Source organism: Weizmannia agrestimuris (assembly GCF_943193165.1).
GTDB classification, from domain to species: domain Bacteria; phylum Bacillota; class Bacilli; order Bacillales; family Bacillaceae_C; genus Weizmannia; species Weizmannia faecalis.
This window is the reverse complement of sequence record NZ_CALPDC010000002.1, coordinates 112,533-169,114: the sequence shown is the minus strand read 5'-3', so window position 1 is coordinate 169,114 and position 56,582 is coordinate 112,533. Positions and strand designations below refer to the sequence as shown.

Genomic DNA, 56,582 nt, shown 5'->3' with positions numbered 1-56,582 from the left:
TATCCCGGAATATCCTCTTCGCGTTCCACTCCTAGAATTTCACGCTCTACATTCGCTAATTTCACGGACCCGAGTTCATCTTTCCACAGCCTTTTTGCCGCGTGGTACAAGTCAAAATGGCCAAATTCAGGCAGACGCGGGACGTGGTCGCGGATAAGCGTATGGCGCGTCTTTACCTGGGGCCAGTCAAACGCCTTCCCGTTATATGTAACGAGCGCAGTGTAATCGATATTTTCCAGGAAACTGTAGTAAAGCGGCACTTCAAGCCCCGGTTCCAGAAGAATATGCTGTTTTAAAATGACATTTTCTTCGGTAAAGGAAGCATATCCGAGCAAAAAAATCGTGTTGCCCGCCCCTCCCCCGAGGCCGGTCGTTTCGGTATCGAAAAAAAACAAATCAAACGGGCTGTAGCCTTTGGCGGATAAAGGGTGCCGGACCGGTTTTTGCTGCCACAGTTTGACGGCATCAAAATAGTCGCGAAAAGCATATTTGCCGTGCTTTGTTTCAAGCGGGTAACGGACTTCACGGATGAGGCAGTACTCGCCATCCAAATCATACAGCGAAGCGCCCGCCTTTTCCCACATTTCAAAGAAAGGAACAGAATCGGTCCGGGATGCTTCCACCCGTTCGGCAGGCTCAGGCTGGTCTCTCACGATATGGTTTTTCATCCGGTTTAATTTATCTTTTAATCCCGGCATGTTGCGCCCCTCCTTTGATCGCCCCGAGCCAGAAATCAAACAGCCGGACGGCGGCCTGCTTTGCGCCCGCGGCAGCCGTTTCTGCGCCCGTACAGGAAGGGCACCCGTCTTCGCAAGGGCAGTTTACAACCATCGCTCTTGCAGATTCCAAAATTTCCCTTGCCCCGCCATAGATTTTTTCGCTCAGGCCGATGCCGCCCGGATACCGGTCATACAAAAAGATTGTTGGCTTTTCGTCATGGATCGCTTTCACTTGGGGCACGGCCTGGATATCATGGGCGTCACACATGGCAAAAAGCGGCGCAATCGACTGGAGTGCGTGCGCAGCGCCGGTAAGCGCGCCTTCCAGCAAATGTTTGGGTACCGCGTCTTCCCCCATGGAAAACCAAACGGCATTCGTGTGCAGTTCCATTTCCGGAAGGTGGATCGGCCCCGAGCCAATGTTTTCATGCGTGTTAAATTTAATTTTTTTGAAAATCGTCGGCATCGCCCGGACCATCACATCCCCATAGCCGATAATGGCATCCTGCAAAACAGTCTTTCGGTCTTGTTCCAGCACTTTCAGCTCCACCGCCAGATTGGCATCCGTGTAATAATCAACAGCGACTTCACGGACAAATGCCTTTTTCTCTTCCCAGTCCAGCTTTTCAACCTGATACTGCACCGCCTGATGCAAATAAATCGCCTCTTCATGGAGCAATGTCATCGCGCTGAACTGGTCCATTTCACCGATCACGCGTACATCCGGCGCATGGGTCATATCGATAATGACGACATTTTCCTGCGACGCGGAACGAAGGCTGATATTGTGGGCCGGAAAAGCATCATTCATCCAGTACCAGGCATCCCCGCGCCGGTGGAGGATCCGTTCATCCGCTAAAAACTCGAGCACGTCCTCGATTTCAACGTCTCCAAACGTTTCCCCTTTTTTAAACGGTAGTTCGTATGCCGCGCATTTGACATGGTCGACTAAAATGACAAGATTATCGGGGTTGATGCGCGCCGTCTCTGGGGACCGGTTGAAAAAGAAGCCCGGATTGCGGATGATGTACTGGTCAAGCGGGCTTGAGCCGGCAACAAGGATGACGAGCGATTCCCCCTGCCTTCTTCCTGCGCGCCCGGCCTGCTGCCAGGCGCTCGCAATTGTGCCCGGATAGCCGGTCATAATACAGACTTGGAGCTGGCCGATATCGACACCGAGCTCGAGGGCGTTCGTGCTGACAATCCCGTATATGTCCCCATTTCTTAATCCCTGCTCAATTTTCCGCCGCTCCGTTGGAAGGTATCCTCCCCTGTAGCCCATGATCGACTTTTCCCCGAGTTCATCTTTTACGAGTTCCTGCAAGTATTTTAAGATGATTTCGACGCGCACACGACTTCTTGCAAAAACAATCGTCTGGATTTTGTTTTTCAAAAGTTCCCCTGCAATTTTCCGGACTTCAAGCGTGGCGCTTCTCCGGATGTTCAACGGCTTATTCACAAGCGGCGGGTTGTAAAAAAGAAAATGCTTCGTTCCACTTGGCGCGCCGTTTTGGTCAATCAGTTCCATTTTTTTGCCGGTTAGCTTTTCCGCCAGCTCTTTCGGGTTTTGGATCGTCGCGGACGTGCAAATAAAAACCGGATCGCTCCCGTAATAACGGCAAATCCGCTTTAATCTGCGCAACACATTGGCGACATGGCTGCCGAACACGCCGCGGTATATATGCAGTTCGTCGATCACCACGAATCTTAGATTTTCAAAAAACGACACCCATTTTGTATGGTGGGGCAAAATGGCGGAATGCAGCATATCCGGATTGGTAATGACGATATGGCCGGCTTTGCGAACGCGCTGCCGGATATTTGAAGGCGTGTCCCCGTCATATGTATAACTGTTTACCGGCACGCCGGCTTCTTCAATGATTTCGTTTATTTCACTTTTCTGGTCCTGCGCGAGCGCTTTTGTCGGAAACATATAGAGCGCGCGTGCATCCGGGTTTTGAAGGATGGTCTCGAGCACAGGCAGATTATAACAAAGCGTTTTGCCTGATGCAGTCGGGGTAACGGCCGTAAAATCTTTTCCTGCCATAGCAAGCTGATATGCCTCTGCCTGGTGGGTATACAATGACGAAATTCCTCTTTTTTCGAGTGCCGAAAGCACAGCCGGTGTGATGCTGCCAGGAAAAGGCACCGTTACAGCCGGCTTTCCTTCAATCGTATGCCAATGGACGATCCGTTCCTGGAAAGAACGGTCCATCTGCAACTGCTCCAATATTTCCTGCAAATTCTTTTTTCTGAACATCTTTCTTCACCCCGCTATCTATTATATCGAATAGACGTTCGTTTTTAAAGCATTCTTTCACATTTCCCGTTTGGTTTTCATATTATACAGCGAAAGAGTGCTGTGCAACCATTTCATTTTTTTCATCATTAACAAGAAAGGAGCCTGCCGATGTCCAATTTATCCGGCCCGGATGAAAAGCATCCTTTTTACGGGCTGATGCAAGCGATGGACCAATTTTTTCAGGAAAAACCGGTCAAACATTTTTTTGAGAATCTCGATGAATTTTTTTCTTTTGATACGATCCCGGTCCGCCTTGAAGAAAAAGATGAAGCTTATGTACTGACAGCCAAACTGCCCGGGTATGAAAAAGGCCAGATTGAGATTGAAGTTTATGATCAATATCTCACCATTAGCGCCAGGCATGAGGAAGCCGTTTCAAGTTTGGATGAAACGAAAAAAGCTTACGAAAAGAAAAGCGCATTCCGCCGGATAAGCCGGACTGTGCCCCTGCCGCCCCTGGTGGACGGGGATCAGATTCAGGCAAAATTTGAAAACGGGCTGCTTGTGATTTTGATGCCGAAAGGAAAGAAAAAAAAGCTGAGGATTGAATAAGAGGCCGGGAGCGTCCCGGTTTTTTCCGTTTTTTGTCCCTTTTTTAAGCAAAACGGCCCGGAAGCCTATTTTGTAAACAGGCCCCCGAGCCCTTTGACCATCGATGATACTTGATTAATCGCATTGATCATCTGTCCGGCAGTATTGACCATTTTATTAAAATCAATGGAGCCATCCTGGGATTTGAAGGAATTCAAAAAAGATCCCCCCATTTGCGGCGGCTTTGGTGGAACAGGCTGATGCGGGTACGGATGGCCGAACCCTGCCGCACCGTGTTGGGTATTTGACTTTTCAGCTGCCTCGAGCGGGTTCCCAAACAAATGCATGGCCGCTTCTTCCCCGGCATGCTGGCCGTTTTGTCCGTGCATATGCCAGGCCTGACCGTACCCGCCCGGATGCTGGCCGTACGGATACGGCGCTGGGGGGTATCCATAAACATGCGGGGAATGCTGCCCGGGATATGGAAATTGCGGGTAATACGGACCGGCCCCCGGCATTACAGGATACCGACCTATGCTTCTTGTGCGCCGGCTGCTGTAAGGATCTTGAAAAACGCGCATTGCCATCGCCTCCTGCCTGCTTCACCAATAATGTATGTGGCATCTGGCAATTGGTGATATGTCCATATCGCTTACGATTTCTCCAATGCTTCCTGCAAGCTTTGGAGAATATATTTCACCGACTGAAAATAATCGAGCATCATTTTGCGGCTCGATGACGGGTAAAAAGCACGCACCGCAACCATTTGCAAATTTTCGGCCGTATGTTCAAGCTGGGATGGAAAAAGATGCGCCGGCCTCCGGGCTTCCACCCATGCTTTTGCGGCCGGGAGCCACCTGTCAATGGCATCCTGCAACGTATCGCAAAAAGGCTTGACTTCGCTGAAAAAATCCTTTTCCACCCCTGTTTCCTTTACTTCCTGGTACAGGTCGTAAAGCTCAAGCGTGTACGCAATCAGCTGCTCGTTTAACGCTTGTAATTGCCCTTCTTCCATTTCTGTTCACCCTTCTAACCGGATATTCTCCCTTCGCCGGGTTTTTTTACGGGAGACTTCTTTCATTTTAGGAAGTTTTTTTGTTTTCATCAATCCGCAAGCTTTCCGCCCTGTATGTTTTTCTGAATGCTTCCGCCCTTTTTTCCAAATGATCCAGCTTCATTTCTGCTTTTTTCAAATGGTACCACTGCTTTATCGACTGCTTTCTTGCTTCCTTCTCCGCCTTATGCCGGATCTCTGTCCCAATATTTTCGAGTGCCTCTTCCATTTTTTCCAGCCCGTTTAAAAATGCGGCTTTCGGTATCATTTGTTTTCCCCCTTGAATTTCATCATGCCTATTCATTCTCTGCCAGGCGGCCCGGTCCCTTCATGCCTGACAAAACTAGAAGCAATTCGGCAAAGAAAACGGGTTTCTTCATTTTGCGTTTTCTTTCGACAGCGTGCCTCCATTTTGGGCGCATTTTTCCCGGCTGCGCCAACTTTCGTGCCGGCATGTATGCAAAAGGCGGAACTGCAAACAATAAATATGCCGGAAAATCCGGTGACACCAATTTCAGGAGGTGGGTTTCCATGAAAACGAATGACAACAAAGCACAACAACAGAAAAAAGCACGGGAACAGAAAGGGTCTTTGGCAAAAGGAGATAAGAAGCTGAACGGCCCTGACCGCCCTTCCACCTAATGAAAGCAAAAAGCAAGGAAATGTTTCCTTGCTTTTTGTTTTGCCTGTTTTTAGCGAAAAAAACCGGGCAGGCCGGTTCCTTGTCCCCCGCCGGCGCAAAAGGGGCCGAAAGACTGTTTTTTTTATTACATATTCTTTGTCTGTTCTGCTATGATATAATTTAGCTTATGAGGTGAGGGAACATGGAATTGCGTTATCCAAACGGAAAAAAGTATAAAGGGAAAAAAAACAAAGCCGGACGGAAAAATGCGAACCAAATTTTATACGGCAACCGTGGGATGACACTGGAAGAGGATCTGAATGAAACCAATGCTTATTATTTGCAGGAAGGCATTGCCGTTATCCATAAAAAACCGACCCCGATCCAGATTGTCCAGGTCGATTATCAGTCACGGAGCACAGCCGTCATTAAAGAAGCCTATTTTAAACAGCCGTCCACAACCGATTACAACGGGGTGATGAACGGTAAATATATAGACTTTGAAGCAAAGGAAACGCAAAACCATACTTCTTTTCCGCTTCATAACTTCCATGAGCATCAAATCAGCCATATGAAACAGGTGGTGGCGCAAGGCGGAATTTGCTTTGTCATTCTCCGTTTTGCGAGGGAAGAAGAAATTTTTTTGCTGGAATCCCGCCATTTATTTTTTTATTGGGATAGAATGCTTGCCGGAGGGAGAAAATCGATAAAAAAAGAAGAAATTGAAGAAAACGGGCACCCTATACCGGTTGGATACCGGCCGAGAATTGATTACATCGCCGTTTTAAAACAATTGTATGCTTTATAGTTGTTGCCCGGCCGGATGATTGACGGATCCGGCAACAATATGTTTTGAATCTAAATCGGCTTTTTCAGATTTAGAAGAAAGGAATGCTGAGCATGGCAGAAAAATACCAATCCCGCGAAGAACGCCGGAAACAAATGCAGGCAAATCAACATAAAAAGAAAAGGAAAAAACCGAAAAACAAATTTTTAACATTTATAAAGCGGCTCATTCTTGTCTGCTTTCTTGTCGGGCTGGCCGGAGTCATTGCGGGAATCAGCACTTTTGCGTATTACGCAAGCAGCTCCCCGAAACTGACGAAGAAGCAGTTATCCGACCCGATTCCATCGGTGATTAAGGATAAAAGCAACAAAACAGTCGCAACGCTCGGGGCACAGAACCGGAAATATATTGATTATGAAGAGCTTCCAAAACAGATGGAAAACGCGATTCTTTCGACAGAAGATGCACGGTTCTATCAGCACCACGGGATCGACCCGATTCGGCTTGGGGGTGCGGTGGTCGCAAACTTTACCAAAGGGTTCGGATCCGAGGGGGCGAGCACCCTCACCCAGCAGGTCGTTTCCATGGCGTTAAATAATAAAAACGAAAAAACATTAAAGCGGAAGGCCCAGGAAGCGTGGCTGGCGATCCAGCTTGAGCGGAAATATACAAAGCATGAAATCCTTGAAATGTATGTCAATAAAGTCTATATGTCAGACGGTGTCTTCGGCTTTGAGACAGCCGCTGAACATTATTATGGCAAATCTTTAAGCAAATTATCACTGCCGGAAATTGCCGTACTGGCCGGCATGCCACAAAGCCCGAATAATTATAATCCGTTTGACCATCCGGATCTGACGAAGAAAAGAAGGGACATTGTCCTTTCGATGATGTACAAAAACAATAAAATTACAAAGGCAGAAATGGAAAAAGCGCAGGCCACCCCGGTTTCGGCCGGACTGGTCAAAGAAAAAGAGCGGAATACAAACGCGAACAAATATCCTGCCTTTGTCAATGAAGTCATTAAGGAAGTGCAGAAACTCGGGAACTATAATGTGTATGCCGATGGTTTAACCATTTATACAACCCTGGATTCTTCCGCACAGCAATATACGGAAAAAATCTTAAACACCAATTCGATCATCAATTATCCGGATAAAAAAATGCAGGCCGGCATTGCCCTGATCGATACGAAAACAGGCGAAATCCGTGCGCTCGGCGGCGGGCGCAATATGAAACTTGACCGTGGCTTCAACTATGCCGTTGATACGAAGCGTTCGCCGGGATCAACAATCAAACCGATTCTTGACTACGGGCCGGCGATTGAGTACTTGCACTGGTCAACCGGGCACCAATTGAACGATGTGGCAACCACTTATTCGGACGGAACGCCGATTAATGACTGGGATAACCGGTTCCTTGGCAAGATGAGCATGCGCAAGGCACTGTATTTATCACGGAATATTCCTGCCTATGAAACGTATAAAGAAGTTGGCAAGGAAAGGGCCATCCGTTTTGCAAAAAAACTCGGCCTTGATTTAAACAGCAAAGAAATCGTTGAATCTTCATCCATCGGCGGAGGGGTGCAAGTTTCACCGCTGCAGATGGCTTCCGCTTACGCCGCATTCGGCAATGAAGGCATATACAACAAGCCGCATGCCATCCGGAAAATTGTCCTGCGTGACGGGGTCACGGAAATCAAACCGCATGTCCAGTCCAAAATCGCCATGAGTGATTTTACGGCTTATATGATTACGGACGTGCTGAAAGATGTGCTGACAAAAGGCACTGGGACAACCGCCCATATTCCAGGATTGCCTGCCGCCGGTAAAACGGGCACAACGAATTTTGATAAAGATGAGCTGGCAAAATACGGGATTTTGAGTTCTTCTGTGCGGGATTCCTGGTTTGCGGGCTACACGACAAGATATTCGTTAGCTGTATGGACCGGATACGAAAGCGAGAAAGGCAAAAAATATGGCGTCACAAGGCCGTATCAAACGGTCGCGCAGCAAATTTACCGCCACTTGATGCGCTATGTATCGGAAGGCAAAGAAACGCCTGACTTTACGATGCCGAAAAGTGTCGTCAGAATGGGAAGCGAATTGTATATCCGCGGCCATATCGATACAGCGATTGATAAAAAATCCGTTACCCAGGATGCGCCGGCAAATGTTCACGCAGCGTATGATGCAAACAGCAAAAAAATTACGGTTACCTGGGATTATGAAGGATCAGGTGCAACCTTTAACGTCTCCGGCACAATAAACGGCAGCGCGGCGTCATTCGGTTCGACTTCAGGAAAATCGATCACCGTTGCCAATCCGAAAGCGGGCGCAACGTATGTCTTCAATGTCACCGCCACGGTAAATGGCGTGAAAAGCAAAGCGGCATCCGCCAGTGTAACGGTTCCGGGGGATAGCACGGACACGAAGGCGGATGATAACCAAAACAAGCAACCGGAAGACAATACCCAAAAACAACCGGATGCAAACAATTCAAATACGAATAGCAATACCGGCACTGACACCAATCAGTCCGGCGAAAACAAAGACAACACCGGCTCAGACAAGGGAACAAACAGCGGCAATTCAAACGGCACCGGCTCGGAAAACAGCGGAAACGGCAACAGCAACAAAGATAACAACAACGGTCCAGGAAACAGTTCAGGCACTGGCCCTTCAAGCGGAAATGACAGACCGGCAAACAATGGAGCAGGCACTCATGGCAAGGGAAACAGCGGTTCAAACGGAAACCAAGGGACCAATACGAACGGCGGGAACAGTTCCAATAAAGGCGAAAACAGTTCGGGCAACACGTCCGCAAATAACAATACCGGTTCTGAATAAAAAAGCACGTGATTGATGGCTTCCTGTGCTCCCGCCGGTTCGCACCAAAAAAGCATGGAGAATCAGTTCTCCATGCTTTTTGTATTGTTATTTCTTGTTCTCTTTCTGCTTCATCCGTTTCTTCCCTTCCCTGCACAGGTCAAGAAGCGGGCAGATTTCACATTGCGGGCGCTGGGCCTTACAATGGTAGCGGCCGAAGAAGATCATCCGGTGGTGCGTGATCGACCATTCTTCTTTCGGCACTTTTTTCATTAAGGTTTGTTCCACTTCCAATACACTGTCTTTGTAGCGGCAAAAACCGAGCCGTTTGCTTACTCTCTCCACATGGGTATCGACAGCAATGGCCGGAATGCCAAAAGCAACCGACAGGACAACGTTTGCCGTTTTTCTGCCGACGCCGGGCAGTTTCATTAGTTCTTCACGTGTTTGCGGCACTTCCCGCCCGTATTCCTCGATGAGCATCCGACAAAGTTTTTGGATGTTTTTTGCTTTGTTGCGGTATAGGCCGATCGACCGGATGTCCTGCTGCAGTTCTTCAAGCGGCACGGCAATATAATCATCCGGCGTTTTATACTTTTGAAACAGATTTTTTGTCACTTTATTGACGAGCGCATCGGTGCACTGGGCGGATAATGTTACCGCGATCAGCAGCTCAAAAGGATTTGAATGATTCAATTCACAGCGGGCATCCGGAAACATTTCCCCCATTGTCTCAAGGCAATGCCGGATTTGTTTTTTTGTCAGCATTTCTTAAACTCCTGTAACTAGTTTACATAAAATTATTATTGTCACCTTTATTGTTCGAGCCAGTTATAAAACGGCACCGGATTGGTCGTTTTCGGTTTTTCTGTTTGCGGTTTTGACGATTTACGGAAATTCCTTCCATATTCACGTGCTTCATCCACCGTCCGGATGCCGTTCTTTTTCCATTCAAACAAAATGCGGTCTATGTAGCGGAAATTCAGTTTGCCGGAGATGACGGCTTCGCGCAGGGCGGCTTTGATCAGATCAGGGGATTGCCCGTCCTGGTCAATCCACATCGCCAATGTTTCGCATTCGAGCGGCGACAGCGGCCTGCCAAACTCCTGTTCAAACGTGGTGTATAAATCGGTTTCTTCGTTTACGCTTTTTTCAAGCTCGTCCTGTTTTTTCTCATAGATAAATTCATCGGCGAGTTTCGCCCACAGCGGCATGATCGAATATTTTTCATACAGGATGCCACCTTCCCCTTCCCCTTCTTCAATGGACAAAAACTGATGCTGGATTAGACGCCGCAAAATCGAAACGCACATACTTTCCGAAATGGTAAGCCTGCCTGCCAGATCTTCAGGCGTCGGAAACGCATTTCCCTCTTTTAAAAAAGAATAAACTTGCAGCAAAAGCACAAGTTCCGTTTCATTCAGGCCAAGCTGTTTGTATTTTTTCAATAAGAGCTGGGGGACGGTCAATATCCCTTCTTCCCACCAGGCAAGCAAAAGATCTTTATCCATGTCGGACACCTCAATGTAAGTATAGCAGTTTAAAAACGGCAAGGGAATTGAAAAAAACATCTGAAAAGAAAAACGGCTGCACACCGTCAATGCAGCCGTTTTTTCAATTACGGATAGATCCGGTTTAAAAGCCTCGGGAACGGAATCGTTTCGCGCACATGCTCAACGCCCGAAATCCAGGCAACCGTCCGCTCAAGGCCCAGCCCGAAGCCGGAATGCGGAACAGAACCGTATTTTCGTAAATCAAGATACCATTTGTAAGCTTCTTCCGACAGATTGAAATCCTTGATCCGTTTCAGCAACAAATCATAGTCATTGATCCGCTCGCTGCCGCCGATGATTTCCCCGTACCCTTCCGGCGCAATCAAATCGGCGCACAGCACGACTTCCGGGCGCTTAGCATCCGGCTGCATGTAAAACGGTTTGATTGCAGCCGGATAATGCGTAATGAACACCGGCTTGTCGAAACTTTCGGCAATCGCGGTTTCATGCGGCGCACCAAAATCTTCGCCCCACTTGATATCATCAAATCCTTTTTCATGGAGCAATTCAATTGCATCATCATACGTAATCCGCGGAAACGGCGCCGACACTTGTTCAAGCTTTGAAGTATCGCGGCCAAGCCGGTGCAGGTCGAGTTTGCAGTTTTCCAAAACGGACCGGACGATATAAGAGACATACTGTTCCTGTACTTTCAGGCTGTCTTCATGTTCATAAAAAGCCATTTCCGGCTCGATCATCCAAAACTCGATCAAATGGCGGCGCGTTTTCGATTTTTCGGCGCGGAACGTCGGGCCGAAAGAAAATACTTTCCCGAATGCCATTGCTGCCGCTTCCATGTAAAGCTGCCCACTTTGTGATAGATAGGCCTCTTCGTCAAAGTACTTCGTATGGAACAGCTCGGTCGTTCCTTCCGGCGCACTGCCGGTTAAAATCGGCGGGTCGATTTTCGTAAACCCGTGCGTATTGAAAAACTCATACGTCGCCCGGATGATCTCGTTCCGGATTTTCATGACGGCGTGCTGGCGGCGGGAACGGAGCCATAGATGCCTGTGGTCCATTAAAAATTCGGTCCCGTGCGCTTTTGGTGTGATCGGGTAATCTACGGCTTCATGAATGATCTGAATGCCGGTCACCTGGAGCTCGTAGCCGAACGGGGAGCGGGCATCTTCCCGGACTGTCCCGGTAACGTAAAAAGAAGTTTCCTGGCTCATCGATTTCGCCGTTTGAAAGACCTCTTCCCCGGCTTCGTTTTTTACGACGACCCCCTGGATAAAGCCTGTCCCGTCACGCAGCTCGAGAAAAGCAATTTTGCCGCTTGAACGTTTGTTGTTCAGCCAGACCCCGATCGTCACTTCCTCCCCGATATGCTGGTGTACTTCTGAAATGGTGATTTTCACGGTATTTCCCTCCAAAACAATTTCCGGCTTGTCTCCCATATGTACCGAAATCCATTATACTAAACAAAGGCGGAAAAAGGAAACAAGCCAAAGTTTCACGCTTTTTTCCGTGTTTCCACGAACTGTTTGATCCGCTTGAGCGCTTCTTCGAGATTTTCCAAAGAAGTGGCATAAGAAAGCCGGATATTGTTTTCCGCGCCGAAACCGGAACCCGGGACGACGGCAACGCGCGCTTCCTCGAGCAAAGCCTCCACAAATGCGTCAACCGTTTGAAACCCAGTCAGCTTTGCGGCTTCTTTCACATTCGGGAATAAATAAAAAGCGCCTTGCGGTTTGATGCAGGTAATCCCGTCAATTTCAATCAGCTGGTTAAAAACAGCATTGAGCCGTGCCTCGAAAGCCTGGCGCATCTCTTCCACGGTGCGTTCATCCCCGCTATATGCGGCGAGTGCCGCGAACTGGGAAGGCGTTGCCGGATTGGAAGTCGAATGGCTGGCAAGATTTGTCATCGCTTTGATGATATCCCCGTTTCCGGCCGCATAGCCGATCCGCCAGCCGGTCATGGAATGGGATTTTGAGACGCCGTTAATGATCACCGTCTGTGCTTTCAGTTCCGGTGAAATGGTGGCGATCGAGACATGCCGGCTGCCGCCGTACACCAATTTTTCGTAAATTTCGTCCGACACGATCAAAATATCGTGTTTCAGGCAGACTTCACCGAGTTTTTCAAGTTCTTCCCTTGTATACATCATGCCGGTCGGATTGCCGGGAGAGTTGAGTACAAACGCTTTTGTCCGCGGCGATATGGCTTTTTCCAGCTGCTCCGGCGTTATTTTATACTGGTTTTCTTCTTTGCCTTCTACAAAGACCGGGACGCCTTCTGCAAGCTTTACCTGCTCGGGATAGCTTACCCAGTAAGGAGACGGGATGATCACTTCATCGCCCTGGTCGAGCAGCACCTGAAACAATGTATACAAGGCGTGTTTTGCCCCGTTGGTAATGATGATTTCATTTGCTTTAAAGCCAAGCCCCTGGTCTTTTTGGAATTTTTCAATGACGGCCTCTTTCAGCGATGCCATTCCGCCGGCCGGGGTATACTTCGTCTGGCCGTCCAGCATCGACTGGTACGCGGCTTCGATAATCTCCCTCGGTGTATTAAAATCGGGTTCACCTGCGCCAAGGCCGATCACATCGATGCCTTGCGCCTTCATTGCTTTTGCCTTTGCCGTAATCGCCAACGTGGATGACGGCGTTAATGCACTTACCCTTGATGCTAGTTTCATACGATTCACCTCTCCAAACGGATCAATTGGATTTTTTTAAAAAAGGAACCTCATCATAGCCGAGGCTGTTTCCTTTTATATAAGCAACTTCCCAAATGGGAACCTGGCTTTCCATGCCGAGCCGCACAGATAAAATTTTATCCGGCTGCCTTTTCTGCACCACTTGTTTCACTGCATCCTGTTTTGAGATGCCGGTATTCAAGTCTAGGACGGTCACACGTTTCGGTTTCTTTTCAGGGATCCAAACCGCTTTTTTCTTCCCGCCTTTTCCTTTCCCCACGACAACATAATAGGTGCTTTTGCCATTGTAAAGATAAAATGCATCGGCAGCCCGGATGCCGGCTTCGCTTTTGGCAACAGCGACCGCTTTGTTGTAGGCTTCATGATACGGTTTCCGTGCTTTCCAATAAGTCTCTGCCGCAAATCCGGCTATCACGATGACCAAAATGCAAATCGAGATCAGTGCTTTTTTCATTCCGAACCCTCATTTTCCATGGCGTAAATCCTTTTAAGCAGAAATTGTCATTCATATCAGTTCCCATGCAGGCCATCCTAAGCTTAGAATCATTTCCTTCATCATTATACAGCAAAAATGAATGAAAAAATGATGCATTTGATCATTTTTCCGGTCTACCCTGTTTTGTGCTGCATTGTCGCAGCACTTTTTTTACAGCCAGCTTTCAATGACCTCAAGCGTCTCGTTCAGATCCAGGTGCCTGATGCGGACCGGCGGCAGAGACTTTGTGAACGCCGGCCCGTATGTGGCCGTTTCAATCCTCCGGTCCAGGACAAGAAAAATGCCGCGGTCATGACGCGTCCGGATAAGCCTGCCAAACCCTTGTTTGAACCTGAGCACGGCTTCAGGCAAGGCATAGGCGGAAAACGGGTTTTTCCCCTTTGCCCTGAAATAATCGGACTTTGCTTCAGTAACCGGTTCATCCGGGGGCAAAAACGGAAGGCGGGCCATCACAAGGCAGGAAAGGTCATCGCCAGGGATGTCGACCCCTTCCCAAAAGCTGCTTAAACCGAAAAGAATGGCTTTGTCAAATTTTTGAAAGCTTTTCGTTAACCTCGACCGGCTGCCGCTTGATATTCCCTGGGCGATAAACATATAATCTTCAAGCATTCCGCTTTCTTTCATCAGGTGGTACACGTTTTTCAGCAAATCAAAGGATGTAAATAAAATCATCATCCTGCCTTTTGTGGCCTCCGCAACGGCAAGCAGATAACCTGCCATTTTTTCCGCAAAGTCTTCTATACTGACGGATCCGATATCGGGAAGGTCGTTCGGGATAATAAACTGCACCTGCCTGTCGAACCGGAAAGGCGACGGAATGCGGACCGTTTTTGTGGTGTGCGCTAGCCCCGTCTCGTCCAGAAAATAGCGGAAGCTTCCGCCAACGGTCAATGTCGCGGAAGTAAGCACAACGCTCTTTTTTCGCGAAAAAAAAGCTTTTTGCAATGTTTCTCCGGCATGCACCGGCTGGCAATAGATGACAAGGCTGTTCGGGAGGGCGCGCAAATCCCCTTCCACCCAGACGACATTTTCATCCCCGCCGTTTTGGCCGGCGAAAATGGCCAGGTTGTCGCGCAAAAGGCGCCAATCTTCCAAAAAGCTGTACATTTCTTCGATAAAAGCGAGTGCCTGTTCTTTCATCTGTTTTTCGGAAAGCAACTGCGAAAGTCTTTCTTCCAAAGCCTGTGAAATCTCTTTCATGGACGCCCTGATCCGTTCCGTACAGAGCAGAACTGCCTGCCATGCTTTTTGTTTCCAATTTTCTTTTTTAATTCTTAATTTGATTTTCTGGTAACCATTTGTTTCCCGGTTCACGCGCATTACTTTTTGGGCAAGCATACCGAATAAATCATCGAGCTCAGCCTCAAGGCCCTGCAGGATTGCATCGCATTCAAACGCGTGCAGTCTGGCTTTTAGCCCATATTTTTCCATCATTTTTTCCAATTTGTAAAACAGTTGTTTTTGCTCATACAGACCAAGCCTTGCCATCATATATTTCATTTGGTTGTAACTTGCGCGTTTCCCGATCGTTTCCCGGGCCGCTTGTTCAAGGCGGTGGGCTTCATCAATGATGACGTATTGAAATCCGTCAAACACCGACTGGTCCCTTTCAAGTTCCGCGCACAGCATCGCATGGTTCGTGACGGCGATGTCAGCAGAGGCTGCGCAGGCTTTGGCGTAAAGATAAAAATCCCGCGATTTCCACGGATCTTTTTTATCCGTATGCCAGCCGTCCTGTTTAATCCGCTGCCAAAAATGTTTTCCGCCGCCAGATAAATGAAGCTCGTCAAGATCGCCGCTTTCTGTTTCGGTAAGCCAGACCAGGATTTGCATTTTGGCAAATACGGCGTCGTACTGCCGGTCCGGTTCTTTTAACGACTGTTCAAACTTAAACAAATGCAGGTAATGGCTCCTCCCCTTTAGCAACACGGTCCTGACCGGGGTTTTCAGCATCTGTTCAAGCCTTTTGATTTCCTTATTTAAAAGCTGGTGCTCAAGCGCAACAGTATACGTGCTGATTAACACCGGTTTCTGTTCCGAAATCGCTTGGAAAGCGGCCGGCACAAGATAGGCAAGGGATTTGCCGATGCCCGTGCCTGCTTCTAATGCGACATGCTCCTCAGCAGAAAAAGCTTCCCGGACATGGTCCATCATTTCAAATTGGGCGGGGCGCGCTTCCATCCCGGTACCTGAAGCCGCAAACCAGGATTCTTTTTCAGCCGCATCCTGCGGATAACGGCCAATCTCGCGCGGGCCGTCATCCGCAGGCAGGCTTTTCCGTTTTAATGCGATGCCCCGGTATACTTCCATATCCGGCGGCAAATGCTCGATATGCCGCCGTTTCTCTTCCAGTATATCCTCAAAAATGCCGGCAAGGTCGCTTTTCAAGGAATAAGAAAGCGGCACGAGTTGTTCAAGTGTGACGACAGGAAGGGACGCACACTTTTCCATGCAGGCAAGAAGCAGCTTTGCCGTAACAAAAGCATCACTGTCCGCCCGGTGCGGCCGTTCATGATAAAGGGACAAAGAATCGGCCAGATCCCCCAGTTTATAACTGTTTAAAGTTGGAAATGCAATTCTCGAAAATTCAACGGTGTCAAGGCTCGGCCCGCGAAACGGCGGAAACCCCGCAGCCTTTAATTCCTGCTGCAAAAACGGTAGGTCAAACAGCACATTGTGGGCGACAAATATGCTGCCTTCCAAAATTTCCATGATGCGCGGGGCGATCTCCGAAAATGCGGGCGCTTCTTCAAGCATGCCGTTATCGATCCCGGTCAATTCCGAAATAAACGGCGGTACCGGCTTTTCGGGATTGACGAAGCTTGTAAATTGCGTTTTGATCTCCCGGCCTTCAACCACAACAGCGGAAAACTGGATGATGCGATCGCCTTTTTTTGCTGAATTTCCTGTTGTTTCAAGATCTACAACTACATAGCGCTGCATAACATCACCTGATTAAAAATAATTGCCCCGTTTCTTCCATATTGTACTATTTTAACATAAAATCGATCATTCGCCACAACCAGGCTGCAGAAATTGAAAAACCGCCCTGCCCGAAAAAGCAGGTGCGGTTTTACCCTTACAAAATCGTGGAAGCCGGTTCTTCCGATAACATTTTTTCAATCCGGTTTTTTGCATCAAGCAGGACAATTTTCGGATGGTGGTTTTTCATTTCTTCTTCCGTCAAAAGGGCGTACGAAATGATAATCACAATATCACCGGGTTGTGCAAGCCGGGCGGCCGCGCCGTTCAGGCAGATGACACCGGATCCCCTTTCACCCGGGATAATGTACGTTTCAAATCGCGCCCCGTTGTAATTGTTCACTATTTGCACTTTCTCATTGGGCGCCATTCCCGCAGCATCCAGCAAATCCGCATCAATCGTGATGCTTCCGACATAGTTTAAATTCGCTTCCGTCACGGTTGCCCGGTGGATTTTTCCGTTCATCACAGTCCGCAGCAAAGCAATCTCTCCTATTCTCATGTTGTTTATTCTGCAAAAATGATATTATCGATAAGCCGTGCTCTTTCAAATTGGACGGCGACTGCGAGGATACAGCGCCCATGTATGGCATGGACCGGTTCGAGTTCCGGATAGGAATACAATTCCACGTAATCAATTTTCCCGGACAGATGCGCAGAAAGATGCGCTTCTACAAGGGAAATCACTTTTTCCGGGTTTCTCTCCCCCTGTTCAACCGCTTTGTTTGCCAATTGCAAACTTTTGTATATTTCGGGCGCTTCTTTCCGCTCCGCCTCCGATAAATAGACGTTTCTCGAACTTTTTGCAAGGCCGTCCGGTTCGCGCACAATCGGGCACGGGACAATGTCAACCGGAAAATCCAGATCGCGGACAAGATTTTCAACAACGGCCACCTGCTGGGCATCTTTCAGCCCGAAATAAGCGCGGTCCGGCTGGACGAGGTGAAACAGTTTTGAAAGGACTACCGCCACACCGTCAAAATGGCCTGGCCGCTTTCTTCCGCAAAGGACATCCGTCCCCTTTGTCACTTTTATTTGAACCGATAAAGCGCGCGGATACATTTCTTTAACAGACGGGATAAACAATACATCAACGCCTGCTGCTTCCGCTTTATGCCGGTCCCCTTCCGCATCGCGCGGGTATCGGTCGAAATCTTCATTCGGGCCGAATTGGAGCGGGTTTACAAAAATACTCATGATGACAATATCGTTTTCTTTTCTTGCCTGCTTTGCCAGGGCGAGATGGCCTTCATGCAAGTAGCCCATCGTCGGGACAAACCCGATCGACTTGCCTTCTTTTTTATACCGGGATACAAGCGTCCGGATTTTCTGCTTCGTTTCTGCAACACTCATTACCTGCACGGTTTTCATTTTGCATGCCCCCCGTACAGTGTTGCCAGTTCTTCTTCTTTCATCGTGTACGTATGCTTTTCTTCGGGGAACGTCCGGTTTTTTACTTCCTGTACGTATTGGCGGAGCCCCGCGCGCATCACGGCATCCGCATCGGCAAATTGCTTCACAAATTTTGCCACTTTTTCGCTTCCGTATTTTACCAGGTCATGGAATACAAGGACCTGCCCGTCTACATCAAGGCCGGCCCCGATTCCGATGGTTGGAATGGAAAGGGCGGATGTCACTTCTTCCGAAAGCTGCCGCGGGACGCATTCCAGGACGACGGCGAAAGCGCCGGCCTCCTCGCACGCTTTCGCATCTTCCAGCAGCTTTTTGGCGGCTTCCGCTGTTTTTCCCTGGACTTTATAGCCACCGAAAATCCCGACCTTTTGCGGCGTCAGCCCGATATGGGCCATCACCGGGATGCCCGATTCCGTAAGCGCTTCAATGTGAGCCGCAACTTCTTTCCCGCCTTCCAGTTTTACAGCATGGGCGCCGCCGTCCTGAATAATGCGGGCGCCGTTTTTTAATGTTTCTTCACGGCTCAAATGGTACGACATAAACGGCAAGTCGGTGACGACAAAGGTGTTTTTCGCCCCGCGCTTGACCGCTTTCGTATGGTGGACCATATCCGCCACGGTCACCGGAATGGTCGAATCATAGCCGAGCACGACCATGCCGAGCGAATCGCCGACAAGAATCATGTCGACGCCCGCTTCTTCTGCAAGCTTTGCAGAAGGGTAATCGTAGGCGGTCACCATTGCAATTTTTTCTTCTTGCGCCTTCATCTTCACAAAATCCGTCGTTTGTTTCATTTTCCAACACTCCTCACCTGTCATGGATTGACCGGTGCAGAGGAAACAAACAATTGGAAAAAGGAGCCCATCACTGGACAGACGGGCTCCCTGTTTTTTCAATTGTTCATTTTGGCCCTCTGTCCCCGTCCGTTTAAGGATCAAGGCAGAATCTATTTTGTATAAAAAGCTGAAGTGGTATAGTTCCGAAATAGATACTACCCAAGTTGATTATAACAGGAATGGCCGGATTGCGCTATATCCGGCCAAAAATTTTGTCAATTTTTTAACGTTCGATTTCAATATCTGCGGAATAAATGGCATGCATCTGCCCGTCTTCCCCTTCAAGCTGGAGCACGCCGTCATCCGTGATGCCGACCGCACGCCCTGAAATATCCCCTTTAAACGTATGCGCCGTGATTTTTTTCCCTGCCACATTGGCATAGCTTTCCCATAAAATTTTAAGCGGCGCAAAGCCGTTCCTGAGATAAATTTCCTCGTATTTTTCCAATTTCTCAAGGATGCGCTGAATGAGCAGCGCGCGTTTTACTTTTTTACCAGAAGCAAGGGAAAGGGATGTTGCGATCGATTTTAAGGGGTCCGGGAAATCGGTTTCGTTTACATTGATCCCGATCCCTGTGATCACCGCCTGGATCCGATCCGTGTCCGCTTCAAGCTCTGTCAGGATCCCTGCGCATTTTTTTCCGCCGATTAACAGGTCATTCGGCCATTTGATCTCCGGCACAATCCCCGCTGTTTCTTCGATTGCCTGTGCGACCGCAACGGCGGCAATGAGCGTAAACGGGGGCGCCATTTGCGGCGGAAGATCCGGCCGCAGGACAATACTCATCCAGATACCGGTATATTTAGGGGAATACCAGGACCGCCTGAGCCTGCCCCTTCCTCCCGTCTGCTGCTCTGCAATCACAAGCGTGCCATCAGGACAGCCTTCCTGTACGAGCTGGTGCGCAAGCCGCTGGGTCGAATCGATCGTTTCCCGGTAATGAATGTTTCTTGCAAGCCGTTTTGTCCCGAGCCCGTACCGGATTTCATTTTCCGTCACTTTGTCGCCCGTTCCTTTAATCCGGTAGCCTTTTTTCCGAACCGCTTCCAATTCAAAACCTTCTTTGCGCAGCTCTTCCATATGCTTCCAAACCGCCGCCCGCGAGCAGTTCAGCTTTTTCGCCAGCGTTTCTCCCGATACAAAGCCGTCCCCAGCTTCCGTCAGCAATTCTATTATTTTTTCTCTTGTGGATATTTGCACAAAACCCACCTCCGGATTGCCTCATATTGGTTTTCGATTTCGCCGTTTATCAGCGCTTTTTCAATCTCACGAAGCATTTCTTTCAGCCACGGGCCGCCTTTTTTCGAAAAAAGCGCCATCAGCTTTTTTCCGTCGATGGCCAACTCGCTGCGGTTTTTCACTGGCAATTCCCGGAAAGCCTGCCGGAGGGCGGCAATGCGGGGCGCCGGGTTTTCGCGGCGAAAAGCGCAGAAAACCGCTTCAGCATCCACTGCCGTTTGCTCGCCGGCATCATAGAGCATAAGCGGATCCCACTTTCGCCCGGCGCGCATCCTGAAAAAGCCGAGCGTACGCACGATGGCTTTCCGTTTTTCATTCGGCAGTTTCCATTTTCGCAAAAAAGCGTTGGCATCTTCCGGGTTTGCGGCGGCAACAAGGTACACCCAAAGCTGTTGTTCTGACAATTCGTTTAACACCGGGTGCAGGGCAGAAAAAAGCTGCGCTTCCCTGCCGCAAAGACCGGGCAGAAACCCGAGCAGCCCGGTTTCTTGAAGCAGTTGCAGCGCTTCATACGGATGCTCTCCTTCCAGCAATTTGATAAATTCCTGGGTAATCCGCTCAACGGCAATATGCCGGATAAGCGGTGCATGGCGCTTGATGGCCTGTTTCGTCCCGTCTTCAATCCAAAAACCGAGCTGGCTCGTAAACCGGGCGGCCCGCATCATCCGAAGCGCGTCTTCCCGGAATCTTTCTTCAGGGGATCCGACCGTTTCAATCCGCTTCATCCGGATGGCTTCACTGCCTGCAAACGGATCAATCAGTTTCCCGTTTTTATCCATCGCCATCGCATTCATCGTGAAGTCGCGCCGTTTTAAATCTTCAAGCAATGAGTCCACATATTCAACCGATTCCGGGCGCCGGTAATCTTTATATACCGACTCGGTCCGGAACGTCGTGATCTCATACTGGTTTCCTTTATACAATACAAGCACTGTTCCATGTTCAATGCCGATGTCGACAGTATGTGTAAAAAGTGCCTTTACCTCTTCCGGTTTCGCCGAGGTGGCAATATCGACATCGTGCACCGGCCGCCCAAGCAGGCTGTCGCGGATCGATCCCCCGACAAAAAAAGCTTTGAACCCTGCATCTTCAAGCGTCCGGATAATGGGAAGCGCCGTCTGAAATGGCGGGAGCATGTCCATCAACCTCATTTACCGTTTGTTCATATATTTGTTCATATTGTTTCAAAATGTTGCGGGAATAAAATTTATCTTTTACCGTCTTTTCGCACGCTTTCGAAAACGCAGCATAAAGGCCCGGATCCTCAAGCAGCCGGATGGCTTTTCCGGCAACGGCTTCAACATCGCCCAGCCCGCACAAATAGCCGTTCATCCCGTCTGTTATCACTTCCGGAATCCCGCCGACCCGGGTGCCAATGCACGGGACGCCGCACGCCATCGCTTCAAGCGCAACAAGGCCGAAACTTTCCTTTTCCGATAAAAGCAACATCAAATCGCTGATTGCGTACAGCTCCTCGAGCCGCTCCTGCTTTCCTAAAAACAAGACATCTTTTTCTATACCGCATTGGGCAACGAGCCGGGAGACGACGGTCATTTCCGGCCCGTCGCCGACAAGGAGCAGTTTTGCCGGCATTTGTGCCCGCACTTTCGCAAAAGCCTTGACGACATCGGGCACGCGCTTTACCGCCCGGAAATTGGAAACGTGAATCAGCACTTTTTCCTTTTCCGAAATGCCGTAATCATGTTTTAAATGGCCTGCCTCCATTTTCCGGTATACGCGTTCATCGACAAAATTATAAACCGTCGAAATGTTTTTCTGCGGCCGGATCAAATCATACGTTTGCCGGACAAGTGCATCGGAAACCGCCGTCACTGCATCCGACTGTTCAATCCCGAACCGAATGGCGGAGACAAGCGACGGGTCATACCCGAGCACGGTGATGTCTGTGCCGTGCAGGGTGGTCACGATTTTCATCCGGGTACCGGCCATCATTTTGCCGAGAATGGCGCAGATGGCGTGTGGAATCGCATAATGGGCATGGAGCACATCCAGCTTTTCCCTTTCCGCCACTTCTGCGATTTTAGAGGCAAGTGCAATATCATAAGGCGGATATTGAAAGACGGCGTACTGGTTCACTTCTACCTGATGGGTATAAATATTCGGATACATTTTATTGAGCCGAAACGGGACACTCGAGGTAATAAAATGGATCTCATGGCCGTTTTCGGCAAGCAGCTGGCCAAGTTCCGTTGCAATGACGCCGGATCCGCCTACGGTCGGATAGCACGTAATCCCAATTTTTAACTTTTTCATAAGTCGAGCACATCCAAATTCACAAGAACCGGTTTTTTGCTTAAAAACCCTTCTGCATATTTCACCCCGAGCTCTTTCCCGAACATCCTCTCGCGCGCAGTGACCGCTTCAATATAGCCATCCGTAAGCGGGGTATGGACACTTCTTTCCCGAATCGAAAACTGGCTTTCATAGGCATGGAGACTCTCAAGTTTTTTGTCCATAAAGTTGGTGACATCGACGACAAAATCGGGCGGATGAAAACCGTTTACCATATAAAAATAAAGATGTTTCGGTTTATGGGAAGGAAGATCCGGTTCAGAACGGTATTTCCTGATGCCGGCCGAAAAAAAGGCTTCCTCTGTAAGCCTGCCGCAGTTACCGTGATCGGGATGGCGGTCTTCATGAAAAGGCGCAAACACGACATCCGGCTGAAACTTCCGGATGACACCGGTAATCGCGCGGATAGCGTCCGCTTGCATAAAAAGGCCGCGGTCCGGCAATTTCAGCGTTACTCTTTCTCTAACCCCGAGGCAAGCTGCCGATTTTTGTGCCTCTTTTTTGCGGTTTTCAACCGTCCCGTTCGAAGACAGCTCCGCTTCTGTCAAATCGCATATCGCAATTTTTTTCCCCATCGATGCCCATTTGGCAATGGATGCCGCCATGCCGATTTCGACATCGTCGGCATGGGCCCCGAAAGCGAGAATATCCACCTTGCCGGCCATTTCCTTTCCTCCTTCCGGTTAATCCAAAATATTTTCGAGCCCGTAAACAAATGTATTGAGGTTCATCACCGTTTCAACGGCTACTTTCACCCCTGACATGAAAGATGCGCGATCCATCGAGTCATGACGGATCGTAAGCAGCTGGCCGTCCCCGCCGAACAGCACTTCCTGGTGGGCGACAAGGCCGGGCAGGCGGACGCTGTGGATATGCATGCCTTCAAAATCCGCGCCCCTTGCACCTTGTAATGTTTCTTTTTCATCCGGATGCCCCTGCGTTTTTTTTCTTCTTGCTTCCGAGATCATTTGCGCCGTTTTTACGCTCGTACCGGACGGGGCATCTTTTTTCCGGTCATGGTGCAGCTCGATGATTTCCACATCCGGAAAATATTTCGCCGCCATTTGCGCAAATTTCATCATCAGCACTGCCCCGATTGCAAAATTCGGTGCAATGATACAGCCGATTCCTTTTTGTGCGGAAACAGCCTTCAGTTCTTCCAGTTCCGCATCGGTAAACCCGGTCGTCCCGACAACCGGACGGACACCATGTGCGAGAGCCGTTTTCGCATGGAGGAACCCTGCTTTCGGCACCGTCAAATCAATCCATACATCCGCCGGGCAGTTTTCAAGGCATGCTTCCGGGTCGGTATACACCCGGACCGGCTCGCCGTTATAATCGGATACATCATTGAACAGTTTGCCGTCAAAAGTCCTGTCCACTACGCCAACGAGTTTAAAATGTTCCGTCCGCTCGATCAGCCGCACCGCCTCGCTCCCCATTTTCCCGCGGGCCCCGGCAACAATAATCCGAATATCATCCATGTTTCATTACTCCTCCTGCTCTTTTCGCGTCCATCTGTCTTTATCACGCGTGTTAAATTTCTGCAAAACCATTGTATGGGCTTCCTGTAAATCAATATGTAAAGCATTTGCCATGCAAATGACGACAAACAGCAAATCGCCGAGCTCTTCTGCTACGGTTTTCGGCTTCTCATCCGGTTTTTTCGGTTTTTCCCCGTAATAATGATTGATTTCGCGCGCCAGCTCCCCAAGTTCTTCCGTCAGCCTTGCTGTAAGCGCAAGCGGACTGAAGTACCCTTCTTTAAACTGGCTGATATAATCATCGACTTCTTTTTGCATTTGCCGGATCGATTTGTTTTCTGCCATTTTCATCCCCCAATCCTGTAATCCTCTTCCATGTTAGCCAAAAACGGCAGATTTTACAAATCATATATTTGCTTTTCTCTCTGCCTGATTGCCCTTTTGTACCGCTTTCGCTATAATGGGAACGCCGGATATATACCGGGGAAGGAGGATACGGATTATGCTGAAAATGAAAAACATCTTTTTTATCCTGCTCGGCTCTTGCATCTTTGCCTTTGGCATTGTCCATTTTAATATCCAGAATCATCTGGCGGAAGGCGGTTTTACCGGAATTACGCTGCTGCTTTACTATTTATTTCACATCAACCCCTCTTACTCCAATCTGATTTTGAATATCCCCGTATTTTTTGTCGGATGGAAGCTGCTTGGAAAAAAATCGTTTTACTATACACTGGTCGGGACGGTCGGCTCCTCTCTTTTTTTATGGATATTTGAAAAGAAACATTTCCATATTCCGCTTCGCGATGATATGTTTCTTGCGGCGCTGTTTGCCGGGGTATTTATCGGCATCGGGCTCGGGATTATTTTCCGCTACGGGGGGACATCGGGAGGCGTCGATATCATTGCCAGGCTCGTATTTAAATATAAAGGCGTGGCAATGGGCAGGACCATGTTCATGTTCGACGCATGCGTGATTACGCTGTCGCTTATCACCTACCTGCATTACCGGGAAGCGATGTACACGCTCGTTGCCGTTTTTGTCGGCTCGCGAGTTGTCGATTTTCTGCAGGAAGGGGCCTATACGGCTAGAGGCGCTTTTATCATTTCGGACAAGCATGATGAAATTGCCGAGAAAGTCATGAAGCAGATGGACCGCGGCGTTACCGTTTTTCGCGGGCACGGCATGTTCACGAAACAGGACCGGGATGTGCTGTACTGTGTCGTCGGAAAACATGAGGTGTCCCGTTTAAAAGGCATTATCCATTCCGTTGACCCCCATGCTTTCGTGTCGATGATGGTGGTCCATGATGTGCTCGGGGAAGGCTTTACGCTTGATGAGAATAAACAGCCGATTGAAGATTAAAAAAGAGCTGCCGCGGCAGCTCTTTTTTAAACCTGTTTTTCAAAATGCAGGCGTTTGTTGATCAGGTAGATAACCGGCATTCCAATCAGCATCACGGCTAGCTCGCCGGCACCTGCCGTCAGCCAGCCGAAAAAGAAAGGCACGCCGTTAAACCATTGCATTTCCCATGCGATAATAAACATGGAGGCCGTAAAAGCAATGGAATTAAGGATCATCTGTCCCCAGACGCCCTTTATAAACCGTGCGGATAAAATGGTAATCGCAAGCGCAAGGACGGACTGGGCTGTACCGATGAACATATCATACTTGATCGGCGAGAAAAATAAGTTTGAGAGAAAAACGCCTGCCACAATACCGATCATATACTTCTTGTTAAGCACAACGAGATGGTTAAAAATTTCAGAAACACGGAACTGGACGTTCATAAACGCAAGCGGCTGGATAAAAAATGTCACCGCAATATACAGTGCCGCGACAACCCCGTTGACGACGAGTGTTTTCAGTTTCATATGCATCTCTCCTTAGTTTTTTTACGTGGGATGGTTTCGAACCACGGGTTGGAAACAACCAAACTTCTTCATTATAATGCAAACCGGCACATGCAGCAAGACGAAAAAAAGCTTTCCGGGTTGCCGATACACCCCGGAAAGCTTTTCGTACTGTCAATTATTGTTGTTATTGCCGTTTAAGTTGGTAAAGATGAGGATTAAACGCAGCAATTCAATGACCGCAACCGCCGCGGCAGCTACATATGTCAGCGCGGCAGCCGATAATACTTTGCGCGCTTCCCTTTCTTCCCCGCCGCGGACGATGCCGAGCGACGTGACCTGGGCAAGCGCACGTGACGACGCATTGAATTCAACCGGCAATGTCACAAGCTGGAACAACACGGCAAGCCCCATCAGAATAATCCCAAGCAGGAACATGCCTGTCGCATGCGTGAACATCCCGATCAAAATAAAAATCCAAGAGGCATTGCTGCCGATATTCGCCACAGGCACGAGGCGGTGACGGAAACGGAGCGGCCCGTAATTGACTTTATCCTGAATGGCGTGTCCGCATTCGTGCGCCGCAACAGCAGCCCCCGCAATCGAACGCCCGTGGTAGTTGGCAGTCGACAAATTGACGGTTTTGTTAATCGGATTGTAATGGTCGCTAAGAAAGCCGCTGTGTTCCAGCACTTTCACATGGTATAAGCCATTTTCGTCCAAGATCATCCTTGCCACCTCGGCGCCTGTCATGCCGGATGCATTTGCGACCTTTTCATACTTGCTGTATGTGTTTTTTACCTTCAGCTGGGCCCAGATCGGAATGATTGCCAAAATGAGATAGTAAATCAAAAACGACATTTGCCACCCTCCATACCCTCCATGGTAATCTTACCTTTATTGTATCCGAATAAGGTCAAAAGGTCAATCCATATGATCGGTCTCGTGACGCTCTTCTTTTTGCCCTTTGTATTTTCTCCATCCGACATACGATAAAGTAAGAATGATGATGCTGCCGGTGGAAATCATAATCCACCAGAGGGAGGGGTCGGCTTCATCTTCCTTCATGGCTTCAAACAGCTGCTTCAAATCTGTCCGGAGCGCCTCCAGTTCCTTTTTTCCGGACCCGCTGCCTGCCACCTTGTCCCGATAACGGTCAATATAAGCGATTTTCGAATCGAGCCGCTGTATTTTTTCAACCGGCAGATCCACTCTTAAACTCGGCTCGATCACTGCATATTGTTTGAGGAACAGGTTTAATTTTTCGTTGTACGTTTCACGCTTCCCTGTTGCGGCTGCTTTTTGCACCTCTGTAAATGAAGACATCACCGGCCCTTCCATCTGCGTCCAGAGCGGCTGATACTTCGATTGGATCGCATCCACCACGAGCCGGAATGACGTGCAGGCATCCACTTTCTCCTCAGGCTCTGCGCTTACTTTCGTCAACGCCTTTACCGCTTCATCATGAGTGACGGTCAAAACTCTCAATTCATCCATCGTTAAACGTTTATTTTTAAACGATTGCCTGGAAAATGTTTTCGAAAATTCATTCAGCACATTTTTTGCTTCTGCATATTGCCCGTTTTTCGCCAGCTGCAATGCCTCGTCGCTTAGATCATTTAAATGTGCCAAAGCATCATCCGAACCTTTTGCAAAACTTTTTCCGGCAAAACTTAACATGAACACACAAAGAAGGATCACTACTTTTCTCCTCATCCTTGTCCCCCCTCATACTGTTACTAACTTATGAAGGGAGGGACAAGAGTAGACCATAAAAACAGCCCGGCGTCCATTTCGGGGATTCCTGCTTTCTGTCGACGGAAAAAGCGATTTAAAGTTCGAGGCGGAGCCGCCTTTTGTGCACGGCAAACCGGTATGCAAGCAAAAGAGAAAGGATGCTCAGCCAAAAGGTAAAATAGCCGATTTCACGGATATACCGGTATACATCTTCGTACCGGGGAAACTGCATAAAAACGTAGTCAATAATATCATTGTGCAAAGTCCATACCGCCGCAACCAAAAGATGCTTCCATTTGAATTGGTAAAACGGCGCATACAATATTCCCTCTATCGCCATTGCCAAATGGGAAGCCATCAGCATATATCCCTGCCGTGGCAATGAGCCGTTTACGATCAATACGAGAAGGTTCATCGCAACCGCCCAAATCCCGTATTTAAAAAGCGTCACCATTGCAAGTGCCTCCACATACGGCCAGTGTTTCCGCCATAAAAAGGCAAGCAGCACAAACAGAAAGAACAGGCTTGCGGTCGGGCTGTCCGGGACAAACAGCCAAAACGCAGGCGGCGTATCGCGAAGCTGCCACCCGTACCAAATGTAACCATAAATGGTCCCTGCAGCATTGGCTAAAAAAAGCATCCAAAGGACACGCCTGTCTGCCAGCGCCGCATACAATGCCGGTACATTCATCGTCTTCCCCCATTTCAAAAAAGATAGATTCATTTTAACAAAACAGAAAGCACGAAAAAAGCCGGCTTCTGCCGGCTTTTTTTGCTTTTATTTCGATTTTAGCCCGGCGATATAATCCGCCAGTTTTTTCAAATCCTGATCCGAGCCTTTAAATTGGTTAGGCGGCATTTTCCCCTTGCCTTTTTTGGCGATTTTTGCGATTTCATCCGCACTTAAGCCTGTGCCGACTAAAGAAGGGGCTGCCGCACTGCCCTGGAGATTTTCTCCGTGGCACGTCACACACGTCTGCTTGGCAAATATTTTATAGCCTTCTGCGTTTTTGTCAATGGCAACCTGTTTCACGATTTTCCCCTGCTCTTTCGCTTTTTTCCAATCGTGGTGGGCCGCCGCTTCCCATGTCAGGTAGAATATTGCACAAACCGCGAGCAGCATAAACCCGGTTGCAAGGGGCCTGTCAAGCGGCCGCCGCTTAGGGCCGCGGTCAATAAACGGTGCCAACAGCAGTGCAAGAAAAGCAACGCCCGGGATCGCGAGCCCGATCACCTGGTACGGGCCGGAAGAATAAGTATACTTTAATAGTTCATACAGGAATAGAAAATACCAGTCCGGCATCGGAATATAACTCGTATCCGTCGGGTCCGCAATTCGTTCAAGCGGCGACGGGTGTGCGGCAGTGAGACATAAAAAGCCGACGAGAAAAACAGCGCCGACGAGCCACTCTTTCAGCAAAAAGTTCGGCCAAAAAGCTTCCGTTTTACCGGGATACTCCGAGTAATCCTTAGGAATATTCGGTTTGCGGTCCGCATTAATTCTGGAATCACCAACAAATCTCATTCCTTTTCCGCGATGCATCCTTCCCCCTCCTTTTGCCCGTTATGGATACTTATTCATTACAGCGGTCCGGAAATTCCCTGCTTGCGGATCATCAAAAAATGGGCTGCCAAAAGCAGCATCAGCACCGCTGGCAGGAAAAAGACATGGATGGCAAAAAATCTCGTCAGCGTCTGGGCACCGACAATATCCGGATGGCCGGCCAAAAGCGTTTTAATATACGGCCCGATAAACGGCACCGAATCCGCAATCTGCAGGCTGACTTTTGTCGCAAAAAGCGCTTTCATATCCCACGGAAGCAAATAACCGGTGAGGCCGAGCCCGAGCATGACGAAAAAGATGAGCACGCCGACAATCCAGTTCAGCTCGCGCGGCTTCTTGTATGCGCCCTGGAAAAACACCCGCAGCGTATGTAAAAACATCATGACGATGACGAGGCTTGCCCCCCAGTGGTGCATTCCTCTCACAATCTGGCCGTATGCCACATCATGCTGCAAATAATAGACAGAGTGCCAGGCATTTTTAATATCCGGAACATAGTACATCGTTAAAAACATACCCGACAGAATCTGGATGGCTGTTATAAAAAAAGTGAGCCCCCCAAAACAATAGACAAAAGCGGAAAAATGGTGCGCCGGGTTGACATGCTCCGGCACTTCATGGTCAGCAATATCCCGCCAAAGCGGCGTAATATCAAGGCGCTCGTCGACCCAGTCATACAATTTGCTAAGCATCTCTTCCCCCTCACTTCACATATGGATTTTTCTGCGGTTTGCCCAGGTACAGATAGCCGCCCTTTGTTTTGACAGGGTATGCATCCAAAGGCGCGGAAGGTGGTGTTCCCGGTATGTTTTTCCCGTTTTTCTCATACCGTCCGCCGTGGCAGGGGCAAAAAAACTGATTCGGATGCGCTTTGTTCGTATTCCAGTTCACGGTACAGCCAAGATGTTTGCAAACCGGTGAAAGCGCCACAATATCGCCTTTACTGTCTTTATACACCCAGGCCGTCTGGGTGACATCCGACTTATACCAGCCGTCCGTCTGTTCGTATTTAAAATCGACACGCACCGGTTCGCTCTTAATATCAGAAACTTTCAATTTGGTTGGATGAAAGTCGCCGGCTGCTTCCGCCTCGAGCACCGGGTCGACGGCAAAACGGAGCATCGGCATCAGCGCACCCGCAGCCATAAATCCGCCTACGCCCATCAGCGTGTAATTTAAAAACTGCCTCCTTGACACCGGATCTTTTTTGCTCAACCTGTTCCCCCCCTTACAGAACTGTTGGTTTCCTAATATTTTCAAGATGTAGCAAATACACTCTTATGATAAAACAAAGATATTTGCCGGTCAATGAATATTGTCTATTTTATGTCAAGTATCTTTCTACTCGAAATAAACTGATATTTTAATATAACTTTTTCAGTTTTCTCCCCATGACCGGACAATAATGGAGATAAGCTGTTTTACCTGTTCATCTACAATGGCATCCTGCTGTTTTTGTTCCATATGTTCAAGTGGGACAGCCGGTAGCCAGACCACATTTCCGTTCAGTTCGGCCTGAAGCCTTTGCCAGCCGGGATCGCTGGTCAAATAAAAAATATGCCGGAACCCGCTTTCAGTCAATTCGGCTTCCCATGACTTGATGGCAGGCCCCGCACTGTCCGGGATCGTCTGCTGCAAATAAGGGAAAGCGGGCAGCAAAACAATCCGGCCTTTAAATTGCGACTCGAGGCAGCCTGCGATCATCTGGATCCATTCATATCCGGAAGCGAGCTGTCGGATATGGTCTCCGAATGAAACCGGGACAAGCGGCAGGACTGCCGTGTCAATAAAGTAACGTTCCTGTTGATACAATTCCATGTCTTTTGCACGCCAGCGCACAGATGATACCCCTTTCATTTTCCCCGCGGGCAGAAACCGGAAAGATTAATCATCCAGTTTTTTCATCTCCCCGCTTAATTCGACAAAACGGCCGTAATCTTTCTCATCGAGCGCTTTGTCGATTTCTTCCCGCAGTTTATTCCGTTTAAAGTCTTTCATGCTTTTTTCCAATAATTTTTCCGCCATTTGCCGGTCTGTCTCGTTTATATGGAGATCTTTCGGCATATACGGGTTTTCTTCAAGCACAGCCGCATACTGGTACGATAAATGGGATTTTTTGAAATTGAGCTGGATATAAATGTCTTCCTCACGGTTCAGCCGGATATCATGGAAAGACTTTTCCGCATCCGTTGTCATAATATTATCTTTATAAAAGCGGAACGGCACATTGTCCACGCAATGCGTCGACATGATAATGCCGCGCGGGCAAAGATGCGCTTCCTCGACGAAATGGACTTTTTCCATCAGCTGGTCGTGGCTCATTAAATAATTCAAAATCCAGACTGACTCCCGTCTTTTTAATTGGTAATGATTTAAAAACCAACGGATAAACTCCTTTTTCTCGTTGATTGAAACAGGGGTGAGAGCCATCGTAATCCCTCCTCTGCAAATTGAATGGCCGTGTTTACAGCGGGCAGCTTTTTTGATAAAACATTGGTTTACACCTTCATTATACCTTTTCCCGTCTAAACCGCCTACGAAAAAGTCCGGCAACGATGGCCGCAATTAATTTCCGTCTTCAAGCCTTTCAAGAAGTGCAATCCATTCATCATTTGCCGGATCTTCGCGCAAAAGCTTTTGGAAAATGCCGTAAGCCTCTTTCCTTCTCCCTTCTTCAATCAGGAAATAACCGTAATCCTCCAGAAACACCGTGTCGTTTTGTAAATCATTATATGCATATCCATAATACTTTAATGCCTGAGAATATTCTTCCAAATGCTTAAGCGATATGGCCAGATCCCAGTAAAGCCGAGGGTCGGTATCCCCTTCTTTTTCCATGCTGAGGGCCCGGTCACGGACTTCTTCGTACCGCTCCTTTTGAAGCAGCAGCTCGTTGTAGGAAAGGGCCGCATCCAAATAGCCGGGATCCAGTTCCAGCGCTTTTTTAAAATAATTTTCCGCTTTTTCCTCATCGCCTGCTTTTGTAGCCATTTTTCCAGCAAAATGATAAAGTTCTTTATCATACTCGTCTTCTTTTATGCCCTTTTCAGCAGCAGCAAGCGCTTCTTCCGGCATTTGTTCGTGCTCATATGCACGGCCAAGATACAGGTAAAGCGGATGGTAGCCGGGATCCGTTTCCCGCAATTCTTCAAACAGCTCTATCGCTTTTTCATAAAATCCTGCCTGGTACGCGGTTAAGGCATATCCAAATAATGTGTTCGCCTCAAAGCGGCCTTCCATCGCATGCTCATATTGGTGCAAGGCCTCTTCAAACGCGCCCGCTGCGCTCAGCACTTCTGCAAGGCGCCCGTGGATGTTTGTATCCGCAAATGTATCGATCCCTTTGCCCAAAAGCCACTCATATTCACGGGAAGCTTCCGCATATCGGGCACAGGAAGCGTAAAACTCGGCAAGCGCAAAATGGATGACAGGTTCTTCCGGCAAAAGCGATGCAGCTTCCATCAGTTTGTTTTCGCTGACCTCATACAGGCCCTGCATTTGATACAAATCCGCAAGCAAAAGCAGTGCACGCGGGTAATCGGGGTCCGTCTCCGGAATGCGGTCGAGGTATAATATGGCTTCTTCTTCATTGTCCATATCAATAAGCGTTTCCGCCATTAAGATCACAAGCTCGCCGTCATCCGGATAAGACGCAAGCAAATCTTTATATAATTGCTGTGCTTCATTCAGAAAACCGAGGCCCTCAAGTTGCCCGGCAAGCGCATATTTCTCTTCGTCCGTGCCGAGCGCGAGAAAATCTTCAAATGTTTTTTTCGCCTCCTCGAGCCGGCCTTCTTCCAAATGATCCAACAATTGTTCCATTAAGCTCATGAAAATCTTCCTTTAATCTTTGATGTGTTTCCTTTTGCTGAACCTTTTGCAACGTTAGCCGCGGGATTTTTGCAAAGCCAGAATCTTGCAAAGCCAAAATCCCCGGTTGCCGCTAAAAGCGCTCCCCCGGTCCCCTGGTAAAATGGCAATCGCCCTTTCCCTGGAGCCCACTTGCCTGCAGGAAAAACCGCGGGTGGCCTTTGGCTAAATCATAATGAATTTTGAAGGCCAGGGCAAATCATTTGCCTTTCCGGGTTCCCTGTTTAAGTATTTCTCCGCCGTGCATGAAAATCCCTTTTTTTCACAGCAAAAATAAAGCGGGGCACGGGATTTTGAATTTCCGCACCCCGCTTTTCCACGGGCATCATGATCAAGCTGTTCTCTGTTATCCTGAAAACAGGCGCCGGCTGATTTTCATTCTTTTGCTGGTGCCTGTTTTCAATAGGCGTCTAAAGCCGTTACAGAACGGATTTCAGATCATCAAAAAACTGCGGGTATGATACGGCGATTGCTTCCGCCCCTTTCAGGCAGACAGCATCCTTTGCCACAAGTGATGCAACGGCAAGCATCATCCCGATTCTATGATCCCCGTGGCTTTCCACCGTCCCGCCTGAAAGCCGGCAAGGGCCTTCAATGATCATGCCATCCGCTGTCGCTTCAATATGGGCGCCCAGTTTCTTTAATTCCCGGACAACCGTGTCAATCCGGTTTGTCTCTTTCACTTTCAGTTCTGCGGCATCTTTTATGACCGTCCTGCCTTCCGCCTGTGTAGCAAGAAGGGCAATGATTGGAATTTCATCAATGAGGCGCGGAATCAGCCCGCCGCCGATTTCAACGCCTTGTAAAGCAGCCGGACGGATCACCAACGTGCCTGTTTGCTCGCCGTCAGATGGGGCATGTGTTTCGATCACTTCCATATCCGCGCCCATTTGCTTTAAAACGTCAATGATCCCGGCACGGGTCGGATTGAGCCCGACATCCGGCAAGACGATTTCACTCCCGGGCACGAGCGAAGCAGCAGCCATAAAAAAGGCGGCGGATGAGATATCGCCGGGCACAACGATCTCCGTGCCATGGAAAACCGTGCCGCCCCGGACGGAAATCGTTCTCCCTTCCGTCCTGACCTCGCCGCCAAATGCCCGGATCATTCGTTCAGTATGGTCGCGGGTGGGCTGCGGCTCATGCACGATTGTAGTGCCGTCTGCCTGAAGACCGGCTAAAAGAAGCGCGGATTTTACCTGCGCGCTTGCAACAGGCAGCCGGTATTCGATTCCCTGAAGCGCCCCGCCCCTTATAGAAAGAGGGGTGAAATTGCCGCCCATTCTTCCGTCAATGTGCGCGCCCATTTCGCAAAGCGGTTTTGTGACGCGCTGCATTGGGCGCTTTGCAATCGATTCGTCGCCGGCAATGACCGAATGGAAGGGCCGGCCGGCAAGAAGACCGAGCATCAGGCGGGTCGTCGTACCAGAGTTTCCGGTATCGAGCACCGTTTCCGGCTCCGCCAAACCGTCCCATCCTTTTCCAGCAATCACCACCCGGGTGCCATCCCGTTCGATCGGCACGCTCATTTGCTGAAAACAATGAATGGTGCTCAAACAGTCGGCGCCGGGGAGAAAATTTTCTACCATCGTTTTTCCCCTGGCGACAGCGGCAAACATAACCGACCGGTGGGAAATCGATTTATCCCCCGGAACTTTAATCGTACCTTTTAACCCTGTTTGCGCGGGTGCCAATTTTTCCATTGCAGCCACCACCTTCTATTGGATATAGACTTCATGCGGGGTTTCTTTTTTTAAAAGATTCATGGCTAGATCGCGGTCGTTTTCCGAGCGAAAACTGATCCGGAGCACGCCGTATATATCTTCCCGCGCCTCAAGGATGCGGATATTCGTAATAGAGATTCCTTTTTCCGCCAGTTTATTGGTAATTTGAGAAACAACCCCCGGGACATCCGGAATATCGACAAATAAATCGTAAAAAGACGGGATTGCGCCCGATCCGCTGATTGGAAGGCAGTCGCGGTATTGTTTCGCTTCCGCATAAAAGCGGTGGAGAAGCTCATACTTGTTGTCTGCAAGCGCCTTTTTCACTTCCTGAAGATTTTTCGCCCATCTATCCAAAAGCCTGATCAGGTTTTCCCTGTTACCGCAAGAGATGTCCGCCCACATTTGCGGGCTTGAGGAGGCAATCCGTGTAATATCACGGAAACCCCCAGCAGCAAGCCTTTTTAAAAGGGGATATTCCGCATCTGCATCTTTCACAAGATGGACAAGTGACGCTGCGATAACATGCGGAAAATGGCTGATGACCGCAACCATTTCATCATGCATTTCCGGAGAAACGGTGATGAAATTTGCCTTTGTTCCTTTCAGCCACTGTTTCAATTCTTCCGTCCGCTGATCTTGTTCATGGAAAGGCGTAAGCAAATAAAAGGCATTTTCAAACAGGGACAGGCTGGCGGCCGTAACGCCGCTTTTATGGGAACCGGCCATCGGATGCCCGCCGATAAAAACGGTGTTGTTGCCGGCGAGCCGCTGCGCCTTTGCCATGATGCTTTCTTTCGTGCTGCCCGTATCGGTGATGATCACATTTTCCTTCAATTCCATTTGCCCGAGCTGCCCGATCAATTTTTCCGTTACAAGCACCGGCGTGGCCAATATAATTAAATCCGCGCCACGCACGCCGTCTTGGATCGTTTCCACGTAATCATCCACGACCATCAGGGCTTTTGCCATTTTCATTTCTTCCAATTTGGCATCATACCCTGTGACCTTGGCTTCCGGATGTTCCTTTTTAATCGCTAGTGCAATGGATCCCCCGATTAACCCGAGCCCGATCACAAACACATTTCCTTTCAAAGGTGCCACCTCTTTTTGTAAAAAGGCGGCCTTTTGCTGTCAAAAGGCCCGCCGTTGTCAAGTTCATTTGCGGCTTTCCAGAAAAGCCCCGATCGCCCCGAGTACGCCCCGGTTCTGTTCTTCCGACCCGATGGTCACCCGGACCGTCCCCGGCATCCCGAGCGCTTCCCCGGAGCGGACGATATATCCCCTGCCAAGCAAAAACCGGCAAACTTCCTCACTATCGCATTGAAAATCGATTAAAATAAAATTTGCCTGCGACGGGTAAAATGCAAGGCTGTTGCGGCGGCAAAACGCATAAAAGTGTTCGAGCCCCTGCCGGTTTTTGTCGCGGCAGCTCTGGATAAACGCCTGGTCCTCCAACGCCGCCTGGGCAGCCAGCTGGCCAAGGACATTGGTATTAAATGGCGGGCGCACCGGCTCGAGCTTTTGGATGATCGTTCGATCGGCAATCCCGTAGCCGACGCGTAAACCGGCCAGTCCGTAAATTTTCGAAAATGTCCGGCTGACAATCAAATGATGATACCGGCGGAATAAGACAAGCGCCTGTTCGTAATCTTTTGCGACCACGTATTCGCTGTACGCTTCATCGATAAAAACGAGCACGTCTTCCGGCACGCGGTCAAGAAAAGCGGTCAACTCCTGTTCGGTCGTATACGTCCCCGTCGGATTGTTCGGGCTGCAAATCCAGACAACCGCCGTGTTTTCATCAATTTGCCCGAGCATCGCCTCCAGGTCATGCCGCCCGTCTTTTAAGGGTACTTCACGGACTTCGGCGCCCTCGATGATGGCATTATGTTTGTATTGGGAAAATGTCGGTGCGGCCATCACCGTATTTTTGCCTGGTTCGAGGAGTGACCTGGAAACGATTTGGATCAGTTCGTCCGTCCCGTTTGTAAAAATCAGTTCGGTTGGATCAACGCCGAGATGTGCGGCCATTTTCTGTCTCAGTTGTAAGGCGTGCCCGTCCGGATAACGGGTAAAAGCAGGCTGAAAGTTTTTCAAAGCCTCATCCACTTTCGGGGAATAGCCGAACGGATTTTCATTGGATGCCAGTTTCACGATTGAATCGAGCCTGTATTGTTTTTTCACTTCATCAATGGTCTTTCCGGGCACATATGCATGCAAATCCGTAATTTTTGTTCTCCATTTCATCATCTTTAGCGAGAGTCCCCTGCTTCCATGCAAGAGCGCAAGCCAGGGGGTGATCGCATTCTCTCCTTTCGGTTCGTGACACGTTAGCATTCTCTTATTTTGTTAAATCCGGACGAAGCACGGCTGCACGGCGCAAATACACATGTTTTATGTCCTCCTGCCCAATGTCCGTGTCGACATGGATCAGGATACGGATGCAGCGGACAAGGCTTCCTTCAACCGGAATTTCTTGCATATTCATAATCGGGACATACTTCCAGCCGCTGAATTGGCGCATGACTTTCGAAGGAAAAGCCGAACGGATATCGGCTGTTGCCGAGAACAAAAGGGAAGCAACGCGGTCCGGCTTGATCCCGTTTTTTTCGATCAAGGCATTCATCAGCTCAGAAGTAGCAGCAAGGACTTCGCTTTCGTGATCGCGCTCGACCGTAGTCGCTCCGCGTATTCCGCGTATCATGTATGCAAATCCCCCTTTTGCTGCAGCAGAAACAGACGGCTCAGCCGGTCTTTGTCCACTTCAGCCAGCACCGGTTTGCCGACAGACTCAAGCAGGACGAAGTGAATATTGCCGGCAATTGTTTTTTTATCGCGTTTCATATAAGCATAGATTTCGTCAAATGCTGCGCCAGCCGGAATTTTCCAATCATAGCCGAGCGTTTCGATCCAGCTGAGAAATTGCGGCAAATCAAATTGAAGGCCGGTCTGTTCCCTGCTGATCAAAAGCGCGTAGACGATACCGGTCATGACCGCTTCGCCATGGGTGATTTTCCCGAACCCGCCGTGCGCCTCAAGGGCATGCCCAAGCGTATGCCCGAAATTCAAAAAGGCACGCACACCCGTTTCTTTTTCATCTTTGCGGACAATATCTGCCTTTACTTTGATCCCTTTTTTCAACAAGTCCGGAAGATGCGGGGATAAAAGATGCCCGCCGTCCGGAATCTTTGTTTGCAATTCTTTAAGGAACTCCTTATCCGAAAGAAGCGCATGCTTTACAAGTTCGGCAAATCCGCTTAACAGCTGCTTTTTGGGGAGCGTGCGCAGGAAATCTGTGTCATACAATACAAATTCCGGCTGGTAAAAAGCGCCGACGAGGTTTTTTCCAAGCGGGTGATTGATCGCTACTTTGCCGCCGACCGAGCTGTCATGGGCCAAAATGGTTGTCGGGATTTGAATAAACGCAATGCCGCGCATATAGGTTGCCGCCACAAAACCGGCAAGATCGCCGACCGCGCCCCCGCCAAAGGCAAGAATGCATGATTTCCGGTCTAAATGATGTTCCACGGCAAACGTCAAAGCTTCCTGGTAGACTTCAAACGTTTTGGCATCTTCCCCGCCTGGCACGGTCAGTACACACTGTTCCGCGCTTTCCGGAAGCTGCGAAAGCAGTTTGTCCAAGTGAAGCGGCCGGACATTTTGATCTGTTATGACCATGCAGCGCGTATATTTGCGGACGAGCGGACCCAGCTCCTGGAGCGCGCCGCTTGCTATGTATACCGGGTACTGTTTTGTTTCTGTATCAATGATGATCGTTTCCATTTAAAACAACCTTCCGTATTCTCTTTGCTCCGCAACCGTTTTTTTCAGCACATCCATCCTGTCGCTGTAAAACTGGGCAGTGATCGCTTCCGCCAGCTCCCAGGCGACAACGGCCTCACAGACGACGCTCGCTGCCGGCACCGCACAGCTGTCGGAACGTTCGATGCTCGCTGCAAAAGGTTCCTTCGTTTCGATATCAACGCTTTGAAGCGGCTTATACAATGTCGGGATCGGCTTCATGACGCCTCTTACGACAATCGGCATGCCGGTTGTCATACCGCCTTCAAAGCCGCCGAGCCGGTTTGTTTTGCGCGTATAGCCCGTTTCTTCCGACCAGGCGATTTCATCATGGACTTCGCTCCCGGGCCGGTGTGCCATTTCAAAGCCAAGCCCGAATTCCACCCCTTTAAACGCATTGATGCTGATGATGGCGCGTGCCAGCTTTGCATCCAGCTTCCGGTCGTAATGAACATAACTGCCGACACCGGCCGGCATCCCGGTTGCGATCACTTCGACAATGCCGCCGATCGAGTCGCCGTTTTTCTTTGCCGTGTCGATCGCTTCCATCATTTTTTGCGCCGCCCCGTCATCCAAACAGCGTACCGGTGAACCGTCCGCTTTTTCCTGCAAGGAAGCAAGGGAATCATATGGCACCTTTTCCGCGCGTACACCCCCGATTTCAAGCACATGCGAGGCCACTTCAATGCCAAGCTCTTTCAGCAGTTTTTTCGCGACAGCCCCAGCGGCCACACGAACGGTGGTCTCGCGTGCGGAAGAGCGCTCGAGCACATTGCGCAAATCCCTGTGCCCGTATTTGATCCCGCCGGCAAGATCGGCATGCCCCGGGCGCGGACGGGTCACACGCCGTTTCACATCGTCCGCATCATCTGGAAGGGGCTCAATGCCCATGATCTTATTCCAGTGCACCCAGTCCCTGTTTTCAACCGTGAGCGCAACCGGCGAACCGAGCGTCAATCCGTGGCGAACGCCGGCAGAAATGATTGCCCTGTCCTTTTCTATCTGCATTCTCCGTCCCCGGCCGTAACCTTTCTGCCTTCTAGCAAGGTCAGTGTTAATTTCTTCAGCTGTCAGCGGCATGCCCGCCGGAAGGCCTTCAATAATGGTTGTCAGCGCCGGGCCGTGCGACTCGCCTGCTGTCAAATATCTCATTCTGCATCCCCCTTCATCACTTTAAAGCATTACATATCTATTACTATACCACAATCGCTATAAATCGAATAGATGGAGCGCTTTATATTTTTCTATAGAAAAAGGTGTCTACAATTTCAAATCCATACGCAGCCGGATTGAAAATCTGCTCCGTGCTGCCGACAAATAATATGCCGTTTGCCGACAGCGTTTTGCTGAAATTCCGGTAAACAGACACTTTGGCTTCTTCTGTAAAATAAATCAGCACGTTCCGGCAAATAATCAGATCCGCTGCCGGATAAGGGTCGTGCAGCAAATTATGTTGTTTGAACACCACCGCCCGCCTGATTTCGTCCGCAATTCGATAGAACGGACCTCCGCTGCTTTTTTGAAAATATTTTTGTTTCATTTCGCGCGGCACTTCCAGGATCGAACGTTCGGAATAAACGCCGGCTTCTGCCTTTTGCAGGGCTTTTTGATCAATATCGGTCGCCAGGATCTGAATCTTTTTAAGCGGTAAATACTTGGACAAGATCATCGCCATCGTATACGGTTCTTCGCCCGTAGAAGAAGCGGCGCTCCAGATTTTTAGTTTTTCTCCTTTTTCTTTCAGCAGCCCTGGCAAAATGTTCCGTTCGAGCACATCCCACCTCGATTTATTTCTATAAAATTCTGAAACATTAATCGTCATTCTGTCCAAAAATTCTTCCAGCAAATGTTCGTTTTTGTCCAGTCCGTGAAAAAATTCACTGAAAGATGAAAAACCTCTTTTTTCATATAATGTCGTCAGCCTTCTTTTCATTTGCGCTTCTTTATACAAAGATAAATCGATCCCCGTTTTCTTTTTGACTTGCGCAATGAACCGGCCGTAATCATCCAGTTCTGTTTTCATTATGCAATCCCCGTATTTTTATTCAGATTTGTTGGTTCATACCGTTTATTTTAACATAAAAAAAGATTGGCGCGGAGAGGATCGCCAATCTTTTTTTGCATGATTTAATAAATCGAAGCATCCGCCGGCCGGCTGTATGAGATCAGCTCATCTTCCCGGAAAAACAGGGAAATTTCACGTTTCGCGCTTTCTGCCGAGTCGGAACCGTGAATAATGTTTTTGCTGACAATCACGCCGTAATCACCGCGGATCGTCCCCGGGGCGGCTTCGGCCGGATTCGTTTTGCCCATCATTTGCCGTGCGGTAGCGATGATGTTTTCGCCTTCCCAAACCATGGCAAAGACCGGACCGGAAGTAATAAATGCCACGAGATCATTGAAAAAAGGGCGTTCTTTATGCTCAGCGTAATGCTTTTTTGCAAGTTCATTCGAAATTTGCATCAATTTTGCCCCCGCAAGCCGAAACCCTTTCTTTTCAAAGCGGGAAACGATTTCGCCGATCAGCTGGCGGCTGACCCCATCCGGTTTTACCATTAAAAAAGTCCTTTCCATCTTCATCCACTCCATTCGCATTTCTACTATGTAAGGCATCTTGACCATAGAAAATCGTACCATGGTGGCGGGAAAATCTCAATATGTTTGAAGTAAGCGCTTCAAAACCGGGCCGCCAACGCAGGGCACTGCCCGGCAGCCCTGCTTTCTTTTAAAACTTTCTTTTTCCCATATAACGCGCCAAATCTGCCAGCATTTTTTTAAAACGGGTATCCGGAAGCTGCTCAAGCGTATCGAGCGCTTTCTCTAGATAGCAGTTGCTCACTGCATAAGACTGTTCGATCGCGCCGGACTGTTTAACCAGTCTGACAACGTCTTCAAGCTCCGCTTTTGGCATGTGCTCATGGACATATTCCAGCTTTTTTCTGATTTTTGGGTCTTCCCTTGCAAAAAGCACCGGAAGCGTTACATTGCCCTGGCGCAGATCTTCGCCTGCCGGTTTTCCAAGCTGCTTCTCCGTGCCGGTAAAATCCAGGATATCATCAATAATTTGATAGCTCATCCCGACATTGTAGCCAAACCGGTACAATTGGCGGTGGATGTTTTCGTCGGCGCCCGATGCAATCGCTCCGAGCTGGCAGCTGGCTGCAATCAGCAACGCCGTTTTTCGCTTGATCCGCCTTAAGTAACAGCGCAAGTTTTGATGAAAGCGGTATTTATCCTTAATTTGCTCAATTTCGCCGACGCACACTTCAACAAGTGTATCCGCCAGAATTTGGTGGGCGGAGAGATCCTCCACTTTTGTAATATATTCAAGCGCGGTTGCGAGAATATAATCGCCTGTATACATGGCAATCCGGTTGTCCCATTTGGCTTTTACGGTCGGTTTTCCCCGGCGCAATTCGGCATCATCAATGACATCATCATGCACAAGCGATGCCATATGGATCAATTCCAGTGCAACAGCGACATTTTTGACACGTTCGATTTCGTAATCTCCGAATTTCGCGCCGAGCAGCACAAATACGGGGCGGATCCTTTTTCCTCCCGCTTTCAGCAAACTTTCAGATGCCTGCTGTATCAAGGCAGCGTTTGATGCGACAGCGTTGGCCAGCTCTTGTTCAATAAGCTCAATATCCGTTTTTAAAAACGAGTACAGCATTTGTACCTTCATTCCGTCTCCATCCGATCATCATTTCTCTTTCAAGGCAATATGTGCAGCTGCGGCCCCGCCGGCAAACGGCTTGTACAAAATCCTGCCAAAACCCGCATTGGAAAAAGCAGCCGCCAGTTCTTCCATTCCCGGAAACTGTAGTGCCGATTCCTGAAGCCAGGAATATTCCCGGTAGCTTTTTGCGAACCATTGTCCGAGAAGCGGCATGATCCGGCGGAAATAAAAGTAATAAAGCTGCCTGTACCCGGGAATCACCGGCTGGGAGGTTTCCAGGCAGGCCGCCATGCCGCCGGGCTTCAGCACCCTATACATTTCCTGCAAAACCTGTTTGTAGTCCGGGACATTCCTGAGCCCGAACCCGACCGTCACATAATCAAACGTTGCATCTTCAAATGGCAGTTCCATTGCATTTCCGTAACGGAGCGCGACATTTTTTAAGCCGAGCGCGTCCACTTTCTGCTTCCCGACTTCAAGCATGCTTTCACTGAAATCGAGACCTGTCACACTGCCGGATTCGCCCACTGCCTGTGCGAGGGCAATCGTCCAGTCCGCCGTCCCGCAGCACAGATCGAGTACGCTGCTCCCTTCTCTTACCGCCATTTTCCGCATCAGGTCTTTCCGCCACCGCTTATGCTGGCTGAAGCTGATCACCGAGTTCATTCTATCGTAGTTTTGCGAAATTTTTTCGAAAACGGCGTGTACCCGTTCTTCTTTTGGCATCATGGTTACCCTTCCTCCGCATATAATCTCGTTGCATCGCCATACCGCCCCATCAGCAGGCGGATCCGCTCTGAAAGCATTTCGTTTCCGCACGACATGGCCGCAGCCTGCAGCGCACGGATGCTTTCTTTCAAATACTTCTCACAAATATAAAATAGTTTCCGCTTTTTCTCATGCGGCAGCTGCTCAAAAGGGCGCCCGTCACCCGGGTAAGCCATTTTGTTCAAGGCTTCAAACAGGATGGAGCGCTTCCCGTTTTCAGCCTGTTTCTTTTCCCTTAACAGCCGGTTAAACAAAAGCAGTTCTTCGCTTAAACGGATGAGCGGCTGCGAACCGAAAAACTGCATAAATTTTGTAATAATCGCGGATTCGGTTTTTTTCAAATGCCCGACGAACGTTTCCGCGTCGGAATCGTCAAATTGGTAAAGCATCACTTTATATTCATTTACGGATTTGATTCCTTCCGCCAGTATGCCGACAAGCCGGACGTTGTGCACGCCCGCAAGCAGTTTGTAGTAAAGGCTGCTGAAATAATCCCCCGCTAGAACAGTAAGCTGGCGGTTTTTTTGATTTTCATTTGCATTGGTTACTTTTTCATGGGTGTCAAGGGCAATCTGGATCAGCATGGCAGTCGCAACAAACTGCTTCACTTCATGTTCCGTATACGGCTGCCCCGCAAGGCTGCTTATCAAAAGCAAAATCCGGTCTTCATCTATGTATGGGGCATCAATAAACTGATTTAAATAGTCGTGTGCCACTTCTTCTTCAATCGCCTGTTTGATTGCGGCAATTTGCTGCTCCCTCTGGTATGACATAACCCTTTCCCCGTTTCTTCGTTGATCTGGCCTAAAAATAAGCTGTAGTTTATTATATCACATATGTAAAACGGCCGTTAACAAATTGATTTCGGTTTATTTTTTCGCTTCGCTTTGCAAACTCCCGATGCCGGTCATGATTTGCGCTTCACCGCGAATCTTGATCATGGAAGTATGTTCGGTAAACTGTGCGACCAGCACTTCGCCATCATCCAGCATTTCCGTATGGTTCAGCTTCGTATCGGTACCCCTTGACAGCCCAATGACGCTCACCCCGTCCTGCAACGCTTTCACGACGATATAATCCGCCTGCGCCTCTGCTTTCATTTTCGGGCCTCCTTTTTATTCGTTTAAAAAACTTTTCATATATTCATCTTACCACAGCGCCGTTTGCAGTCAAAGCGCCGGAAACGCCGCGCTCAGGCTTTCCCCGGCTGTACCGGGATTTCGCAGGCATTTGCCCCGGGAAAACGGGTGCCAAACGTATGCGCGTTTCCCTTTTTTGGGCCCTGCTGTATTAAAAAAAAGGCTGCCCAGGCAGCCTTTTTTCCGCTCAAAGCCAACCATATGTAATTACTTCACTGCGTCTTTAAGCGCTTTCCCCGGCTTGAATGCAGGCACTTTGCTTGCCGCAATGTCGATTTCCTCGCCGGTTTGCGGGTTTCTTCCTTTACGGGCAGCGCGTTCGCGCACTTCGAAATTACCAAACCCGATCAGTTGGACTTTATCTCCGTTTGCCAATGCATTTTGAATTGTATCAAAAATAGCGTCAACTGCTTTTGTCGTATCTTTTTTGGAAAGTTCGGTAGCTTCTGCCACTGCATTGATTAAATCCGTTTTATTCATTCCATTCACCTCCTCCAAAAGAAACGTAGAAGTCATTTCCAGTTTCTTCTCTTCAGTGTATACGGTTTTCCCTCATCATAAACGTTTAAAACCGGATGGAATCAGGCTTTTCAGCACCAATTCTGTTAAAAGATTATCATAATCGCAAGAGAGGTGCAAGAACTATTCGCTAACAAAGGAAAACTTTTCAATTTTTTTCGGATTTAAAGTACTTTTCCCGAAAAAATTCTAACTTGCGGCCAAAGATGCTCGTCCCACGTATACAAAAAAGGGATACCGCGGTATCCCTCTTACAAAATAATGGCGATCAGGCCGCCTGACCCTTCGTTAATGATCCGTTCGAGCGTTTCTTTTAACTTATAGCGGGCATTTTCCGGCATAAGCGATAATTTTGCCTGGATGCCTTCCCTGACAATGGAACTTAAGTTGCGCCCGAAAATATCCGAATTCCAGATGGACAGCGGGTCATCTTCAAAATCCTGCATCAGGTACCGCACAAGCTCCTCGCTCTGCTTTTCCGTCCCGATGATCGGGGCAAATTCCGATTCGACATCGACTTTGATCATATGGATGGACGGCGCCACTGCCTTCAGCCGGACGCCGAAACGGGATCCTTGGCGGATGATTTCCGGCTCATCCAGGCTCATATCCTGCAGGGAAGGTGAGGCAATCCCGTAGCCGGTTTGTTTCACCATTTTCAGGGCATCGGAAATTTGGTCGTATTCCGATTTTGCATGGGCGAAATCCTGCATCAGCTCGAGCAGATGATCCTTGCCGCGGATTTCAACGCCGACGATTTCCTTTAAGACCTGGTCGTACAGTTCATCCGGCGCCTCGAGGTCGATTTCCGCCACCCCTTGCCCCATTTCAATGCCAGCAAGGCTTGCAGATTCAATAAATTCATATTCGTTAAAAGCCTGGACAACGCGGTCCACATCGCGTAGCCGCTTAATGTCTTTTACTGACTCTTTCACGGCGTCCTGATAATTTTCACGCAGCCAGTGGTTTTCTTTTAACACCATGACCCAGCTCGGCAGGTTCACATTGACTTCCAGTACCGGAAATTCGTACAGCGCTTCCCGCAGCACATTCAGCACATCGGCTTCACGCATGCTTTCCACTGACATGGCGAGCACCGGAAGATCATACTTTTCCTGCAATTCCGCCCTCAGCATTTCCGTCTCCGAATGATGCGGCTTTGCCGAATTGACAACAATGATAAACGGTTTGCCGACTTCTTTTAACTCGGCAACAACCCTTTCTTCCGCTTCCACGTAATCCTCACGCGGAATTTCGCCGATCGTGCCGTCTGTCGTGATCACAACCCCAATGCTTGAATGTTCCTGAATGACCTTTCTCGTGCCGATTTCCGCCGCTTCGTGGAAAGAAATCGGTTCTTCATACCACGGCGTATGGATCATGCGCGGGCCGTTTTCATCTTCATATCCTTTCGCGCCCGGAACCGTGTAGCCGACACAGTCGACAAGCCGGATGTTCACATCAAGCCCTTCGTCGACATGGACAGCAACCGCCTGGTTCGGCACAAATTTCGGTTCTGTCGTCATAATCGTTCTCCCAGCCGCGCTTTGCGGGAGTTCATCCTGCGCCCGGTTTCTGTCCGCTTCGTTTGTAATGTTCGGAAGCACAACGAGTTCCATGAATTTTTTAATAAAAGTGGATTTCCCCGTTCTGACGGCGCCCACGACCCCCAAATAAATATCGCCGCCCGTACGTTCTGCAATATCTTTAAAAATATCAACTTTTTCCAATTTGTTTCCCTCCCCACATTCGTTCCCGGGACACCATCATTCGCGCTGATGATAGGACATTATATGTGTATGATGTTGTCCGACCGCCTTATGTCTATAAAATGATTTTTTATAGATTTTCAAAAAGTTGCTGTACAGGATTTGCCCCTGTTTATTTTTTCAAAATTTTTCCTTACGAAGAGACGCAGGACCAAAAAATAAACCCTTTCTCTAACAATATATTGGGATGAGAAAGGGTTATGACTATTTTGCCATAAATACCGGTTCATTTTTTTGATTTACGGTGCAGGGAAGGGAATAAGCCGGTACAAACGGGGAGCCTTCAGTTAACAGCACGCGGATATCTTCCCCGGGTTTAAACGCCCGCTTGCCCGTTTTGAGCGCTTTTGCCAGATCAGCCCGGTAATCGACATAAATGCCGCCTCTCCCGGTAATGACAAACGGCAGTTTCCGGCCGGTATACGGAGACACCACGTACGGATCTGTTTTGTAACCGAGCTTTTTAAAATCTAAAGCGTATACATTTCTTGCAATCTCTTTTTTAAATGGCGGATAGCCCTGGGACGCAATCCGGATTTGCAAGTCTCTTATTTTCTCGGGTATTCTCGTATCAAACACTTTGACCGTCGGATGATGTTCCGGATCAAGGAGCACATATTGCAACGTGCCGCCGTTGTCATACGCATTTGCCGGCGGATCGGGCAGGTAGTTTTTCGGGCTTTTCAGCTTGTTGAAATCAATCGGGTATTTTAAATAGACCGGCGTATTTTGCGGCTTTGTCTTGATCGGAAGCAGGCCGCTATTGTCTTTCCGGTATTCATCTACAGCTTTTTGCACCATTTGAAGCTGCATGTCATCCGGCAGCCCGCTTTCTTTTTCCTGTGCCCCCGGATAAAGGCAGCCGCCTAAACTGATGCAGGCGCAAACAGCTACAAGCAATAGCAGCATATTTTTGAAGTGCAAAACGATCTCCCCCTCCGGTTAATTTGCCGGCCCGCTCAGCACGATATAAGCCATAATCAGGCCGCCCAGCGCCAGGCAGGCATACGCAATCACAGCAGCCGCCCATTTGAACAGTTTTTGTTTCAGCCTGTATCGGCTTGCAACAATCAATACCATCGCCAAACAGAGCAGGCCCATGCCAAAAAGCGAAATCCACATATTCGCCATCCCCCGGGACAAAACCATCTCCCCTTTCTCCCTTGTAAAATTCGTAAACTTTTCGGACTTCGGACATTATATCATAAGCTTTTGAAATGTTTCAATTTACGGCATAAAAAAGGCCGGGGCGAACGTCTGCCCCGGAGAAAAGGTTGACTATACCCAGCCTGCGCAGTTTAAAGCGAATTCTTTTTCCTTGCAGTTTATGCAACATGCATCCATCCGGTATCGTCCGAAAGCCTACCGGGACTTTTTTGCCAAGATGCCTAGTACTGTTCCCCCAGCATATCCATCAAACCTTCCATTTCATGTTTTTTCAGCCGGCCCATTAAATTGTCGACTGCTTCTTTCGGATCAAGTCCTTCAAATAAGACATGGTAAAGGGCATCGGTAATCGGCATTTTCACTTCGTACCGGCTGGAGAGCTGGTAAGCCGCCTTTGTTGTCCGGACGCCTTCCACGACCATTCCCATTTGTTCCAGCACATCATCGAGCTTTTTGCCTTTGCCGAGCATATTGCCGGCCCGCCAGTTCCGCGAGTGGACACTCGTACACGTCACGATCAGGTCGCCAATTCCGGCAAGCCCGAGAAAAGTGAGCGGATTTGCACCCATTTTAGTGCCGAGCCGGGCGATTTCCGCAAGCCCTCTTGTCATTAAAGCCGCTTTCGCATTGTCCCCGTAGCCGAGGCCGTCCGAAATGCCGGCTGCAAGCGCAATAATATTTTTCAGGGAACCGCCCAATTCGACGCCAATGATGTCGGGATTCGTATAGACGCGAAAATTCGAGTTCATAAAAATGTCCTGCGCTTTTTTGGCAGCTGCCATTTTTTTCGATGAAACGGTTACGGTCGTCGGATGGCGCAGGCTGACTTCTTCAGCATGGCTCGGCCCCGATAAAACCGTGAGATCCCGCAGCAACGATTCCGGCATTTCTTCTTCAATCATTTCCGAAATGCGCATCAGGGAACCCGGTTCAATCCCTTTCGTGACATGGATGATGGAAAGCGGGCTTTTCCGCACCGCTTTTACTTGCCTGCATACATCACGCACCGCTTTTGTAGGGACCGCCAGTACAGCGGTATCAATGTCGTCTAACGCTTCTTCAAGTGAAAAGATGCCGGTAATGGCAGATTGCAGCTGAATGCCCGGCAAATAAAACGCGTTTGTATGGGATGTATTGATTTCATCGATCTGGCCTTTTTTGTTTCCCCACAACCTGACCTGAAAGCCGTTATCAGCCAAAACAATCGACAAGGCAGTGCCCCAGCTCCCCGCGCCGAGCACTGCAATCGTTTTTTTGGACAAATGAAACACCCTCTTTATGTTTATTTACGCGCACGGGCGATGATGTGGATCGGCGTTCCGGTAAAACCAAACGCATCACGGATCCGATTTTCCAAAAACCGTTCGTACGAAAAATGCATCAATTCGGGATCATTGACAAACACAACGATCGTCGGCGGTTTGACGGAGACTTGCGTTGCATAAAAAATTTTCAGCCGCCGCCCTTTGTCCGTCGGCGTCGGATTCATCGCAACCGCATCCGTTATAACTTCATTCAGCACGCTGGACTTCACGCGCATCGCATGGTTCTCGCTGACCGTCTTAAGCAGCGGGAACAGCTGGTCCAGCCTCTTTTTCGTTTTTGCCGATACGTAAATGACCGGCGCATAATCAAGAAACTGAAAATGGTCCCGGATTTTCTGTGTAAACTGATTCATCGTTTTTTCATCTTTTTGAACGGCATCCCATTTGTTGACGACAATGATCACGCCGCGGCCCGCTTCATGGGCGTAGCCGGCAATCCGCTTATCCTGTTCGCGGATCCCTTCCTCGCCGTTTAAAACGACACAGACGACATCGGAACGCTCAATCGCCCTCAATGCGCGCAGCACACTGTATTTTTCCGTGTTTTCATACACTTTTCCTTTTTTGCGCATCCCTGCTGTATCAATCATAACATAAGTTTGATCTTCATAAGTATAGACGGTATCCACTGCGTCTCTTGTCGTCCCTTCTATGTCGCTAACAATGACGCGCTCTTCGCCGAGAATCGCATTAAACAGCGAAGATTTTCCGACGTTCGGCCTCCCGATGAAACAAAATTTAATGACATCTTCCCCGTACTCCTCGTCCGCTTTTTCCGGAAAATGTTTGACAACTGCATCGAGCAGGTCGCCAAGGCCGAGGCCGTGTGCGCCTGATATCGGGAAAGGATCGCCAAAACCGAGGGCGTAAAAATCATAAATCTGGGTGCGCATCTCGGGATTGTCGACCTTGTTCACTGCCAGAACGACCGGCTTTTTTGACCGGTACAATATTTTGGCGACCATTTCATCCGCAGAAGTCACGCCTTCTCTGCCGCTTGTGATAAAAATGATCACATCCGCTTCCTGGATGGCGATTTCAGCCTGCTGCCGGATCTGCTCGAGGAACGGTTCATCCCCGATATCAATGCCGCCTGTATCAATCACGTTAAATTCGTGTGTCAGCCATTCAGCCGGACTGTATATGCGGTCCCTTGTCACTCCCGGAACATCTTCCACAATCGAAACGCGCTCTCCTACAATTCGGTTAAAAATGGTAGATTTGCCTACATTCGGGCGTCCGACAATTGCCACAACCGGTTTTGCCATACGATTCACCCTTTCTGTTCCGTTTTCGCAAAACAAATCAACTTTAGTAGTTTATCAATATTTTCTTGTTCAAGCAATATGCCGTAATTCATCCTGGCTTTTCCTTTTTTGCCGCTCTTTCTGAGATGAGATTCAAGGCGGTATCGATGAAATGCCAGCCGCACGCGTAGAGGAGAAAAAGCCCGGCGATATCGAGATATGCCGCAGATCCTGCCGTAATATGGAAATCCCATTTTGCAAGCACGAGCGCATACAGGATTTCCCCTTGTGCCGTACCGGTGAGTGCAGCGGCAACGGCATCCATTTTTGAGCGAAAAAGCAAATGGACAAGGATAAACAAAAACAGGCTATAGCAAATAGTACGCCAGGCAAACATCCAGACCGGATCGTACAGTTCAAATAACAACAGGCCTGCATAACCTGTCATCACGATGAAGACGCCGGCGAGCCGGACCAAAAGTGCCCATTTCGAAAATCTGCCGAAGTACCCATAACCGGCAGCCATAATGACGATGAGCGCCCAGCTCATATCAAGACGGCCCACCGCCGCTTGATGCGGAAAGGCAATCAAAAGCAGCAAAGCAACCAGTGCTGCCGGAAACCGCAAAGGGTGATCCCTTTCCAGCAAAAATGTCGCCCAAATCCATACCGCCCACATCACCCCCAAAAAAAATGCTCCTTCCACGGTGCACCCTCCTTTATCTCCATTATGGGAAAGATTGCACCGGGTTAACCGCAAGTTTTTCGCTTTTTTCAGGCATACTACAAGCGGGGGTGAATGGGCAATGGGAAAAGACCGCCAGGAGAAAAAACTGCGCCAAAGCGGGCGTGTAGAAAGCGACCGTGACCAAGCGCTCCATTACGGAGGGGCAACCCGCCTCGAAAGCGCTGACGCAGCACGCAAACGGCAGTAAAGAAAACGGTTTATAGAAAAGACAAAGCGCAAAAAAGCTGAGCGGCACCGGCAACCCGGGCGCCGCTCAGCTTTTCCATTCCATCCGGACATTTTTACTGTTTAAATTTCTTCAACTGGTCCCCAATCATATCCCCGAGCTGGAACCCGGTATTTTCTTCAGGCAGGTCATAATCAGAAGCTTCTGTATCGGCCTGTTCCAGTTCTTTCATGCTTAAGGACAAGCGGTGTGCCTGTTCGTTGACATCGAGCACTTTCACCTGCACTTCCTGTCCTTCCCTTAACACTTCATGCGGGGTGGACACATGCTTATGGGAAATTTGTGAAATATGAACAAGCCCTTCAACGCCCGGGAATACTTCTACAAACGCCCCGAACGAAACTAGGCGTTTTACCGTTCCTGTAAGGACAGTCCCTTTCGGCGCTTTCTGTTCAATGCCTTCCCAAGGGCCCGGAAGCGTATCCTTGATGGACAAGGAAATCCGCCCGTTGTCCCGGTCCACCGACAACACTTTCACTTTGACTTGCTCTCCTTCTTGGACGACATCGGACGGCGTTTCCACCCGTTCGTGCGCAAGCTGGGAAATATGGACAAGGCCGTCAATTCCGCCGATATCGACAAAAGCGCCGAAACTCGTCAGCCTTTGCACGGTCCCTTCCAGCACCTGGCCTGCTTCGAGATGGTCAAGGATATCCTGGCGTTTTTCTTCTTTTTCTTTTTCCACAACAGCTCGGTGTGATAAAATCAACCGGTTTTTGTCTTCGTCCAGTTCAACGATCAAAAAGGGCAATGTCTTCCCTTTATAGTCGGAGAAGTCTTCAACAAAGTGGTCCTCGACAAGGGACGCAGGAACAAAGCCGCGGACACCCAAATCGACAACAAGGCCGCCTTTTACCACTTCATTGACTTCCGCTTCAATGATTTCCTGGTTTTCAAATTTTTCCTTCAGCTCATCCCAGGCTTTTTCAGCATCATATTTCCGTTTGGAAAGAATGACGGCGTCTTCTTCCACTTTCGTAACGACGAGATTCAGCTCGTCCCCTTCTTTCACGGCATCTGATGCGGTTTCAATATGGAGATTGGAAAGCTCGCTGATCGGAATAATCCCGTCCACTTTGCTGCCTTCAATGGAAACGAGCACTTGCTTTTCCTCCACTTTGACAACCGATGCTTTCACTTTATCCCCTAGAGAAAGGGACCGTACTTCTATTTCATTCATTTCGTCTGACATATGTACTTCCTCCTTATCCGGCGCTTCAACTACCATTGAATATACCCGTTCTTTTCAAATTAATTCGTATAATTCAAAAAGAAACGCTTTCCTATCAAATTTCTAACATCTTTTACTTTTTGTCAAGTAAAGAAGCCGATTGCTGCTGTGCCATTTTTTCTTTTGCCATCGCAAGAATCTTTCCGGCAACTTCATCAATATCCATGCTTGTCGTGTCCAGTTCTACGGCGTCCGCCGCTTTAGAGAGCGGTGAAACTTCCCGTTCGGAATCCAGCCTGTCCCTTTCCTCAATCTCCTGTTTTAAACGGCTGAGGTCTGAAGGGATCCCTTTTGCAACATTTTCGGCATGGCGCCGCTTTGCGCGCTCATCGGCGCTGGCTAGCAAAAAAATTTTCAATTCGGCATCCGGCAGTACTTTTGTCCCGATATCCCGGCCGTCCATGACAACGCCGCCACCGCGGGCGAGCATCCGCTGCCGCTTGACCATTTCTTCACGGACAACGGCATGCTTTGAAACAGCCGAAACTGCTCTCGTCACTTCCCTTTCCCTGATCTTGCCGGTTACGTCTTCACCGTCGACAAAAACGACCTGGCCGTTTTCCCCCGGCTCCAGGCGGATATTTGTCTTGTACAAAAGTTCGGCAAGCGCATTGCCGTCTTCAAGGTCCGTTCCGTACTGCAGCGCTTTATAAGTAAGCGACCGGTACATTGCCCCTGTATCAATGTAAATATATTGCAACTGCTCGGCAACTTTTTTCGCCGCCGTGCTTTTCCCTGCAGCAGCAGGACCGTCGATGGCAATATTGATTTTTTTCATACAACGATTTCACCCTATTCTCTCTTGTTGCATATACCCGTTTTTTGGGCAGATAAAAGGATACACCCTTTTTATAGTGTACCATAAAATGGTGAATCCTCCTATCCATGAAATGCAAGTTTTATCCGGAAAGCCCCTTTTTACGGAGCAAAAGCTGCTGCTCGAAGCAAAAACGCAGGATATACTGCCTCTCTTTCGCGCTTGTATTTTTAAACTGGAGCGAGGCCCCTGTTTTTCCGCCGGTTTCAAACAGCCTAACGACGGAAAAATGCAGCTGTAAGTATTGGTAACCTTCTTTTAGCGGCAGGACAAGAAGCGCTTTTCCTGTTTCATGCTCCCTTGGGCGGATATCATCAGGCAAATAGACCGCACAGCCGCCCGAACTGATGTCTTTTGTAACTGCCGTTGTTTTCAAATTGGATTCCGGAAAGGTGAGGGCAATATCGAGTGCGGCGTCTACCCTGACATACTGCCGTCGCTGGATTTTGCGCACATCTTCCGGATCAGGAGCGGATAAAATGAGCATCGGGATATTGCCGAGTTCCCTGCCGGTTACTTTTGATGAAAACCGGTAAGGAATCTGGCCGTCCGAAACGAAATCAACGAGCAGCCCCTGGCCGAGCAGCAAAAATACGGTCCGGTTTGTTTCCATGTCGATCGGGTAATCAATATAAATTTTATCCTCTTTTATATCCGCAATTTTACATCTATATCTTTTACCTGTATCTTTATCTTCCAGTGTGAGTTCCAGCCCGACTTTTAACATCTTCCCAAACCCCTTTTATAGATTCCAATCTTATTATGACACAGGCTGGGCAGTTTTGTATTCTTTTTTCGCGTTTCATTTCATTTTTTGCCAAAAGGCCCGGCTGTACGCCGGGCAATGCTCATATGGACTTGCCGTATGCTCTTTCCGTGTTTTTCAGCTTTTCCACTTTTTCTTCGTTGCCGTTTTCCGCGTTGATATAAATCCGGTACGTTTCATCATGCAACACGCCGAGAAATTCATAACAAAGCACTTCCCGGTTCATGTCGCCGGTCATGATCGCAAGGCGGCTTTCCATAATGTCAAGCTTCGGATTCACACGGGACCTTGCTTCTTTTTCGCTGATGGCGGGCTTTGGAATATCCCTTTTTTGATGGCTTTTCAGAAAATCATCCGCTACAAACCCGATCACCTGGCCGTTGTCAAGCGCCACTTTTAATTTGACCGTTTCCGGATAAATGCGGACATTCCCCTGTTTCGCAGCGAAAGAAAAAACACCGACGTTGTCATATTGTGTGCTTTCAAACATGTCCATTTTCTCAAAATGGTGCCGGTTTAAAAAATCCGCCGCTTTCTTTTGGGCCTCGTTTAAACTGATTTTTTGCTTTCCCACCGGACGCTTGTTGAAAAACCAGACCGGGTATCCCCCTTTCCGCGTCACATCTGCGGTTGTTTCATTGCCGTTTTTGTCTTTTATACGGACGGTGTAAAAAGAAAAACGGGCGCCTTTTTGATTCGGTTTGGCTTCCGCCTGGCGGGCCGTTTTGAGTCCGGCGTATTGTTTTACAGTGGCGACCGCCTGTTTTTTGCTGATCATTTTTCCTTCCAGGTGCTCATAATGGTCATCGCGGTTTTGGAAACTCGTAAAAGACGGGCTGTTCAAATCGGCATTGTCATAGCCTTTGACCGTCCTTTCGACCGTCTTAAAGCCGTCGATGATCGTGTTATCCTTCGTTTCTTTTCCTTGGGCAAGGGCGCGTTCCACGTCCATCCAGCGGAGATTGTGCTTTAAAACATTATTTTGCACGCCCCGGAGCTGGTCCTGGATATCCGCGCTCTGGCCGTACAGTTTTTTCAGTGAAGCATACTCTTTATCGGATAGAGGTTCTTTATCCAAATCGCGCACCGCCGTCCGGTAGCTGAAATTCCCGATATTAGTCAGAAATTCTTCCGTTTTATGAAAAGGCAGAAGCGATAACGGAAGTTGGCCGACATCCGCATGCGCTTCTGATGTCAGGCGCCATACTTCAGCCAGTGCCGGTGAAAGGGACTTGCGTGAGTTCATGGCGAGGGTGTTTCCGATTTCATCATGCAAAAGGTCCATTCTGTATGCAAGGTCATGAAAAGCCCTTTGATACGTGCTTTCTGCATTTAACAAGACCGCCTCTTTTTCACGGTGCTCTTTATATGCCCAGGCAGCAGTCCCGCAAAGCCCGAGGGCAAGCACAACAATCATTGCCCGTTTCAGCATATTCATTTCCCCCTCTTATTTACAAAAAATATGTTTGCCGATTCGTTTGATTTGCGGCCTTGACCAGATCCACTTGCTTGTTGCGGTCGCCGGATTAAAATAATACAGCGCATTACCGGACGGATCCCAGCCATTGATCGCATCGAGGACGGCTTTTTTTGCCGTATCATTCGGCGCAAGCCAGATCTGCCCGTCGGAAACACAGGTAAACGCACCCGGTTCGAAAATCACCCCCGAGATGGTGTTTGGAAAAGACGGGCTGTCAATACGGTTTAAAATAACAGCCGCCACGGCCACCTGCCCTTCATACGGTTCGCCGCGCGCCTCCCCGTAAACCGCTTGCGACAAAAGGCGAATATCGTTTTGCGAAAATCCGTTCGGCACATTGGTAGCGGTTTGGACGGGTTTTTTGGCTGCCGTTTTCGGTGCCTGCTTTTTTGTGCCGCCGTAATACGTGAATTTTTTCCCGCTTGCAACCATGGACTTTACGTATGCCGCATCGTATTTTGACGCTTTGACGAGTTTCGCTTTGACGCCCGGGCCGGCGAGGCCGTCAACAGGCATTCCGTATGCCTTCTGGAAATTTCTTAAAGCCCAGTAAGTGCTGTAACCAAACACCCCGTCAATCGTTCCTTTATAGTAACCGATGTACTGCAGCCTCGCCTGCAGTTCAATCACATCATCCCCGACCGCTCCTTTTTGAATCACCTGATTCGAAAACGCCCGGGCCGTCCCGCTTGTGCCAAAAGAAAACAAGGCCAATACGGCACAAAGCAGCAACATGTATTTTAAGCGATTTTTTCCAATCATACCGCACCCCCCAAAAACTTTAAGCATTATCCGTAGTTTCTGGAGAAGGCGGCAATTTTATGCAAGACATAAAAAAACAACCGGCGATTGATCCGGTTGTTTTGCCCATTATCATAATTGTTGTGTCCCTGCCGCATCCTGCGCAAAATGTTTGGCAGAAAGGCTGTGCGCCTGCTTTGCTTTTTTCAGGCCGAGCCACCAAAGCCCGATCATAAACGGCACCATAAAATACAGCCATTTTTGCTGGGTGAGCATGATCCAGTCGTAAAAACCGTGCAGGATCACCGGCACCATAAAAGAAAAAAGGAACCAGCACTTTTTGCGCGGGGAGAATCTGGATTTTCCCATATAAAAGCCCATCATGACACCGAAAATGGCATGGCTTGATACAGGAAGAAGCGCACGCCCGAACGCCAGGTCAACGCCGCCCGAAAAAAGCGATAAAATATTTTCGAGCGTGGCAAATCCGAGCGAGACGCTGACGCCGTAAACGATGCCGTCAAAAGGTTCATCAAATTCCCGGTTAAAAAACACAATAGCGGCCAAACACAGCCACTTGCA

General features: G+C 48.9%; 61 protein-coding genes and 1 riboswitch (2 of these 62 cut by a window edge). Of the genes, 6 read left to right on the top strand and 55 right to left on the bottom strand.

Annotated features, from left to right (window positions below; translation table 11 throughout):
• Together NFR98_RS02210 and NFR98_RS02205 are read right to left on the bottom strand one after the other, a co-directional pair.
• Positions 1-698 carry the 5' portion of a ribonuclease H-like domain-containing protein gene (locus NFR98_RS02210; RefSeq protein ID WP_251459576.1) on the bottom strand. It extends 601 nt beyond the left edge of the window, so only the first 698 of its 1,299 coding nucleotides appear in the window; the start codon lies at positions 696-698; its stop codon lies beyond the left edge, outside the window.
• Positions 679-2,979: a DEAD/DEAH box helicase gene (locus tag NFR98_RS02205; protein WP_026683360.1), complete on the bottom strand. Its 2,301-nt coding sequence runs from the start codon at positions 2,977-2,979 to the stop codon at positions 679-681. Before NFR98_RS02205 ends, NFR98_RS02210 begins: the two co-directional genes overlap by 20 nt.
• Before the next feature lie 150 nt (positions 2,980-3,129).
• On the opposite strand from NFR98_RS02205, the gene NFR98_RS02200 reads away from it, so the two are divergent.
• Positions 3,130-3,573 carry an Hsp20/alpha crystallin family protein gene (locus NFR98_RS02200; protein WP_014098199.1) on the top strand — a complete coding sequence of 148 codons (444 nt, stop codon included), beginning with the start codon at positions 3,130-3,132 and terminating at the stop codon, positions 3,571-3,573.
• 65 nt (positions 3,574-3,638) lie between these two features.
• Here the strand turns inward: NFR98_RS02200 and NFR98_RS02195 are convergent, their stop codons facing one another.
• The 3 genes from NFR98_RS02195 to NFR98_RS02185 all read right to left on the bottom strand — a co-directional run bounded on the left by NFR98_RS02195 (position 3,639) and on the right by NFR98_RS02185 (position 4,874).
• Positions 3,639-4,133, bottom strand: coding sequence for a YppG family protein (locus NFR98_RS02195; protein WP_251459574.1), 495 nt, complete (start codon positions 4,131-4,133; stop codon positions 3,639-3,641).
• Between the two features lie 71 nt (positions 4,134-4,204).
• Entirely contained in the window at positions 4,205-4,567 is a 363-nt protein-coding gene (locus tag NFR98_RS02190; protein WP_046720846.1) for a YppE family protein, read from the bottom strand.
• 67 nt (positions 4,568-4,634) lie between these two features.
• Positions 4,635-4,874 carry a hypothetical protein gene (locus tag NFR98_RS02185; RefSeq protein ID WP_014098196.1) on the bottom strand — a complete coding sequence of 80 codons (240 nt, stop codon included), beginning with the start codon at positions 4,872-4,874 and terminating at the stop codon, positions 4,635-4,637.
• Positions 4,875-5,137: 263 nt separating this feature from the next.
• Here NFR98_RS02185 and NFR98_RS02180 point away from each other — a divergent pair, with 263 nt between their 5' ends.
• From NFR98_RS02180 to NFR98_RS02170, 3 genes are all read left to right on the top strand, one after another.
• A complete protein-coding gene (locus NFR98_RS02180) occupies positions 5,138-5,248 on the top strand; it encodes a hypothetical protein (protein WP_014098195.1) in 111 nt (36 codons plus the stop codon).
• A 182-nt stretch (positions 5,249-5,430) separates the two neighbouring features.
• Positions 5,431-6,036 (top strand): Holliday junction resolvase RecU, encoded by a 606-nt coding sequence (gene recU / locus NFR98_RS02175; RefSeq protein WP_046720848.1) that lies wholly within the window; start codon positions 5,431-5,433, stop codon positions 6,034-6,036.
• A 92-nt stretch (positions 6,037-6,128) separates the two neighbouring features.
• Positions 6,129-8,864: a PBP1A family penicillin-binding protein gene (locus NFR98_RS02170; protein ID WP_061577312.1), complete on the top strand. Its 2,736-nt coding sequence runs from the start codon at positions 6,129-6,131 to the stop codon at positions 8,862-8,864.
• An 87-nt stretch (positions 8,865-8,951) separates the two neighbouring features.
• On the opposite strand, the gene nth is transcribed toward NFR98_RS02170, so the two are convergent.
• From nth to NFR98_RS02095, 15 genes are all read right to left on the bottom strand, one after another.
• Positions 8,952-9,611, bottom strand: a complete 660-nt coding sequence (gene nth / locus NFR98_RS02165; RefSeq protein ID WP_014098191.1) for an endonuclease III — start codon at positions 9,609-9,611, stop codon at positions 8,952-8,954.
• A 47-nt stretch (positions 9,612-9,658) separates the two neighbouring features.
• Positions 9,659-10,354: a DnaD domain-containing protein gene (locus tag NFR98_RS02160; protein WP_035188089.1), complete on the bottom strand. Its 696-nt coding sequence runs from the start codon at positions 10,352-10,354 to the stop codon at positions 9,659-9,661.
• 107 nt (positions 10,355-10,461) lie between these two features.
• Positions 10,462-11,754, bottom strand: coding sequence for an asparagine--tRNA ligase (asnS, locus tag NFR98_RS02155; RefSeq protein ID WP_026683352.1), 1,293 nt, complete (start codon positions 11,752-11,754; stop codon positions 10,462-10,464).
• Positions 11,755-11,849: 95 nt separating this feature from the next.
• Complete coding sequence (locus NFR98_RS02150) at positions 11,850-13,037, bottom strand: pyridoxal phosphate-dependent aminotransferase (protein WP_017550453.1); 1,188 nt, start codon at positions 13,035-13,037, stop codon at positions 11,850-11,852.
• 22 nt (positions 13,038-13,059) lie between these two features.
• On the bottom strand, positions 13,060-13,512 hold the full coding sequence (locus tag NFR98_RS02145; protein ID WP_014098186.1) for a cell wall elongation regulator TseB-like domain-containing protein: 453 nt from the start codon (positions 13,510-13,512) through the stop codon (positions 13,060-13,062).
• Between the two features lie 192 nt (positions 13,513-13,704).
• Complete coding sequence (gene dinG, locus NFR98_RS02140) at positions 13,705-16,497, bottom strand: ATP-dependent DNA helicase DinG (RefSeq protein ID WP_251459572.1); 2,793 nt, start codon at positions 16,495-16,497, stop codon at positions 13,705-13,707.
• Positions 16,498-16,633: 136 nt separating this feature from the next.
• On the bottom strand, positions 16,634-17,017 hold the full coding sequence (gene panD, locus NFR98_RS02135; protein WP_014098184.1) for an aspartate 1-decarboxylase: 384 nt from the start codon (positions 17,015-17,017) through the stop codon (positions 16,634-16,636).
• 26 nt (positions 17,018-17,043) lie between these two features.
• A complete protein-coding gene (gene panC / locus NFR98_RS02130) occupies positions 17,044-17,889 on the bottom strand; it encodes a pantoate--beta-alanine ligase (RefSeq protein WP_251459604.1) in 846 nt (281 codons plus the stop codon).
• A 14-nt stretch (positions 17,890-17,903) separates the two neighbouring features.
• A complete protein-coding gene (panB, locus tag NFR98_RS02125) occupies positions 17,904-18,743 on the bottom strand; it encodes a 3-methyl-2-oxobutanoate hydroxymethyltransferase (protein WP_251459570.1) in 840 nt (279 codons plus the stop codon).
• Positions 18,744-19,008: 265 nt separating this feature from the next.
• Entirely contained in the window at positions 19,009-19,986 is a 978-nt protein-coding gene (locus NFR98_RS02120; protein WP_251459568.1) for a biotin--[acetyl-CoA-carboxylase] ligase, read from the bottom strand.
• Positions 19,959-21,161, bottom strand: coding sequence for a CCA tRNA nucleotidyltransferase (locus NFR98_RS02115; protein ID WP_061566815.1), 1,203 nt, complete (start codon positions 21,159-21,161; stop codon positions 19,959-19,961). The genes NFR98_RS02120 and NFR98_RS02115 overlap by 28 nt, the downstream gene beginning before the upstream one ends.
• Positions 21,115-22,299, bottom strand: coding sequence for an N-acetyl-alpha-D-glucosaminyl L-malate synthase BshA (gene bshA, locus NFR98_RS02110; RefSeq protein WP_251459566.1), 1,185 nt, complete (start codon positions 22,297-22,299; stop codon positions 21,115-21,117). Before bshA ends, NFR98_RS02115 begins: the two co-directional genes overlap by 47 nt.
• A complete protein-coding gene (bshB1, locus tag NFR98_RS02105) occupies positions 22,296-23,003 on the bottom strand; it encodes a bacillithiol biosynthesis deacetylase BshB1 (protein ID WP_013859486.1) in 708 nt (235 codons plus the stop codon). The genes bshA and bshB1 overlap by 4 nt, the downstream gene beginning before the upstream one ends.
• Positions 23,004-23,021: 18 nt before the next feature.
• Entirely contained in the window at positions 23,022-23,822 is an 801-nt protein-coding gene (dapB, locus tag NFR98_RS02100; RefSeq protein WP_013859487.1) for a 4-hydroxy-tetrahydrodipicolinate reductase, read from the bottom strand.
• Positions 23,823-23,828: 6 nt separating this feature from the next.
• Positions 23,829-24,173, bottom strand: a complete 345-nt coding sequence (locus NFR98_RS02095; RefSeq protein ID WP_017553048.1) for a nucleotide pyrophosphohydrolase — start codon at positions 24,171-24,173, stop codon at positions 23,829-23,831.
• 151 nt (positions 24,174-24,324) lie between these two features.
• Between NFR98_RS02095 and NFR98_RS02090 the strand changes: the two genes are divergently transcribed.
• Positions 24,325-25,188: a YitT family protein gene (locus tag NFR98_RS02090; protein WP_013859489.1), complete on the top strand. Its 864-nt coding sequence runs from the start codon at positions 24,325-24,327 to the stop codon at positions 25,186-25,188.
• A gap of 26 nt (positions 25,189-25,214) precedes the next feature.
• On the opposite strand, the gene NFR98_RS02085 is transcribed toward NFR98_RS02090, so the two are convergent.
• From NFR98_RS02085 to NFR98_RS01945, 29 genes are all read right to left on the bottom strand, one after another.
• Positions 25,215-25,697 (bottom strand): QueT transporter family protein, encoded by a 483-nt coding sequence (locus NFR98_RS02085; protein ID WP_251459564.1) that lies wholly within the window; start codon positions 25,695-25,697, stop codon positions 25,215-25,217.
• Between the two features lie 6 nt (positions 25,698-25,703).
• Positions 25,704-25,748, bottom strand: a riboswitch (PreQ1 riboswitch).
• 102 nt (positions 25,749-25,850) lie between these two features.
• On the bottom strand, positions 25,851-26,537 hold the full coding sequence (locus NFR98_RS02080) for a zinc metallopeptidase (protein WP_013859491.1): 687 nt from the start codon (positions 26,535-26,537) through the stop codon (positions 25,851-25,853).
• A 63-nt stretch (positions 26,538-26,600) separates the two neighbouring features.
• Positions 26,601-27,392: a sporulation protein YpjB gene (gene ypjB / locus NFR98_RS02075; protein ID WP_014098173.1), complete on the bottom strand. Its 792-nt coding sequence runs from the start codon at positions 27,390-27,392 to the stop codon at positions 26,601-26,603.
• Between the two features lie 115 nt (positions 27,393-27,507).
• A complete protein-coding gene (gene lhaT / locus NFR98_RS02070) occupies positions 27,508-28,104 on the bottom strand; it encodes a lipoprotein heptaprenylglyceryl N-acetyltransferase LhaT (RefSeq protein ID WP_017550460.1) in 597 nt (198 codons plus the stop codon).
• An 87-nt stretch (positions 28,105-28,191) separates the two neighbouring features.
• Positions 28,192-28,956 carry a menaquinol-cytochrome c reductase cytochrome b/c subunit gene (locus NFR98_RS02065; protein ID WP_014098171.1) on the bottom strand — a complete coding sequence of 255 codons (765 nt, stop codon included), beginning with the start codon at positions 28,954-28,956 and terminating at the stop codon, positions 28,192-28,194.
• A 38-nt stretch (positions 28,957-28,994) separates the two neighbouring features.
• Positions 28,995-29,669, bottom strand: coding sequence for a menaquinol-cytochrome c reductase cytochrome b subunit (qcrB, locus tag NFR98_RS02060; RefSeq protein WP_013859495.1), 675 nt, complete (start codon positions 29,667-29,669; stop codon positions 28,995-28,997).
• A 10-nt stretch (positions 29,670-29,679) separates the two neighbouring features.
• A complete protein-coding gene (locus NFR98_RS02055) occupies positions 29,680-30,192 on the bottom strand; it encodes a QcrA and Rieske domain-containing protein (protein ID WP_013859496.1) in 513 nt (170 codons plus the stop codon).
• 162 nt (positions 30,193-30,354) lie between these two features.
• The gene (locus NFR98_RS02050) at positions 30,355-30,816 is read right to left on the bottom strand and encodes a YpiF family protein (RefSeq protein ID WP_014098170.1); all 462 of its coding nucleotides are present in this window, start codon (positions 30,814-30,816) and stop codon (positions 30,355-30,357) included.
• Between the two features lie 45 nt (positions 30,817-30,861).
• Positions 30,862-31,407 (bottom strand): ReoY family proteolytic degradation factor, encoded by a 546-nt coding sequence (locus NFR98_RS02045; RefSeq protein ID WP_014098169.1) that lies wholly within the window; start codon positions 31,405-31,407, stop codon positions 30,862-30,864.
• Positions 31,408-31,542: 135 nt separating this feature from the next.
• Entirely contained in the window at positions 31,543-32,808 is a 1,266-nt protein-coding gene (locus NFR98_RS02040) for a tetratricopeptide repeat protein (protein ID WP_014098168.1), read from the bottom strand.
• Positions 32,809-33,266: 458 nt separating this feature from the next.
• Complete coding sequence (gene aroA / locus NFR98_RS02035; RefSeq protein ID WP_014098167.1) at positions 33,267-34,550, bottom strand: 3-phosphoshikimate 1-carboxyvinyltransferase; 1,284 nt, start codon at positions 34,548-34,550, stop codon at positions 33,267-33,269.
• 15 nt (positions 34,551-34,565) lie between these two features.
• Positions 34,566-35,666 (bottom strand): prephenate dehydrogenase, encoded by a 1,101-nt coding sequence (locus NFR98_RS02030; protein WP_014098166.1) that lies wholly within the window; start codon positions 35,664-35,666, stop codon positions 34,566-34,568.
• Positions 35,667-35,729: 63 nt separating this feature from the next.
• Positions 35,730-36,821, bottom strand: coding sequence for a histidinol-phosphate transaminase (gene hisC / locus NFR98_RS02025; RefSeq protein WP_251459602.1), 1,092 nt, complete (start codon positions 36,819-36,821; stop codon positions 35,730-35,732).
• 94 nt (positions 36,822-36,915) lie between these two features.
• Positions 36,916-37,278, bottom strand: coding sequence for a chorismate mutase (aroH, locus tag NFR98_RS02020; protein WP_014098164.1), 363 nt, complete (start codon positions 37,276-37,278; stop codon positions 36,916-36,918).
• Positions 37,275-38,357 (bottom strand): 3-dehydroquinate synthase, encoded by a 1,083-nt coding sequence (gene aroB, locus NFR98_RS02015; protein ID WP_017550463.1) that lies wholly within the window; start codon positions 38,355-38,357, stop codon positions 37,275-37,277. Before aroB ends, aroH begins: the two co-directional genes overlap by 4 nt.
• Positions 38,358-39,527 (bottom strand): chorismate synthase, encoded by a 1,170-nt coding sequence (aroC, locus tag NFR98_RS02010; RefSeq protein WP_017550464.1) that lies wholly within the window; start codon positions 39,525-39,527, stop codon positions 38,358-38,360. It lies immediately after the preceding gene.
• An 82-nt stretch (positions 39,528-39,609) separates the two neighbouring features.
• Positions 39,610-40,398 (bottom strand): CheR family methyltransferase, encoded by a 789-nt coding sequence (locus NFR98_RS02005; protein WP_017550465.1) that lies wholly within the window; start codon positions 40,396-40,398, stop codon positions 39,610-39,612.
• A 104-nt stretch (positions 40,399-40,502) separates the two neighbouring features.
• Positions 40,503-40,949 (bottom strand): nucleoside-diphosphate kinase, encoded by a 447-nt coding sequence (ndk, locus tag NFR98_RS02000; protein ID WP_017550466.1) that lies wholly within the window; start codon positions 40,947-40,949, stop codon positions 40,503-40,505.
• A gap of 151 nt (positions 40,950-41,100) precedes the next feature.
• On the bottom strand, positions 41,101-42,063 hold the full coding sequence (gene hepT / locus NFR98_RS01995; RefSeq protein WP_017550467.1) for a heptaprenyl diphosphate synthase component II: 963 nt from the start codon (positions 42,061-42,063) through the stop codon (positions 41,101-41,103).
• Between the two features lie 18 nt (positions 42,064-42,081).
• Positions 42,082-42,786, bottom strand: a complete 705-nt coding sequence (locus NFR98_RS01990; RefSeq protein WP_017550468.1) for a demethylmenaquinone methyltransferase — start codon at positions 42,784-42,786, stop codon at positions 42,082-42,084.
• 2 nt (positions 42,787-42,788) lie between these two features.
• On the bottom strand, positions 42,789-43,598 hold the full coding sequence (locus NFR98_RS01985; RefSeq protein WP_017550469.1) for a heptaprenyl diphosphate synthase component 1: 810 nt from the start codon (positions 43,596-43,598) through the stop codon (positions 42,789-42,791).
• A gap of 96 nt (positions 43,599-43,694) precedes the next feature.
• A complete protein-coding gene (mtrB, locus tag NFR98_RS01980) occupies positions 43,695-43,925 on the bottom strand; it encodes a trp RNA-binding attenuation protein MtrB (RefSeq protein ID WP_017550470.1) in 231 nt (76 codons plus the stop codon).
• A gap of 246 nt (positions 43,926-44,171) precedes the next feature.
• On the bottom strand, positions 44,172-44,444 hold the full coding sequence (locus NFR98_RS01975; RefSeq protein WP_013859513.1) for an HU family DNA-binding protein: 273 nt from the start codon (positions 44,442-44,444) through the stop codon (positions 44,172-44,174).
• A 290-nt stretch (positions 44,445-44,734) separates the two neighbouring features.
• Positions 44,735-46,213: a stage IV sporulation protein A gene (gene spoIVA, locus NFR98_RS01970; RefSeq protein ID WP_014098155.1), complete on the bottom strand. Its 1,479-nt coding sequence runs from the start codon at positions 46,211-46,213 to the stop codon at positions 44,735-44,737.
• A gap of 243 nt (positions 46,214-46,456) precedes the next feature.
• On the bottom strand, positions 46,457-47,176 hold the full coding sequence (locus NFR98_RS01965) for a YphF family lipoprotein (protein WP_014098154.1): 720 nt from the start codon (positions 47,174-47,176) through the stop codon (positions 46,457-46,459).
• 18 nt (positions 47,177-47,194) lie between these two features.
• A complete protein-coding gene (locus NFR98_RS01960) occupies positions 47,195-47,401 on the bottom strand; it encodes a DUF2768 domain-containing protein (RefSeq protein ID WP_014098153.1) in 207 nt (68 codons plus the stop codon).
• 239 nt (positions 47,402-47,640) lie between these two features.
• Positions 47,641-48,681 carry an NAD(P)H-dependent glycerol-3-phosphate dehydrogenase gene (locus NFR98_RS01955; RefSeq protein ID WP_014098152.1) on the bottom strand — a complete coding sequence of 347 codons (1,041 nt, stop codon included), beginning with the start codon at positions 48,679-48,681 and terminating at the stop codon, positions 47,641-47,643.
• Positions 48,682-48,701: 20 nt separating this feature from the next.
• Positions 48,702-50,012: a ribosome biogenesis GTPase Der gene (der, locus tag NFR98_RS01950; RefSeq protein WP_014098151.1), complete on the bottom strand. Its 1,311-nt coding sequence runs from the start codon at positions 50,010-50,012 to the stop codon at positions 48,702-48,704.
• Between the two features lie 88 nt (positions 50,013-50,100).
• Positions 50,101-50,697 carry a YphA family membrane protein gene (locus NFR98_RS01945; protein WP_017550473.1) on the bottom strand — a complete coding sequence of 199 codons (597 nt, stop codon included), beginning with the start codon at positions 50,695-50,697 and terminating at the stop codon, positions 50,101-50,103.
• 100 nt (positions 50,698-50,797) lie between these two features.
• Between NFR98_RS01945 and NFR98_RS01940 the strand changes: the two genes are divergently transcribed.
• Positions 50,798-50,926 carry a YpzI family protein gene (locus tag NFR98_RS01940; protein ID WP_014098149.1) on the top strand — a complete coding sequence of 43 codons (129 nt, stop codon included), beginning with the start codon at positions 50,798-50,800 and terminating at the stop codon, positions 50,924-50,926.
• A 94-nt stretch (positions 50,927-51,020) separates the two neighbouring features.
• On the opposite strand, the gene rpsA is transcribed toward NFR98_RS01940, so the two are convergent.
• The 6 genes from rpsA to prsW all read right to left on the bottom strand — a co-directional run.
• Positions 51,021-52,157 (bottom strand): 30S ribosomal protein S1, encoded by a 1,137-nt coding sequence (gene rpsA, locus NFR98_RS01935; protein WP_071451922.1) that lies wholly within the window; start codon positions 52,155-52,157, stop codon positions 51,021-51,023.
• A 112-nt stretch (positions 52,158-52,269) separates the two neighbouring features.
• Complete coding sequence (gene cmk / locus NFR98_RS01930; RefSeq protein ID WP_017550474.1) at positions 52,270-52,974, bottom strand: (d)CMP kinase; 705 nt, start codon at positions 52,972-52,974, stop codon at positions 52,270-52,272.
• Between the two features lie 121 nt (positions 52,975-53,095).
• Positions 53,096-53,740: a flagellar brake protein gene (locus tag NFR98_RS01925; RefSeq protein ID WP_014098146.1), complete on the bottom strand. Its 645-nt coding sequence runs from the start codon at positions 53,738-53,740 to the stop codon at positions 53,096-53,098.
• A gap of 121 nt (positions 53,741-53,861) precedes the next feature.
• A complete protein-coding gene (gene ypeB, locus NFR98_RS01920; RefSeq protein WP_035184684.1) occupies positions 53,862-55,211 on the bottom strand; it encodes a germination protein YpeB in 1,350 nt (449 codons plus the stop codon).
• A gap of 15 nt (positions 55,212-55,226) precedes the next feature.
• Positions 55,227-56,021, bottom strand: a complete 795-nt coding sequence (sleB, locus tag NFR98_RS01915; RefSeq protein WP_014098143.1) for a spore cortex-lytic enzyme — start codon at positions 56,019-56,021, stop codon at positions 55,227-55,229.
• A gap of 111 nt (positions 56,022-56,132) precedes the next feature.
• On the bottom strand, positions 56,133-56,582 hold the 3' portion of the coding sequence (gene prsW, locus NFR98_RS01910; RefSeq protein WP_041819115.1) for a glutamic-type intramembrane protease PrsW. Its footprint extends 231 nt past the window's final position; 450 of the gene's 681 nt are visible here — the last part of the coding sequence; the start codon falls outside the window, past its right edge — the gene reads right to left on this strand; it ends in the stop codon at positions 56,133-56,135.

What these genes read in the sequence shown, in the direction of transcription:
- hisC (WP_251459602.1), bottom strand. Translation starts at nt 36,821, where the DNA reads ATGAAATGGAGAACAAAAATTACGGATTTGCATGCATATGTGCCCGGA.
- NFR98_RS02205 (WP_026683360.1), bottom strand. Translation starts at nt 2,979, where the DNA reads ATGTTCAGAAAAAAGAATTTGCAGGAAATATTGGAGCAGTTGCAGATG.
- NFR98_RS02045 (WP_014098169.1), bottom strand. Translation starts at nt 31,407, where the DNA reads ATGGCTCTCACCCCTGTTTCAATCAACGAGAAAAAGGAGTTTATCCGT.
- NFR98_RS02150 (WP_017550453.1), bottom strand. Translation starts at nt 13,037, where the DNA reads ATGAAACTAGCATCAAGGGTAAGTGCATTAACGCCGTCATCCACGTTG.
- NFR98_RS02160 (WP_035188089.1), bottom strand. Translation starts at nt 10,354, where the DNA reads ATGGATAAAGATCTTTTGCTTGCCTGGTGGGAAGAAGGGATATTGACC.
- bshA (WP_251459566.1), bottom strand. Translation starts at nt 22,299, where the DNA reads ATGAAAAAGTTAAAAATTGGGATTACGTGCTATCCGACCGTAGGCGGA.
- dinG (WP_251459572.1), bottom strand. Translation starts at nt 16,497, where the DNA reads ATGCAGCGCTATGTAGTTGTAGATCTTGAAACAACAGGAAATTCAGCA.
- NFR98_RS02190 (WP_046720846.1), bottom strand. Translation starts at nt 4,567, where the DNA reads ATGGAAGAAGGGCAATTACAAGCGTTAAACGAGCAGCTGATTGCGTAC.
- NFR98_RS02145 (WP_014098186.1), bottom strand. Translation starts at nt 13,512, where the DNA reads ATGAAAAAAGCACTGATCTCGATTTGCATTTTGGTCATCGTGATAGCC.
- aroH (WP_014098164.1), bottom strand. Translation starts at nt 37,278, where the DNA reads ATGATACGCGGAATACGCGGAGCGACTACGGTCGAGCGCGATCACGAA.
- panB (WP_251459570.1), bottom strand. Translation starts at nt 18,743, where the DNA reads ATGAAACAAACGACGGATTTTGTGAAGATGAAGGCGCAAGAAGAAAAA.
- NFR98_RS02085 (WP_251459564.1), bottom strand. Translation starts at nt 25,697, where the DNA reads ATGAAACTGAAAACACTCGTCGTCAACGGGGTTGTCGCGGCACTGTAT.
- lhaT (WP_017550460.1), bottom strand. Translation starts at nt 28,104, where the DNA reads ATGAATGTACCGGCATTGTATGCGGCGCTGGCAGACAGGCGTGTCCTT.
- NFR98_RS02185 (WP_014098196.1), bottom strand. Translation starts at nt 4,874, where the DNA reads ATGATACCGAAAGCCGCATTTTTAAACGGGCTGGAAAAAATGGAAGAG.
- NFR98_RS02115 (WP_061566815.1), bottom strand. Translation starts at nt 21,161, where the DNA reads ATGCTCCCGCCATTTCAGACGGCGCTTCCCATTATCCGGACGCTTGAA.
- NFR98_RS02170 (WP_061577312.1), top strand. Translation starts at nt 6,129, where the DNA reads ATGGCAGAAAAATACCAATCCCGCGAAGAACGCCGGAAACAAATGCAG.
- NFR98_RS01960 (WP_014098153.1), bottom strand. Translation starts at nt 47,401, where the DNA reads ATGGTTTTGTCCCGGGGGATGGCGAATATGTGGATTTCGCTTTTTGGC.
- rpsA (WP_071451922.1), bottom strand. Translation starts at nt 52,157, where the DNA reads ATGTCAGACGAAATGAATGAAATAGAAGTACGGTCCCTTTCTCTAGGG.
- NFR98_RS02040 (WP_014098168.1), bottom strand. Translation starts at nt 32,808, where the DNA reads ATGAGCTTAATGGAACAATTGTTGGATCATTTGGAAGAAGGCCGGCTC.
- bshB1 (WP_013859486.1), bottom strand. Translation starts at nt 23,003, where the DNA reads ATGGCCGGCAAGGTGGATATTCTCGCTTTCGGGGCCCATGCCGACGAT.
- aroB (WP_017550463.1), bottom strand. Translation starts at nt 38,357, where the DNA reads ATGGAAACGATCATCATTGATACAGAAACAAAACAGTACCCGGTATAC.
- dapB (WP_013859487.1), bottom strand. Translation starts at nt 23,822, where the DNA reads ATGGATGATATTCGGATTATTGTTGCCGGGGCCCGCGGGAAAATGGGG.
- ypjB (WP_014098173.1), bottom strand. Translation starts at nt 27,392, where the DNA reads ATGAGGAGAAAAGTAGTGATCCTTCTTTGTGTGTTCATGTTAAGTTTT.
- NFR98_RS02005 (WP_017550465.1), bottom strand. Translation starts at nt 40,398, where the DNA reads ATGAAAACAGAACTGGATGATTACGGCCGGTTCATTGCGCAAGTCAAA.
- hepT (WP_017550467.1), bottom strand. Translation starts at nt 42,063, where the DNA reads ATGAAGGTACAAATGCTGTACTCGTTTTTAAAAACGGATATTGAGCTT.
- NFR98_RS02200 (WP_014098199.1), top strand. Translation starts at nt 3,130, where the DNA reads ATGTCCAATTTATCCGGCCCGGATGAAAAGCATCCTTTTTACGGGCTG.
- recU (WP_046720848.1), top strand. Translation starts at nt 5,431, where the DNA reads ATGGAATTGCGTTATCCAAACGGAAAAAAGTATAAAGGGAAAAAAAAC.
- NFR98_RS01985 (WP_017550469.1), bottom strand. Translation starts at nt 43,598, where the DNA reads ATGTCATACCAGAGGGAGCAGCAAATTGCCGCAATCAAACAGGCGATT.
- panC (WP_251459604.1), bottom strand. Translation starts at nt 17,889, where the DNA reads ATGAGTGTTGCAGAAACGAAGCAGAAAATCCGGACGCTTGTATCCCGG.
- NFR98_RS01925 (WP_014098146.1), bottom strand. Translation starts at nt 53,740, where the DNA reads ATGTTAAAAGTCGGGCTGGAACTCACACTGGAAGATAAAGATACAGGT.
- qcrB (WP_013859495.1), bottom strand. Translation starts at nt 29,669, where the DNA reads ATGCTTAGCAAATTGTATGACTGGGTCGACGAGCGCCTTGATATTACG.
- NFR98_RS02080 (WP_013859491.1), bottom strand. Translation starts at nt 26,537, where the DNA reads ATGTCGTTTTTGATTTACTATCTCATTTTGGCAATCATTCCGATCTGG.
- mtrB (WP_017550470.1), bottom strand. Translation starts at nt 43,925, where the DNA reads ATGAAAGCAGAGGCGCAGGCGGATTATATCGTCGTGAAAGCGTTGCAG.
- NFR98_RS02065 (WP_014098171.1), bottom strand. Translation starts at nt 28,956, where the DNA reads ATGCATCGCGGAAAAGGAATGAGATTTGTTGGTGATTCCAGAATTAAT.
- cmk (WP_017550474.1), bottom strand. Translation starts at nt 52,974, where the DNA reads ATGAAAAAAATCAATATTGCCATCGACGGTCCTGCTGCTGCAGGGAAA.
- NFR98_RS01940 (WP_014098149.1), top strand. Translation starts at nt 50,798, where the DNA reads ATGGGAAAAGACCGCCAGGAGAAAAAACTGCGCCAAAGCGGGCGTGTA.
- der (WP_014098151.1), bottom strand. Translation starts at nt 50,012, where the DNA reads ATGGCAAAACCGGTTGTGGCAATTGTCGGACGCCCGAATGTAGGCAAA.
- NFR98_RS01975 (WP_013859513.1), bottom strand. Translation starts at nt 44,444, where the DNA reads ATGAATAAAACGGATTTAATCAATGCAGTGGCAGAAGCTACCGAACTT.
- NFR98_RS01990 (WP_017550468.1), bottom strand. Translation starts at nt 42,786, where the DNA reads ATGATGCCAAAAGAAGAACGGGTACACGCCGTTTTCGAAAAAATTTCG.
- NFR98_RS02095 (WP_017553048.1), bottom strand. Translation starts at nt 24,173, where the DNA reads ATGAAAATGGCAGAAAACAAATCGATCCGGCAAATGCAAAAAGAAGTC.
- aroA (WP_014098167.1), bottom strand. Translation starts at nt 34,550, where the DNA reads ATGGAAAAATTGGCACCCGCGCAAACAGGGTTAAAAGGTACGATTAAA.
- NFR98_RS02195 (WP_251459574.1), bottom strand. Translation starts at nt 4,133, where the DNA reads ATGCGCGTTTTTCAAGATCCTTACAGCAGCCGGCGCACAAGAAGCATA.
- nth (WP_014098191.1), bottom strand. Translation starts at nt 9,611, where the DNA reads ATGCTGACAAAAAAACAAATCCGGCATTGCCTTGAGACAATGGGGGAA.
- NFR98_RS02090 (WP_013859489.1), top strand. Translation starts at nt 24,325, where the DNA reads ATGCTGAAAATGAAAAACATCTTTTTTATCCTGCTCGGCTCTTGCATC.
- ndk (WP_017550466.1), bottom strand. Translation starts at nt 40,949, where the DNA reads ATGGAAAGGACTTTTTTAATGGTAAAACCGGATGGGGTCAGCCGCCAG.
- ypeB (WP_035184684.1), bottom strand. Translation starts at nt 55,211, where the DNA reads ATGCTGAAACGGGCAATGATTGTTGTGCTTGCCCTCGGGCTTTGCGGG.
- sleB (WP_014098143.1), bottom strand. Translation starts at nt 56,021, where the DNA reads ATGATTGGAAAAAATCGCTTAAAATACATGTTGCTGCTTTGTGCCGTA.
- aroC (WP_017550464.1), bottom strand. Translation starts at nt 39,527, where the DNA reads ATGAGATATTTGACAGCAGGCGAGTCGCACGGCCCGGCGCTGACAACC.
- NFR98_RS02180 (WP_014098195.1), top strand. Translation starts at nt 5,138, where the DNA reads ATGAAAACGAATGACAACAAAGCACAACAACAGAAAAAAGCACGGGAA.